Origin of the sequence: Qipengyuania sp., assembly GCF_964227205.1 — a bacterium.
In the GTDB taxonomy this organism is placed as follows: domain Bacteria; phylum Pseudomonadota; class Alphaproteobacteria; order Sphingomonadales; family Sphingomonadaceae; genus Qipengyuania.
This window is the reverse complement of record NZ_CAXQVB010000002.1, coordinates 1057260-1113573: the sequence shown is the minus strand read 5'-3', so window position 1 is coordinate 1113573 and position 56314 is coordinate 1057260. Positions and strand designations below refer to the sequence as shown.

The 56314-nt window shown below is 64.1% G+C and carries 51 protein-coding genes; 21 read left to right on the top strand and 30 right to left on the bottom strand.

The annotated features are described in order from the left end of the window. Positions 1–87 precede the first annotated feature (87 nt). Genes ACEQZ0_RS07480 through ACEQZ0_RS07455 form a run of 6 tightly spaced genes read right to left on the bottom strand, consistent with a single transcriptional unit; the run spans position 88 to position 6700 of the window. On the bottom strand, positions 88–948 hold the full coding sequence (locus ACEQZ0_RS07480; protein WP_370189888.1) for a protein-glutamate O-methyltransferase CheR: 861 nt from the start codon (positions 946–948) through the stop codon (positions 88–90). Beyond that, complete coding sequence (cheB, locus tag ACEQZ0_RS07475; protein ID WP_370189886.1) at positions 939–2036, bottom strand: chemotaxis-specific protein-glutamate methyltransferase CheB; 1098 nt, start codon at positions 2034–2036, stop codon at positions 939–941. Before cheB ends, ACEQZ0_RS07480 begins: the two co-directional genes overlap by 10 nt. A 10-nt stretch (positions 2037–2046) precedes the next feature. Beyond that, positions 2047–2412: a PleD family two-component system response regulator gene (locus ACEQZ0_RS07470; protein WP_370189884.1), complete on the bottom strand. Its 366-nt coding sequence runs from the start codon at positions 2410–2412 to the stop codon at positions 2047–2049. 56 nt (positions 2413–2468) lie between these two features. After that, positions 2469–2903 (bottom strand): chemotaxis protein CheW, encoded by a 435-nt coding sequence (locus ACEQZ0_RS07465; protein WP_370189882.1) that lies wholly within the window; start codon positions 2901–2903, stop codon positions 2469–2471. Beyond that, a complete protein-coding gene (locus ACEQZ0_RS07460) occupies positions 2900–5284 on the bottom strand; it encodes a chemotaxis protein CheA (protein WP_370189958.1) in 2385 nt (794 codons plus the stop codon). Before ACEQZ0_RS07460 ends, ACEQZ0_RS07465 begins: the two co-directional genes overlap by 4 nt. A 48-nt stretch (positions 5285–5332) precedes the next feature. Continuing rightward, complete coding sequence (locus ACEQZ0_RS07455; RefSeq protein WP_370189880.1) at positions 5333–6700, bottom strand: MATE family efflux transporter; 1368 nt, start codon at positions 6698–6700, stop codon at positions 5333–5335. Positions 6701–6822: 122 nt separating this feature from the next. On the opposite strand from ACEQZ0_RS07455, the gene ACEQZ0_RS07450 reads away from it, so the two are divergent. Both ACEQZ0_RS07450 and ACEQZ0_RS07445 read left to right on the top strand, forming a co-directional pair. After that, positions 6823–7590 carry a class II aldolase/adducin family protein gene (locus ACEQZ0_RS07450; RefSeq protein ID WP_370189879.1) on the top strand — a complete coding sequence of 256 codons (768 nt, stop codon included), beginning with the start codon at positions 6823–6825 and terminating at the stop codon, positions 7588–7590. Positions 7591–7613: 23 nt separating this feature from the next. Then, complete coding sequence (locus ACEQZ0_RS07445) at positions 7614–8162, top strand: (2Fe-2S)-binding protein (protein ID WP_370189876.1); 549 nt, start codon at positions 7614–7616, stop codon at positions 8160–8162. Here the strand turns inward: ACEQZ0_RS07445 and ACEQZ0_RS07440 are convergent. Continuing rightward, positions 8159–10276 carry a TonB-dependent receptor gene (locus tag ACEQZ0_RS07440; RefSeq protein ID WP_370189875.1) on the bottom strand — a complete coding sequence of 706 codons (2118 nt, stop codon included), beginning with the start codon at positions 10274–10276 and terminating at the stop codon, positions 8159–8161. The genes ACEQZ0_RS07445 and ACEQZ0_RS07440 overlap by 4 nt on opposite strands. A 162-nt stretch (positions 10277–10438) precedes the next feature. Between ACEQZ0_RS07440 and ACEQZ0_RS07435 the strand changes: the two genes are divergently transcribed. Beyond that, positions 10439–10783, top strand: coding sequence for an arsenate reductase family protein (locus ACEQZ0_RS07435; RefSeq protein ID WP_370189873.1), 345 nt, complete (start codon positions 10439–10441; stop codon positions 10781–10783). 67 nt (positions 10784–10850) lie between these two features. On the opposite strand, the gene ACEQZ0_RS07430 is transcribed toward ACEQZ0_RS07435, so the two are convergent. Next, on the bottom strand, positions 10851–12209 hold the full coding sequence (locus tag ACEQZ0_RS07430) for an MFS transporter (protein ID WP_370189871.1): 1359 nt from the start codon (positions 12207–12209) through the stop codon (positions 10851–10853). A 95-nt stretch (positions 12210–12304) separates the two neighbouring features. Between ACEQZ0_RS07430 and ACEQZ0_RS07425 the strand changes: the two genes are divergently transcribed. Beyond that, the gene (locus ACEQZ0_RS07425) at positions 12305–12940 is read left to right on the top strand and encodes a class I SAM-dependent methyltransferase (RefSeq protein WP_370189869.1); all 636 of its coding nucleotides are present in this window, start codon (positions 12305–12307) and stop codon (positions 12938–12940) included. On the opposite strand, the gene ACEQZ0_RS07420 is transcribed toward ACEQZ0_RS07425, so the two are convergent. Continuing rightward, a complete protein-coding gene (locus ACEQZ0_RS07420; RefSeq protein WP_370189867.1) occupies positions 12937–13761 on the bottom strand; it encodes a glycerophosphoryl diester phosphodiesterase membrane domain-containing protein in 825 nt (274 codons plus the stop codon). The two genes, ACEQZ0_RS07425 and ACEQZ0_RS07420, sit on opposite strands and share 4 nt — an antisense overlap. A gap of 59 nt (positions 13762–13820) precedes the next feature. On the opposite strand from ACEQZ0_RS07420, the gene lipB reads away from it, so the two are divergent. Next, positions 13821–14492, top strand: a complete 672-nt coding sequence (lipB, locus tag ACEQZ0_RS07415; protein WP_370189865.1) for a lipoyl(octanoyl) transferase LipB — start codon at positions 13821–13823, stop codon at positions 14490–14492. Continuing rightward, complete coding sequence (locus ACEQZ0_RS07410; protein WP_370189863.1) at positions 14489–14806, top strand: hypothetical protein; 318 nt, start codon at positions 14489–14491, stop codon at positions 14804–14806. Before lipB ends, ACEQZ0_RS07410 begins: the two co-directional genes overlap by 4 nt. Here ACEQZ0_RS07410 and ACEQZ0_RS07405 read toward each other — a convergent pair. Together ACEQZ0_RS07405 and ACEQZ0_RS07400 are read right to left on the bottom strand one after the other, a co-directional pair. Next, entirely contained in the window at positions 14803–15678 is an 876-nt protein-coding gene (locus tag ACEQZ0_RS07405; RefSeq protein ID WP_370189861.1) for a CoA ester lyase, read from the bottom strand. The genes ACEQZ0_RS07410 and ACEQZ0_RS07405 overlap by 4 nt on opposite strands. Positions 15679–15709: 31 nt before the next feature. Further along, entirely contained in the window at positions 15710–16822 is a 1113-nt protein-coding gene (locus ACEQZ0_RS07400) for an alkene reductase (protein ID WP_370189859.1), read from the bottom strand. A 54-nt stretch (positions 16823–16876) separates the two neighbouring features. Here ACEQZ0_RS07400 and ACEQZ0_RS07395 point away from each other — a divergent pair, with 54 nt between their 5' ends. Then, positions 16877–17785, top strand: coding sequence for a DMT family transporter (locus ACEQZ0_RS07395; RefSeq protein ID WP_370189856.1), 909 nt, complete (start codon positions 16877–16879; stop codon positions 17783–17785). Positions 17786–17789: 4 nt separating this feature from the next. Here the strand turns inward: ACEQZ0_RS07395 and ACEQZ0_RS07390 are convergent, their stop codons facing one another. From ACEQZ0_RS07390 to ACEQZ0_RS07365, 6 genes are all read right to left on the bottom strand, one after another. Further along, positions 17790–19106: a DUF2254 domain-containing protein gene (locus ACEQZ0_RS07390; protein ID WP_370189855.1), complete on the bottom strand. Its 1317-nt coding sequence runs from the start codon at positions 19104–19106 to the stop codon at positions 17790–17792. Positions 19107–19165: 59 nt separating this feature from the next. Then, positions 19166–21286 carry a prolyl oligopeptidase family protein gene (locus ACEQZ0_RS07385; protein ID WP_370189853.1) on the bottom strand — a complete coding sequence of 707 codons (2121 nt, stop codon included), beginning with the start codon at positions 21284–21286 and terminating at the stop codon, positions 19166–19168. Positions 21287–21308: 22 nt separating this feature from the next. Continuing rightward, positions 21309–22295 (bottom strand): quinolinate synthase NadA, encoded by a 987-nt coding sequence (gene nadA / locus ACEQZ0_RS07380; RefSeq protein WP_370189851.1) that lies wholly within the window; start codon positions 22293–22295, stop codon positions 21309–21311. Between the two features lie 69 nt (positions 22296–22364). Further along, positions 22365–23135 (bottom strand): hypothetical protein, encoded by a 771-nt coding sequence (locus ACEQZ0_RS07375; protein WP_370189849.1) that lies wholly within the window; start codon positions 23133–23135, stop codon positions 22365–22367. Between the two features lie 82 nt (positions 23136–23217). Continuing rightward, entirely contained in the window at positions 23218–23901 is a 684-nt protein-coding gene (locus ACEQZ0_RS07370) for a DUF4230 domain-containing protein (protein ID WP_370189847.1), read from the bottom strand. After that, a complete protein-coding gene (locus ACEQZ0_RS07365) occupies positions 23886–24758 on the bottom strand; it encodes an MBL fold metallo-hydrolase (protein WP_370189846.1) in 873 nt (290 codons plus the stop codon). Before ACEQZ0_RS07365 ends, ACEQZ0_RS07370 begins: the two co-directional genes overlap by 16 nt. Before the next feature lie 62 nt (positions 24759–24820). On the opposite strand from ACEQZ0_RS07365, the gene ACEQZ0_RS07360 reads away from it, so the two are divergent. After that, positions 24821–26284, top strand: coding sequence for a glycerol kinase (locus tag ACEQZ0_RS07360; RefSeq protein WP_370189844.1), 1464 nt, complete (start codon positions 24821–24823; stop codon positions 26282–26284). Here ACEQZ0_RS07360 and ACEQZ0_RS07355 read toward each other — a convergent pair whose 3' ends face one another. After that, positions 26285–26740, bottom strand: coding sequence for a DUF1465 family protein (locus ACEQZ0_RS07355; protein WP_370189842.1), 456 nt, complete (start codon positions 26738–26740; stop codon positions 26285–26287). Between the two features lie 91 nt (positions 26741–26831). After that, on the bottom strand, positions 26832–27041 hold the full coding sequence (locus ACEQZ0_RS07350) for a YdcH family protein (protein WP_370189841.1): 210 nt from the start codon (positions 27039–27041) through the stop codon (positions 26832–26834). Positions 27042–27207: 166 nt separating this feature from the next. On the opposite strand from ACEQZ0_RS07350, the gene ACEQZ0_RS07345 reads away from it, so the two are divergent. The 5 genes from ACEQZ0_RS07345 to tilS all read left to right on the top strand — a co-directional run bounded on the left by ACEQZ0_RS07345 (position 27208) and on the right by tilS (position 32649). After that, the gene (locus tag ACEQZ0_RS07345; RefSeq protein WP_370189839.1) at positions 27208–27363 is read left to right on the top strand and encodes a YdcH family protein; all 156 of its coding nucleotides are present in this window, start codon (positions 27208–27210) and stop codon (positions 27361–27363) included. 71 nt (positions 27364–27434) lie between these two features. Next, positions 27435–29705: a phosphoenolpyruvate--protein phosphotransferase gene (ptsP, locus tag ACEQZ0_RS07340; RefSeq protein ID WP_370189837.1), complete on the top strand. Its 2271-nt coding sequence runs from the start codon at positions 27435–27437 to the stop codon at positions 29703–29705. A 140-nt stretch (positions 29706–29845) separates the two neighbouring features. Next, positions 29846–30676 carry a helix-turn-helix domain-containing protein gene (locus ACEQZ0_RS07335; protein ID WP_370189835.1) on the top strand — a complete coding sequence of 277 codons (831 nt, stop codon included), beginning with the start codon at positions 29846–29848 and terminating at the stop codon, positions 30674–30676. Positions 30677–30785: 109 nt separating this feature from the next. Beyond that, entirely contained in the window at positions 30786–31694 is a 909-nt protein-coding gene (locus ACEQZ0_RS07330) for a tol-pal system YbgF family protein (RefSeq protein ID WP_370189833.1), read from the top strand. Next, on the top strand, positions 31690–32649 hold the full coding sequence (gene tilS / locus ACEQZ0_RS07325) for a tRNA lysidine(34) synthetase TilS (RefSeq protein WP_370189956.1): 960 nt from the start codon (positions 31690–31692) through the stop codon (positions 32647–32649). Before ACEQZ0_RS07330 ends, tilS begins: the two co-directional genes overlap by 5 nt. On the opposite strand, the gene ACEQZ0_RS07320 is transcribed toward tilS, so the two are convergent. From ACEQZ0_RS07320 to rimO, 7 genes are all read right to left on the bottom strand, one after another. Then, positions 32642–33298 (bottom strand): L,D-transpeptidase family protein, encoded by a 657-nt coding sequence (locus ACEQZ0_RS07320; RefSeq protein ID WP_370189831.1) that lies wholly within the window; start codon positions 33296–33298, stop codon positions 32642–32644. The two genes, tilS and ACEQZ0_RS07320, sit on opposite strands and share 8 nt — an antisense overlap. 84 nt (positions 33299–33382) lie before the next feature. Beyond that, complete coding sequence (eda, locus tag ACEQZ0_RS07315; RefSeq protein WP_370189828.1) at positions 33383–33994, bottom strand: bifunctional 4-hydroxy-2-oxoglutarate aldolase/2-dehydro-3-deoxy-phosphogluconate aldolase; 612 nt, start codon at positions 33992–33994, stop codon at positions 33383–33385. Then, positions 33991–34962: a glucokinase gene (glk, locus tag ACEQZ0_RS07310; RefSeq protein ID WP_370189954.1), complete on the bottom strand. Its 972-nt coding sequence runs from the start codon at positions 34960–34962 to the stop codon at positions 33991–33993. Before glk ends, eda begins: the two co-directional genes overlap by 4 nt. A gap of 2 nt (positions 34963–34964) precedes the next feature. Continuing rightward, a complete protein-coding gene (gene edd / locus ACEQZ0_RS07305) occupies positions 34965–36782 on the bottom strand; it encodes a phosphogluconate dehydratase (protein ID WP_370189827.1) in 1818 nt (605 codons plus the stop codon). Continuing rightward, positions 36772–38214 carry a glucose-6-phosphate dehydrogenase gene (gene zwf, locus ACEQZ0_RS07300; protein ID WP_370189826.1) on the bottom strand — a complete coding sequence of 481 codons (1443 nt, stop codon included), beginning with the start codon at positions 38212–38214 and terminating at the stop codon, positions 36772–36774. Before zwf ends, edd begins: the two co-directional genes overlap by 11 nt. 383 nt (positions 38215–38597) lie before the next feature. Next, positions 38598–40964: an EAL domain-containing protein gene (locus ACEQZ0_RS07295; RefSeq protein WP_370189824.1), complete on the bottom strand. Its 2367-nt coding sequence runs from the start codon at positions 40962–40964 to the stop codon at positions 38598–38600. Positions 40965–41205: 241 nt separating this feature from the next. Next, on the bottom strand, positions 41206–42579 hold the full coding sequence (gene rimO, locus ACEQZ0_RS07290; RefSeq protein WP_370189822.1) for a 30S ribosomal protein S12 methylthiotransferase RimO: 1374 nt from the start codon (positions 42577–42579) through the stop codon (positions 41206–41208). A 76-nt stretch (positions 42580–42655) separates the two neighbouring features. Here rimO and ACEQZ0_RS07285 point away from each other — a divergent pair, with 76 nt between their 5' ends. Then, a complete protein-coding gene (locus ACEQZ0_RS07285; RefSeq protein ID WP_370189820.1) occupies positions 42656–43054 on the top strand; it encodes a DUF1761 domain-containing protein in 399 nt (132 codons plus the stop codon). 3 nt (positions 43055–43057) lie between these two features. Here ACEQZ0_RS07285 and ACEQZ0_RS07280 read toward each other — a convergent pair whose 3' ends face one another. The 3 genes from ACEQZ0_RS07280 to serS are packed head-to-tail and all read right to left on the bottom strand — an operon-like array spanning position 43058 to position 46190. Continuing rightward, positions 43058–44119, bottom strand: coding sequence for a TrkA family potassium uptake protein (locus ACEQZ0_RS07280; RefSeq protein WP_370189818.1), 1062 nt, complete (start codon positions 44117–44119; stop codon positions 43058–43060). A gap of 29 nt (positions 44120–44148) precedes the next feature. Then, complete coding sequence (gene surE, locus ACEQZ0_RS07275) at positions 44149–44910, bottom strand: 5'/3'-nucleotidase SurE (RefSeq protein ID WP_370189817.1); 762 nt, start codon at positions 44908–44910, stop codon at positions 44149–44151. Next, positions 44910–46190, bottom strand: coding sequence for a serine--tRNA ligase (gene serS / locus ACEQZ0_RS07270; RefSeq protein WP_370189815.1), 1281 nt, complete (start codon positions 46188–46190; stop codon positions 44910–44912). The genes surE and serS overlap by 1 nt, the downstream gene beginning before the upstream one ends. Before the next feature lie 133 nt (positions 46191–46323). Between serS and ACEQZ0_RS07265 the strand changes: the two genes are divergently transcribed. After that, entirely contained in the window at positions 46324–47631 is a 1308-nt protein-coding gene (locus ACEQZ0_RS07265; RefSeq protein WP_370189813.1) for a sulfotransferase, read from the top strand. Positions 47632–47680: 49 nt separating this feature from the next. Here the strand turns inward: ACEQZ0_RS07265 and ACEQZ0_RS07260 are convergent, their stop codons facing one another. Continuing rightward, positions 47681–49996: a TonB-dependent receptor gene (locus ACEQZ0_RS07260; RefSeq protein WP_370189812.1), complete on the bottom strand. Its 2316-nt coding sequence runs from the start codon at positions 49994–49996 to the stop codon at positions 47681–47683. 128 nt (positions 49997–50124) lie between these two features. Here ACEQZ0_RS07260 and ACEQZ0_RS07255 point away from each other — a divergent pair, with 128 nt between their 5' ends. From ACEQZ0_RS07255 to ACEQZ0_RS07230, 6 genes are all read left to right on the top strand, one after another. Next, positions 50125–50745, top strand: a complete 621-nt coding sequence (locus ACEQZ0_RS07255) for a TetR/AcrR family transcriptional regulator (RefSeq protein WP_370189811.1) — start codon at positions 50125–50127, stop codon at positions 50743–50745. Between the two features lie 54 nt (positions 50746–50799). After that, entirely contained in the window at positions 50800–51072 is a 273-nt protein-coding gene (locus ACEQZ0_RS07250) for a hypothetical protein (RefSeq protein WP_370189810.1), read from the top strand. A 166-nt stretch (positions 51073–51238) separates the two neighbouring features. Beyond that, positions 51239–52921, top strand: a complete 1683-nt coding sequence (locus ACEQZ0_RS07245; RefSeq protein WP_370189808.1) for a BCCT family transporter — start codon at positions 51239–51241, stop codon at positions 52919–52921. A gap of 381 nt (positions 52922–53302) precedes the next feature. Further along, positions 53303–54628 (top strand): nodulation protein NfeD, encoded by a 1326-nt coding sequence (locus ACEQZ0_RS07240; protein WP_370189806.1) that lies wholly within the window; start codon positions 53303–53305, stop codon positions 54626–54628. Then, the gene (locus tag ACEQZ0_RS07235) at positions 54621–55394 is read left to right on the top strand and encodes a slipin family protein (protein ID WP_370189804.1); all 774 of its coding nucleotides are present in this window, start codon (positions 54621–54623) and stop codon (positions 55392–55394) included. Before ACEQZ0_RS07240 ends, ACEQZ0_RS07235 begins: the two co-directional genes overlap by 8 nt. Before the next feature lie 82 nt (positions 55395–55476). Beyond that, positions 55477–56298, top strand: coding sequence for a universal stress protein (locus ACEQZ0_RS07230; protein WP_370189802.1), 822 nt, complete (start codon positions 55477–55479; stop codon positions 56296–56298). Positions 56299–56314: the final 16 nt, after the last annotated feature.

Sequence of the window (56314 nt, the reverse complement as noted above, 5' to 3'; positions counted from 1 at the left end):
TTTATTGTCGGATTACCGCCTAGATTGCATTCGCTAAGGAAGCGTAAACTACCGGTTTACCTTGTTTAAACGGGCGCGGCGGCGCCCCTAGGACGCTGCGCGCAGGCACGGTTCGGCTTTAGCATATTCCTCGAGCACCGGCCGGTAGAGCGACGAGCCGAACTCTGCCGGCTTGAACCGCTCGGTCTGACCGACGACGGTTTCCCCGGCGCCGAGCATCATCCACCCGTCGGGGGCGATGCCGCTCGCGAGCCGGCTGAAGGCCGTCGCCCGCGTTTCGGGGTCGAAATAGAGCAACACGTTGCGGCACATCACCAGGTCGAACCGTCCCGGTGACGGGGGAAAGTCGAGGATATTGTGCTGCTGGAAGCGGATCATCGAACGGATCTTGTCCGCCGCCTGCCACTGCCCGTTGCTCTCGGAAAAGAAATTGAGCATCTGCGCGACGCTGATCCCGCGCTGGATCTCGAATTGGGTGTACAGTCCGCTGCGGGCGGTCTCGATCGCCTTGCTCGATACATCGGTACCGATGATTTCGATCTTCCAGTCCCTCCAGCGCCCCGGTTGTTCGGCGAAGATCATCGCCAGGCTGAGGGCCTCCTGCCCGGTCGAACAGCCTGCCGACCAGATCGAAAGCCGTTTGCGCGCCTCGCGCTTGCGCGCGAGATCGGGCAGGACCTGGTTCGCAAGCACCGAGAAATAGGCGTGATCGCGGAAGAAATAGGTCTCGTTGTTGAGCAGCGCCTCGACCACGCGGGTCGCGAGCCTGTGTTCGCCCGGGCGTTCGAGCATGCAGGCGAGCTGGTCGACATTCTCGATCCCGAACTCGCGAAACAGGCCGGACAACGCACTGGTGACACGCCAACGACGGCCTTCCGTCAGTTGCTGTCCGGTACGCTGCGCAAGAAGGTCTCCGATAATACGGTGCGAAGCGTCGTCTACTGCCATGCGTCGGCTCCTGTGCTCGCGAGGAGCTTTTCGGCAAGTTCGGCGGGAGGAAGCACGGCGGCGGCCAGCCCCTGTTCGGCAATCGCGCGGGGCATTCCCCACACTGCGCAGGTCTCGGCGCTCTGGGCGTAGATCGTTCCACCTGCGGAGAGGATCGTATGGGCACCCTCGGTGCCGTCGCGGCCCATGCCCGACAGCAGCACGCCGGCGACGTGGCCGTCATAGGCTTCGGCCAGCGTCTCGAACATCGGATCGACCGAGGGCATGCAACCGCTCTTCACCGGATGATAGGCGAGGCCGAGGACGCGACGTCCACCCGAATTGCGTACCACCATGTGTCCATGGCCGGGGGCGATGTAGATCACCCCGCGCTCGATCGGGACACCCTCGTCGGCGAGGACGGCGCGCCGTCCGGCCGCCGTTTCCATCTGCTGGGCAAACACCGGAACGAAGCTGGCGGGCAGGTGCTGGGTGACGAGAATCGGCAGTTCGAAAGTCGCCGGAACCTGCTGCAGGAAGAGATTGAGCGCATGAATGCCGCCGGTCGAGGCGCCGATGGCGACCACCTGCGGCGATTTGCCCGAGCGCCGGGTCGCCGCGGCAGCGCCATCGGCCTTGCCCAGCGTATCTGGCGTCTGACCCTTGAGCGCGCGGATCTTGCCGAGAAGGCTGGACCGGTACTGGTCGTCGAATCCGCCCGGGCGGGGCTTCAGCATGGTATCGGCAGCACCCAGCGAGAGCGCCTTGACCGTCGACGCCGCGCCATCGGCGGTAAGCGACGAGATGACCAGCACCTTGGTGTCGGGTGCGGCGGCCATGATCTTCGGCAGGGCTTCGAGCCCGCCCATGCCGGGCATTTCGAGGTCGAGCAGCATCACATCGGGTTCGACCGAGGCAAGCTCGGCGAGCCCGCTTTCGGCCGTGTTCGCGGTGGCTACGATATGCATGTCGTCTTCCTGCTGGATCATGCGCGAGAAGACGGTGCGCACGGTCAGCGAATCATCGACGATCATGACTCGGACCGGGTCGGGGCAGACCCCGCGAGTGGGCCCCGAACCGGCGAATTCGGAACGCAGAGGAGCGCCCATCGAAGCCTCCTCAGGCCATGCCGACAAGCTGCAGCTTGATCTGCAGGGTCTCGTGGTCGAACGGCTTCATGACGTATTCGTCGGCCCCGGCACTGATCGCTTCACGGATATGCGCGACGTCGTTTTCGGTGGTGCAGAAGACCACCTTGGGCTTGTCGCCGCCTTCGCGCTGGCGCAGCTGGGTGATGAATTCGATGCCGGTCATCACCGGCATGTTCCAGTCGAGCAGGACCACGTCGGGCATCGCCTCGGCACATTTGTCGAGGCCCTCCTGGCCATTTTCGGCTTCTTCGACGGCGAAGCCCAGCGTCTCGAGAATATGTCTCGAAACCTTCCGGATGACACGCGAATCGTCGACGATAAGGCAGGATTTCATGTGAATGACCTCTGGTGTTTTCCAGCGATTCCTAGCGCCGGAGGGTAACTATTCGCTTAAGCCGCCTGGGCGGCGGGACCGGAAACAAGCGTTTCGATGTCGATCAGCAATGTCGGGCCGGTATCGGTTTCGACCATGCCGCGTGCCGCAGCCTGCCAGCCGGCGCCGAAGCCGCCCGGCACTTCGATCGGGTCGCTGCGTGCCTCGCCGACATCGTAGGCGGCATCGACCAGCAGGGCGTAGAGATGGCCATCGATATCGACCACCGCGGCACGTTGCTCGGGAGTATCGGGCTGGCTTTCGAAGCCCAGCGCGACCGAACAGTCGATCACCGTCAGGGCCTGGCTGCGCAGTGCAGTGAGGCCGCGGATGAAGGGGGGCACCCCGGGCAACGGGGTGATCTCCCCGACTTCAATCACCGATTGGACGCGAATCGCGGGGATCGCGGCGTTGCGCCCGGCAATGCGGCACAGGAGCAGGAGTTGGTTCATGCGGTCTTCCCCGAACGGGCTAGCTTGAGTGCGGCGAGCAGGGCCTCGCGATCGTATCGATAGATACTGTCCTGCGTGTCATCTGGCGCCTCGGGCTCGGGCCGCAGGCGGATCACGCGGCGGGCGGGGCCGGCCGGGGTTGCCTGCTCCTCGGCCAGCTCGATCGCGACATCGGCTTCTTCCGCCGCGTCGGTGGCGACGCGGTATCCGGCCGCCTCGACAAGCGGTTCGAGAATCGTCCGCGCCCAGTCGCTTCCTGCGGGGAGGCGACAGGTCATCGTGTGGGCGCTGCCCTTCGCGCTCTGGTGGCGGGCGAAGAGCGCATGGCCGTCGATCACCGGCACGGGCTTGTCGCCGATCAGCGTAACGCCTTCGATCGCCGGGTCGGCCGCGGAGGGGATGATGTCGCCGTCCATCGCGGCCGCATCGAGCACTTCCTGGACCGCGTAGGCGATCTCGCAGTCGCCGTCGGAAAGGCGCAGCAGACGGCATTTCTCTTCGGGCAACGAGCCATATTCGTGGCCGGCCAGGGTGAAGATCGCGCCGTCGATTACGGCCTGTGCGCGCGCACCCTCGATATCGATCGCCTCGCGGGCAACGGTATCGATCCGGCGCACCAGCTCGAGACGGACTGCTCGGCGACGCCCGTCGAGTGCGGTGAACAGCATGATCGGGTGGCTCGCACGCTGTTCGACCTGCTCCTCCTCGACAACGCGCGTCGCGCTTCGCATTTCATTTACCAGCTGGTGCTGCTGGGCGATGTTCGGCAGGTCGAGCAGCATCATCGGTCGGCCATCGTCGAGCAGCGTGGTGCCCGCATAGAGTCCCGTTTCCATGACCGCGGGTGCGATGGGTTTGACCACTACGTCTTCATGATCGTAGACGCGGTCGACCGCGAGCGCGAAGACCTCCTCGCTCGCCAGGCGGACCAGTACCAGCGTCTTGTACTGCCACGAATCGGCGTCGGGCGTTTCGGTGCCGAGGATTTCGCCGAGCGACAGGCAAGGGACGCGCTTGCCGCGGAAGGTGACGAGTTGGCGCTCGCCAGCCTCGGCGAATTCGACATGCTCGCTCGATCCGAAGACGATTTCCTCGACATAGCTGCGCGGGATCGCATAGCGCTGGGTCCCGCAGCCCACCGTCAATGCCGCAATGATGCTGAGCGTCAGCGGCAGTTTGAGGTAGAAGCTGGTTCCTTCGCCGGGTTTGCTGACGACGTCGATCGAGCCGCCAACGCGCTCGATATTGGCGCGAACGACGTCCATGCCGACACCGCGACCAGACACGGCGCTGACCGCATCGGCAGTCGAAAGCCCCGGTTCGAAGATCAGGTAGTGTTTGCGCCGCTCGGACATAGCGTCGACTTCGGACTGGCTATAGATGCCCGCTGCGACCGCCTTGGCCGCAAGGCGCTCGGTGTCGATACCGCGTCCGTCGTCGGTGATCGCAAGCGTGATCTGATTGCCCGATTGACGTGCGGCGAATTTGAGCAGGCCAAGCTCGCGCTTGCCTGCCTTGATGCGTTCGCCGGGCCCTTCGAGGCCATGGTCGAGCGCGTTGCGGATGATATGCGTCAGCGGGTCGCGCACCATTTCGACCATCTCGCGGTCGAGTTCGACCTCGCCGCCCTCGAAATCGACCATTACTTGCTTGCCGAGTTCGTTCGAGAGGTCGCGGACGAGCCGCGGTAGCGAGCCGAACAGGTGTTCGAGGCGCTGCATCCGCATGCGCGTGATTGCGGTGCGGACATCGGCGAGGATGGTGCTGAGCCGGTCGAAGGGGCCGTCTATCTCCGGCTGTACCCCCGCCTCGCGCAGCCGCCTGGCCAGGTCGTTGCGTGCCAGCACCATGTCCGACACGCCTTTCATCACCTCGTCGAGCAGTTCGGTCGGCAGCCGGATCGAGCGCTGGACTCCCGAGTTGCGGGCGGCCTTGGGGGCAGCGGTCTCGGCGGTATCGGCGGAAGTCGGCGCAGATGGGGCTTGCTTGGGTTCGCCGACGATCTCGACCGTCTCGCTGGGCTGCAGCGCCGCAATCAATTCGTCGTCGCCGCCTTCGGGATAGTCCTCACCGGCCTCGATCGAATCGGTCATCTCGCTTATGCGATCGATGATCGCGAGCACCGCCGAAACGAGCGCGCGGTCGGGGTCGCGGCGGCCCGCGCGGCAATCGGCAAGCGCATCTTCGGCCGCGTGGCTCAGTTTCTCCAGCCGCGGAAAATCGAAGAAGCCGCAATTCCCCTTTACCGTATGGACGAAACGGAAGATCGTATCGAGCCGCGCCTTGTCGGCGGGGTCGGCTTCCCAGGCGACGATTTCGCCGCCGCTCGCTTCCAGCATTTCCCGGGTTTCCGCGACGAAATCCGCCAGCAGGTCGTCCATCATCAAAAAAGCCCCTCGTACGATGGGACCGGCTATGGACGAGGATGGTTAACGTTTGGTGTTGGACGCGGCGCTGATTGCGGGGCCCGAGCGCAGGATCCGCCAGACGACGTAGGCGGCCAGCGCGCCGCCCGCCAGATTGGCAGAGAGTTCCGCGGCATAGATCGCCGACGACCCCCAGCTCGGCCGCAGCAGCCAGCCGAAGGGAAGCATGACGAGAAACACGCGCACCGCGCTCTGGGTAAGCGCATATCCCGCCTTGTCGACCGCATTGAGCGCGCCATTGGCGACGATCAGCAGGCCGAAGCCGGCATAGCCCCAGACCGAGATGGCGAGGTAATGCGAGAATTCGGCAATGACCGCGGGATCGTCGGTGAAGATATCGGCGAACCAGTCGCCGGTGAAGAACAGCACTAGCGCGATCGCCAACCCGTAGCCGATACAGAACAGCGCCGACCACCACATCGCGCGGCGCGCACGATCGGCCCGGCGGGCGCCCCAGTTCTGTCCGACGATGGCACCGATCGAGCCCGAGAGCGCGAGCAGCGGAACGACGGCGAAGCTCTGCAGCCGTCCCGCCGCCCCGAAGCCGGCCACCGCGGCCTCGCCCTGGCTGGCGAGCAGCGCGGTCAGGACCGAGAGGCCGATCGGATTGATCGCGTTGGAGAAGGCGGCGGGACCGGCAACCGAAAGGATCGCCTTGCTCGAGGCGCCGACATCGCAATCGCGGATGGTCGCGGGGTGGATCTGCAATTGCCCGCCGCGGATCAGCCACAGCGCAACGAGGATGGCGAGGAAGAAGCCGGCGATCGTCGCATAGGCGGCGCCGGCGATGCCGAAACCGCCGATCCCGAAAGCGCCGGTAATGAGAATCGGGTCGAGTATCCAGTTGGCGATCGAAAAGGTCAGCGAGACGTAGCTGGTCTTGCGCGCCTCTCCCTGGCCGCGGAGCACGCCGTTGAGGCCCATCTGCAGCAGCATGACCGGCAGGCCCAGCGCGTATGGCCGCATATATTCGCGGATGAGCGGGAGCAGCGTGTCGGGGGCCTGCATCAGCGCGAACAGCGGATCGAGCAGCAGGTAGAGTACCAGCCCCAGCACCACGCCGGTCGCCAGCGCGAAGATCGCGCCGAAATTGGCGCGCCGTTCGGCCCGCGCGACATCGCCTTCGCCGAGCGCGCGCGAGATGACCGAATTGATCCCGACCATGACGCCGACGCCGAGGCTGGAAAGCGCGATGGTGATGGGGAAGATGAAGCTCACCGCAGCGAGTTCCTGCGCGCCCAGCCGGCCGATGAAATAGGCATCGATCAGCCCGACCGACATGATCGCCGCGACTCCGAAGATCATCGGCAGCGTCTGTCCGACGAGATGGCCGCGAATGCTCCCCCGGGTGAGTTTGGCCGTCTCGCTCATCGGCTGGGGCGTTAGCGGGGCGTGGGCGGCTTGCCTAGCGCCAACTCCTCCTTGCTTGCGCAGTCGCAGCCCGCCATGCGATACAGGTTGCGAAACAGGACTGCTGACGGAGAGAGCACGCCATGGCCACGCAGATGAAGACCCGCGATTTCGAATGCAGCGATGCCGAGTGGCAGGCGCGGCAGGACCTCGCCGCCTGCTATCGCATCTTCGATCACCTCGGCTGGGACGAGAGCATTTACAACCACATCTCGGTCGCGGTTCCGGGCGAGGAGGATGTGTTCCTCATCAACCCGTTCGGCCTGCTCTATGACGAGGTGACCGCTTCGAACCTCGTCAAAATCGACGTCGAGGGCAACAATGTCGGGCCCTCGCAATATATGGTCAACAAGGCCGGCTTCACCCAGCACGCCTATTTCCACAAGCACCTGGGCGCACGCGCCAATGCGATCTGCCATGTGCACACCACCGCCACCATGGCGGTGTGCAGCCACAAGGACGGGCTCGTTCCGACCAATTTCTACGCCTGCAATTTCCAGGGGCAGATCGGCTATCATGATTTCGAGGGCGTCACCGTTCGACCCGAGGAAGGCGAGCGACTGGTCGAGAACCTCGGCGATCACTCGATCCTGATGTTGCGCAACCACGGCCCGGTGGTGATGGACAAGACCATTCCGGGGATGTTCGTGAAGATGTGGGCGCTGCAGCGTGCCTGCGAAATCCAGGTGGCAACGCTCAGCCAGGGCGAGGCGAACGTGATTTCGCAGGACGTCGTCGACGTTCACCAGCGCGACCTCTCCGTCATGCAGTCGCAGGGCGGGGCGGGCGTGTTCGATTTCGAGGCGTGGAAACGCCGCGTGTCGAAGATCGACGACAGCTGGAAATACTGACCGCTGGCTGAGACGCGCCGCGCATGACCAGCATGACTGTCAACGGGAAGCCGGTGCGCTTCCTGATGGATCCCGATACGCCGCTCTTGTGGGCGCTGCGCGACGCGGCCAATCTCACCGGCACCAAATATGGCTGCGGGGTGGGCGATTGCGGCGCCTGCATGGTCCATGTCGATGGCGAGGCGCTGCGATCGTGCCTCATCACCATTGCCGAAGCCGAGGGGCGTTTCATCACCACGATCGAAGGACTGAGCCGCGACCGCTCGCACCCGGTGCAGCAGGCAATGGTGGCGGAGCAGGCGATCCAGTGCGGTTATTGCACGCCGGGCATCGTCATGGCGGCGAGCGCGCTACTGGCCAAGACCGCCTCGCCCAGCCAGGCCGAGATCAAGGCGGCGATCCCCAACCTGTGCCGCTGCGGCGTCTACCCGCGGCTGGTCCGGGCGATCGAGCGGGCGGGGCGGGTGGCGCGGCGGGCCGAAACGATCAGCGCCGCGCCGGCCCCCGGGATCAGGGCCGGGGACGCTGCACGGGAAGTCCCCGCGATCAGCGCCCCCGAACAGGCCGATTAGAGCGCGAGGCGAACTCCGATCCGCGCGCTGAAGGGTTCGGCGGGCTGGATGTTGTTGTTGCCGTGTGCGCTCGGATAGTAGGTTTCGTCGAACAGGTTCTCGATGTTCAGCTGAACGCTGACACGCTCGTTCACCGTGTAATAGGCGGCGGCATCGACGCGCCAGTAGCTCGGCAGTTCGACGGTGTTCGAGAAGCTCGCGAACTGGTCCGACTGGTGGATGACGCCGAAACCGAAGCCGAACGCCTCGGTCACGTCGAAACGGTTCCAAGCAGCGATCTGGTGCTTCGGGGTCTGCTGCAGGCGCTGCCCGGCAGGGCCGAAGCTGCTAGCGGTGCGCAGTTCGCCGTCGAGATAGGTATAGCCGAGGTTGGCCTGCCAGAAGTCGGTGATTTCACCCACCGCTCCGATTTCGAAGCCGTCCACGCGGCTTTCGCCGGACAGCGTGGTGTTGCCGAGGCTGTCGGTGAAGGGCGTCTTGCTCCTTTCGAGGCGGAAGACGGCCGCGTTGACAAGGACCTTCTCGAGCGGCGCCCACTTGAGCCCGAGCTCGTAATTGGTGAACTTCTCCGGCTCGAACTGGGCCGAAGTCGGGCTCAGCAGCAGGAACTGGTCACCCGCCTGCGGCAGGAAGCTTTCGGCATAGGAGGCATAGATCGACAGGTCCGCATCGGGCTTGACGATGACGCCCAGGCGCGGGCTGACCTTTTCGTCGACCCGGTCGCCCGAAACGCCGCCGAACACATCCAGCGTCTGCAAGTCGAAGCGATCCCAGCGCAGGCCGCCGACCAGCTCGATGTGGTCGCCGATCTGCAGCTGCTCCTGGATATAGAAGCTGAGCGTTTCGAGCTGTGAATCGCGCAGGCGCGCACCGGGATTGAGGGCGTAGGGCGGCACGAAGATCGTCTCGGCCAGCGGGGTTTCGTTGGGGTCGAGGCCGTCGGTGCCCGGGGCGCGGGTGAAGCTGACGGTATCGCGGCCGTTGACCGTGTCCTGACGGCTGGCCTCGAAGCCCAGCAGCAACGTGGATTCGACCATGTCGCCACCCGTCTGCCAGATCAGATTGCCCTGGCCGATCCAGTTTTCGCGCGTGGTGTAGTCGCGGTAGCCGCCGAGGAAGACGGTGTTCGCAGCCGTATTGACGCCGGTCGGCAGGATGTTGGCATAGACCTTGTCGTAATTCGCATACTGGATGGTGCCATTCGCGGTCAGGCCGCCGCCAAAATCGTGCTCGAGGCGCAGGCGCGCGATGTGCGCCTGCGATTCCGCTTCGTTGAAGTCCGGATCGCCGAAGAAGGTCTCGTCGTATCCGCGCAACGGACCGGTGCCGCCGACAGAGGGGACACCGCGATCGGTGACGCGCTTGTCGTCATCATAGGTGTAGCTGGCGATCAGCGTGGTCTGCGGGCCGAGCTGGGCGGTAAGCGTCGGCGAAATGCCGTAGAAGCGGCCCTCGTAAAAATCGCGGTGGCTGTCGAATTCCTCATAGGTACCGTTTACACGCAGCGCGACATCGCCCGAGAGGGGCTGGTTGACATCGGCGAGCAGCGCGAAAGCGCCGAAGCTGTCGACCGAGGCCGAACCGGAAACCGCCTGGCCCGCCAGGTCGGCGCGCTTCGCGACGCGGTTGATCGCGCCGCCGCCCGCGCCGCGGCCGAAGATCAGCGCATTGGCGCCCTTGAGCACTTCGACGCGTTCGATGTTGTAGAGCGAGCGGTAGTATTGCGCATCGTCGCGCAGGCCGTCGATGTAGAAGTCGGCGGTCGATTCCTGGCCGCGGATGAAGACTTCGTCGCGATGCCCTTCGCCGGTTTCCATGCTGATGCCGGGGACGTAACGCAGCGCTTCGTTCAGCTGGCGGATCGACTGGTCCTCGAGCTGGTCCTCGGTGATGAAGCTGACGCCCTGCGGTACGTCGATCAGCGGGGTCGGCGTCTTCGTTGCCGACGAGCCATCGTCATTGTCGTAGCCCGTATCGCGCTCGCCGGTGACGACGATATTGCTGGGCAGATAGTCGCGCTCGGGCTGCGCCGCATCTTCGGCCTGTGCGGTGGTTGCGGTGAAAATGAATGCTGCACCGGCCAGAAGCGCGGCGCGCGAAAAACGATCCCTCATGGAAACCCTTCAGTCTTGCGTGTGATTCTCAATCGATGACCGCCTGCTATTGCGACCTATTCGCATTTGCAAGTCTTGTGTGCGTGAAAAAATCGCAAGCGTCGCTTTCAGTCATCGCAACACTCGCTTAGTCAGCACGCCGACAGCAGGAGATTCGGCCCCATGAAAGCGACCATCTGGCACAACCCCAAATGCGGCACCTCGCGCAAGACGCTCGCGATTCTCGAAAACCTGTCGCGGGTCGAGCTCGAGGTGATCGAATATCTCAAGGACCCGCCGAGCGCGGAAAAGCTGGGGCAGCTCTATCGCGACGCGGGCATCACGCCCAACCAGGGGCTGCGCCTGCGCGGAACCGATGCGGAAGAGCGCGGGCTGCCCGACGCTTCGGCTGACGCAGTGCTGGAAGCGATGGTGGCCGATCCCATCCTGATCGAGCGCCCGCTGGTCGAAACCGAAAAGGGGGTGCGCCTGTGCCGCCCGCAGGATACGGTGCTCGAGATCCTCTAGATCGCGGCATCCTGCCCGGTGCGGCCGCAAGCGAAGCGCGGATTCGCTTCACGCATCCAGCAGGCAATCAACGCCGCTCGCGCGTGAGCTCGCTATCGGGCTGCAGCGCCACCCAGCCATAGACGAAGACTGTCAGGCACAGGCCGGCAATCAGGCCGAAGCCGATCCAGTCCGAGTGGTTGTAGGTCCACACGCCAAGTGCGGGGGCATAGATGTAGCTCGCCCCCGCGACCGAGGCCGTGATGCCCGAGGCCTGGCCCTGCTCCTCGCGCGTGACCGCGAGCGAAGTGCCCGCGGTCGATCCGGGGCGGAACAGCCCGAAGCCGAGCGATGCGAGCGCGAAGGACAATGCGATGAGGTGGAGATCCTGCGCCACGCCGAGCAGCACCGTTCCGAGCGCTGCCGTGGCAATACCCAGCAGCGTTGCCGCGCGGGGGCCAAGGTCGAACCGCGGGATAATTCCCCATTGGGCAAGCAGCGTAGCCAGCGCGCCGGCCATCAGTACCAGCCCGATCGGACCCGTGCCCTCGGCAGGCGTCGCCCGCAGGCCGAGCCGGTCCAGCACGAGGAAGCCTGCGATGCCGAGCACCATCGCCTGCGCATGGCCTCCAAGAAGCCCGCAGACGATCCATGGCCTCAGCCGGGGTTCGAACCAGCGCAGCTTGCGCGTCGACCCGAGCGGTTCGACTTCCTGCGCCTCCCCGTCACGGTCGGGATCGGGATCCGCATTGGTGGCATTGGCGCCCCCGGCATAGGCGGCGGTGGTTCCGCGTGCAGGGAATTGGGGCTCGTCGTCGGGTAGCCGCAGCCGCAGCAGAACCAATGCGATCACGCCGATCGCCGAAAAGATCAGGAACGGGCCGGTCAGCCCGATGACGGGCAACACCATCAGCGGGGCGAGGGCAGGGCCGATGACCGTGCCGAGCCCGAAGCTCGAGGCGATCAGCGAGAGTGCCTGCGTACGCTGCGCGCGCGGTGTGCGGCTGGCGACATAGGCTTGCACCGCCGGCGGGGCCGCGCTGCCGAAGCCGCCGTAAAGGCTGCGCGCCGCAGCAAAGGCGAGCAGCGCCGCAGTCGCGCCGAGAAATCCGTTGAGGCCGAGCCACAGCATCACCCCGCACAGCGTGAAGCTGACGATGAAGCCGAGCAGGCCCAGCGCCATCATCGCCTTGCGCCCACGCCGGTCGGAACGCTCGGCCCACAACGGGGCGCAGATCACCCACAGCAGCGCCGACCAGCTGTAGGCGAGGCTGATCCACACGTCGGCCACGCCGAGCTCGGTGCCGATCGAGGGCATGACCGACTGCATCGCGGTATTTCCCGCGGCGGTGGTCAGCATCACGGTGAAGAGCAGCGCCATGCGCCCGCGCGGGATCGCGGAGGGCGCGGGCCGGGCAAGCGACGGGGCTGGGTCTGTTTCGGCCATAGCTCGTCGGGTAAGCCGAGGCCGGGCCGCTTGCAATGGCGAAGACAGGCTGCCAGACCGCAGGTTTGTTGCCCGAGGTCGCAAGGAAGTCTCACTTGAATTCGGATCAAAGCGTCGGCGTCATCGAACGGCCGGGTCTGCGGCAGAAGGCCGCCCGTTTCTTCGGCCAGTGGGGCGTGTTCTTCCGCGGCTTCCTCGAACACCCGCGGATGGTCGGGTCGATCATCCCCTCGTCGCGCTTCACGATCGAGAAGATGCTGGCGCCGGTCGACTGGACGCGCTGCGAGGTCTTCGTCGAATATGGCCCGGGCGTCGGCACATTCTGCCAGCCGGTGCTCGACCGGCTGCGGCGCGACGGCACGCTGATCGTGATCGATACCAATCCGCTCTACATCGACTATCTCAGGAAGCATTTCCGCGACAGCCGCTTCCACGCCGTGCACGGTTCGGCGGCGGATGTGGTCGATATCGTCAAGGCGCATGGCCACGACGGGGCGGACTACGTCCTCTCCGGCCTGCCTTTTTCAACGCTTCCCGACGGGATCGGCCCGGCAATCGCCGCGGCGACGCATGAGGTGATCCGCCCCGGGGGCGCATTCCTGGTCTATCAGTTCTCGGCCAAGGCGCGCGACTTCATGGCGAAGCATTTCCGTCGCATCGACCGGGGCTTCGAATTGTGGAACGTGCTTCCCTGCCAGCTCTTCTGGGGCTGGAAGGAGAGCGACGACTAGGCTTCGAGCGTTTCGCCCGGCGCGCTCGCCAGCCGATCGAGCTGCGTATGCACCGCGGCAAGCACGCAGACCGTGATCGCGATCATCGCCGCATTGACGAAGCCCGAAAGGATCGCCTCGCCCAGTAGCGCCGCCTGCTCGCCGGCGAGCGCGAAGACGAAGCCGAACACCAGCGAGAAGACCGCCGACAGCACGATGAAGGCGACCAGCAGAAGCAGGTAGAATGCAAACAGCCGCACGCTGTTGCCGCGCGTGAGCGACCATGAGCGTTGCAGCGCCCTGATCGGGTTGAGTTGACCCTCGATCGCGATCACCGGTGCGGCGAGCGAAAGCTTGGTGACGATATAGCAGACGATGACGAAGGCGATCACTCCGCCGAGCGCCGCGAGCACCTGCAGTCCGGTCACCGCGCCGAGCCCCACCAAGAGCATCGCCACGATCACGATCAGCGCCGATTGCATCAATTGTGCAGCGATATAGCTGGGCACCGACCGCGCGCCGGTGGCCAGGGCCTCGCCGACCGTGGGATTGGCGCGCCGCCGGACGAGCGCCAGCATGGCCAGCAACCCGGCACCCTGGACCAGCGCCAGGATCAGGAACACCCACCAATAGCCCACATAGAGGGCGCTCACCGCAGCCATCATGGTTTCGGCATTGCCAGTCGCCTGCGCCTTCTGAAGTTCACCCATTTCCGGAAGGGCGAGCGCGATCCCCGCATAGGGCAGGAAGAAGAACACGCCGGCGATCACCGCCAGCAGGCCCAGATTGCGCGTGAGCAAGCCGGTGGCATCCTTCCATGCGGTGTCGAGGTCGAATTTCATGCAGCGTTTCTCCCGTTTGCCCCTTGATAAGCGTTTCGCCAGTCGCCACGCAATCGCGCATGTCCACGCCTTCACCCGAAACCATCGAATGGCGCGCCGAGCCGGGTCAAATCGGCTATCGCGATGCGCTCGCGGCCATGACCGAGCGCAACCGCGCGATTGCCGAAGCGCAGGCGCAGGAGATGGTCTGGTTGCTCGAGCACCCGCCGGTCTATACCGCCGGGACCAGCGCCGACGGGGCCGAACTGCTCGATCCGCGCTTCGAGGTCGTCGAGGCCGGGCGCGGCGGGCGCTATACCTACCACGGCCCGGGGCAGCGGGTTGGCTACGTCATGCTCGATTTGAAGCAACGGGGCCGCGACGTGCGCTGTTTCGTCCATTCGGTCGAGGGCTGGGTCATTGCCACGCTCGCCGACATTGGCGTCGATAGCTGGCGCAGTGAGGGCCGGATCGGCATCTGGACGCGCGATATCGATGGCCGCGAGGCCAAGATCGGCGCGATCGGGGTGCGCGTGCGGCGCTGGGTGACGATGCACGGATTTTCAGTCAATCTTGCGCCCGACCTCTCGCACTTCACCGGCATCGTGCCCTGCGGGATCGAGGAATTCGGCGTCACCAGCCTCCAGCGGCTCGGAATCGATCTTGCGCCGGCCGCCTTCGATGAGGCATTGCGGGCGCGCTTCGGCGATTTCCTCGAAGCGCTCGAAGGAAGGACCTGCGCGTTGCCATGACGTTTCGAACGGCTGTCTTGCTTGCCGCTGGGGCGGCGCTAGTGTCGGCGTGTGGCGACGATTCGCCCGCCGAAGAGACCGCGGCCGAAGCCGGGCGTGGCGCCCAGGGCGAGGTGCTGGGAGGCACGATCAGCGACGACATGCTCCCGCTCGATCGCCTGCGCTCGCAGTCCCCGACCATACGCGAAGAGCGTGCCACACAGTCCGAGACCTCCGCGACAAGCGGAGAGGAAGCCGATACCCCGAGCCGCGATGGCGACACCGAGCCGCCAGCAACGGCCGAACCCGTCGCAGAGCCCGCTGCCGAGGACTAATCTTCGCCGAGCAGGCGTTTGGCGTGCGCCAGATCGGCCGGCCCGACCCTGCGGTCACCAACGGTCAGAATGCTTGCGCCGGGATTGGTGGCGAAAGCCGAGACGATCTTCATGGCCTCGCTCACCTCGCTCTCGACCGGGGCGAAGGCGCTGTTGATCCCGGCAACCTGCGAGGGGTGGATGGCGAACATGCCGGTAAAGCCGTCCGCCCTGGCCGCTTCGGCGATGCGCAGGCCTGCATCGGTATCGCGGACCTCGCGATAGGGATATTCGATCGCGCCAACCGCCTTGGCATGCGCAATGAGCAGAAGCTGTCCGCGCACTTGCGCGAGCGGGTCGCTCCAGCGTCCCCCGGGGCCGCGCAGCCGCCGTGCCCCGATCGCGCGGGCCAGCGCCACGGCATCCCAGGTCAGGGCAGCGACCCGCGGATGCAATTCGTCGGCCAGTCGCCCGAGGGCGAGTGCACAGGCGGGGGACGACCCCAATTGCGGAACGATGCGCGTGATATTGGCGGCGAGGCCGAGCCGGTCCTCGATCTCGTAAAGCACCGAGGCGAGTTGGCGGATATCCTCGGTCCCGCGGCAGTGCGTCAACACGATGCCATGCGGCGACCCCGCCATCGCGGCGTCGAGATCTTCGCGCCAATGCGGCGTGTCGAGCCCCGGTATCCGTACCCAGCGTTCGAACCGGCGATGCGCGACCAGCTGTTCGCGATGCGAGCGCAACCAGTCGGCCGCATCGGTCCTTGCGGCGGCCTGCTGCGCCAGAGGCAAGGGGCGCGCAAGATCGATCACCACGGCATCGGCACCTGCCGCTGCCGCCGCGCCAAGCGCCTTTTCGTTATCCGCCGGGATCAGGATCCACGAGCGCACGCCTTCCTCCAGATTCTCGCCGCGAGGCGAATCACCCGGCGGCAGTTTGCTCCATCTCGGTTAGCATCGGGTAATCGATGTAGCCCTCCGGACCCGATCCATACCAGCTATTCGGCACATTGACATTAGGTGCGATTGCCGAGCCCAACCGGAACCGCGCAGGGAGGTCGGGATTGGAGATGAAATCGCGACCCCAGCTTACGGCATCGGCCAGGCCCGAGTCGATATCCGCGACCGCGCCATGGGGCGTGTAATCGCTGTTGAGTACCAGCCGTCCCGAATAGATCCGGCGAATGAGCGGGCTCTGCTTGGGGACTTCGGTGGCGCCGAACGTGCCGTCAGGGCCGGGTTCGCGCAGCTCGAGGAAGGCGAGGCCCAGGTCTTCGACGACACGGGCGGCCGCGCCGAAGGTTGCCGCGGGATCGCTGTCGTCGCAGCCCTGGGTCTCACCGTTGGGGGACAGCCGTACACCCACACGATCCGCGCCCCACACATCGATAAGCGCGGTCAATACCTCGCGCAGGAAGCGGGTGCGGTTCTCGGGGGTGCCGCCATATTCGTCGGTGCGAAGATTGGTGCTATCGCGCAGGAACTGGTCGACCAGATAGCCATTCGCGCCGTGCAGCTGGACTCCGTCGAAGCCGGCCTTCTTGGCGTTCTCGGCGGCGTGGCGGTAGTCTTCGACGATGCGCTTGATGTCTTCGGTGCTCGCTTCTCGCGCCTGCTCGTAGTCCTTGCGGCCCTCGAACGTATGCGCATGGCCGGGCGCGGTCGTCGCGCTAGCCGAAACCGGCGGATTGCCGCCGAGGAACAATGGGTGGACCAGGCGTCCCATGTGCCACAGCTGGAGGACGATGAGGCCGCCTTCCTCGTGGACCGCATCGGTCACCAGTTTCCAGCCTTCGACCTGCTCCTCGCTCCAGATGCCGGGCGCGGCGGGCCAGCCGAGGCCTTCGACGCTGATCCCGGTCGCTTCGGAAATGATCAGGCCCGCAGTCGCGCGCTGGCGGTAATAGGTCGCCATCATCGCGTTCGGCACCGAACCCGGCTGGGTCGAGCGCCCACGCGTGAGCGGCGCCATGAAGATGCGGTTCTTGGCCTCGAGGGCTCCCATGGTCAGCGGCTGGAACAGACTATCGTGCATGCTGGACAAATCCTTTTTGCTGGCGCGACTTGGCCATTGAGCTAGGGGCGGGTCATGGACCGCGCAACCGCCTCGCCGGACAAGAATGGCTTTCAGGCCGGCGCGTGGCACTATGCTGCGCTGATTGGCGGAAACCTGGCCCTGGCGCTGGGCCCATGGCTGGTCCGCCTTGCCGATACGGGCCCTGTATCGGCGGCCTTCTGGCGGCTGCTGTTGCCGCTTCCCCTGCTGGCGCTCCTGGCGTGGCGCGGGCGATCGGTCGGCCCGCTCGATCGCAAGCTCGCGCTGCTGTGCATGCTCGCGGGCACCTTCTTCGCCTTCGATCTCGCCAGCTGGCACATCGGAATCGAGCGGACCCGGCTCGCCAATGCCACGCTGTTCGGCAATGCGGGCGCGGTGATACTGATGGTCTGGGGCCTGGTCGCGGCGCGGCGCGCGCCGACTGGGCAAGAAGCCACAGGTGTCGTCGCGGCACTGGCGGGCGCCGCGATCCTCCTCGGGCGTAGCCTCGAAATCTCCGCGACCACTTTCCTCGGAGACCTATTCTGCCTCGCGGCGGGCTTGTTTTACGCTTTCTACCTCTTGCCCGCCCAGCGCGCTCGATCGATGCTGGGCCCATGGGCGGTCTTGCTGCTGGTGAGCCTTGCGGCTTCGCCGCTGCTGCTCGTCCTGGCGCTGGCGACGGGCGAGCCTGTGTGGCCGGGCGCCGCGGGGTGGGCCCCGGTGCTGGTCCTTGCGCTCAGCAGCCAGGTTGTCGGGCAGGGCCTGCTTGTCTTTTCGCTGCGGCACTTCCCGCCGCTGCTCATCGGTATGGCGCTACTCACCCAGCCGGCCGTGGCGGCGCTGGTCGGCTGGCTGGTCTTCGGCGAGCTCCTGCTGCCGCTCGATATCCTAGGCATGGTTCTGGTCGGTGCGGCGCTGGTTCTCGCGCGGGTGCCGGGCAAGGTCGGCCGGGTTCGCTGAGACGCTACCAGAAAGTCCGGTTGAACTCGATGAAGTGCTCCTCGAAGCGCTCGAGATCGGGACCGACGAGGATGAGGCGTGCCTGCTGGGCGAGCTTTTCCGCTTGCTCCTTGAGCAGTGTCTGTCGCCCTTCGTGGTTGATCGGTGCCGCGGCGTTGGCGAGCGTATCGAGCATGACCTCCGCCGCGATCGGCGAGCTGGCCACCGCGCTGCGAATAGCACCAAAGCCGCGCTTCACATAGTGCCCGAAATCGTCGGGCAACGGGATGACGGGGCAATCCTCGGTTTCGTCGTCGCAGATGTCCTTGCGCAGATCGCGGCGCCCGATTTCGGCCGTGGCGGCGCCCAGCCAGTGTATGGCAGTGATTGCAGTGAACGGGTCGTTGATCCCAGGCGATAGCGCGCGCAGGCCGATCTCCACCAGTTCGTCGATCAGAAACTGCGGATCCTGTTCGGGGGTCCGGGTCGAACCAAGAGTGAAGCATTCGCGCACCCGATCCTCGATTGCCTCGGGCTCGCTGCCCCGCACATCCACCAGGGCGGAGTGCCGGTGAACGAAGTCGCCATTGCGGACTCGCAGCGAAAGCGTGCAGCTAGAATCGCGGGCGATCCTGGAAAGGTCCTTGAAGTCGATGAGCTGGACATAGCCGGCTCGCCATGCGGTCAGCGACTGGCCCCCCACAGGTTGCACGGCGTTGCGAAAATTCTCCTCCACCGGATAGGTGTCGCGGATCGCTCCGAGCAGGCGCTCGCCGATGCCTTCGAGCACCTTGTTGATGCGGATGCTCGAGGGGATGTGGTTGAGGAAGAAAACCAGCACCGCCACGCATAGTCCCATGAGCGCATAAGCGACGAGCAGCGAGAGTTGCGGAGTGAAGCCGGGCAGGGCCGTGGCCGCCGCATCCGCCGCAGCGGCCGGAGTCTCGTCTTCGGCGCGGACCGCGCGCAGCACGATCAACGCATAGACGAAGCTGCCGATGAAGGTCGCCAGGCTCAGCTGGTTGCCGCGGTCTTCCATGAAATTGGTCAGCAGGCGCGGGCCGTAATTGCCGCTGGCATAGGCGACTGCAGCAATGGTGATCGAGAACACCGTCGAAGCGACCCCGATCATGCTGCCCGCCATCACGGTGAGCATGTCCGCCGCGCCCTTGGGGCGCGCTGGAACGATCCAGTCCACCTCGTTGAGGAATTCGGCGAAGCCCGCGCGGTCGATCCAGACCATGGTAAAGGCGAGCACGCCGCCCAGGATCGAGAACAACGCGGGGTAGAACCAGTAGTTCGCGTTCAGCCGCGCCCAGAAGAAGCGTATGTCGGCGGTCAAGCACCCACCCCCTGACTGTTGTCGTCAGGAGGTGAACGCGCGAGCGGCGATTGGGTGCCTTAGTCCTCGGCGCCCGAGCCGATCTCGCGGTTGAGATAGGCGAGCAGCAGCGCGGCGCGCTTGGCGTCTTCCTCGTGATCGGCGCCCACCGAATGCCCGCCCTCGCGATATTCGTGGTAATAGAATGTCTGGCCCCACGCCTCGTGCTTGGCCGCCGCCTTGCGCGCATGACCGGGATGCACGCGGTCGTCGAGCGTCGAGAGATAATAGAACGCCGCGGGCACGCCGGGCTGATCGCTCATGTTCTGATAGGGCGACCATTCCTTCATGAAGGCCCAGTCCTCGGCCACGTCGGGATTGCCGTATTCGGCCATCCACGAGGCACCTGCGAGCAGCTTGTTGTACCGTCGCATGTCGATCAGCGGGCTGCCCGAGATGATCGCGCCGTAGAGGTCGGGGCGCTGGTTCGCCACCGCACCCACCAGCACACCGCCATTCGACCGGCCCGAGGCGGCGATGCGGCCGGGGTTCGCGAGGCGGTTGGCGACGAGATCGTCAGCCACGGCGTGGAAGTCGTCGAAGCTGTTCTGGCGCTTCTCGCGTAGCGCGTCCTCGTGCCAGCGCGGGCCATATTCGCCCCCACCGCGGATATTGGCGAGGACATAGGCATTGCCGCTCTCGACCCAGAACAGGCCCAGCGGGCCGCTGCGATAGGGCTCGGCAGTCAAATATTTGGGCGTCTGCGCCGCGCGGAATCCGCCATAGGCGTGGATCAGCGTTGGGAGCGGGCCTTCGGCACCCTTCGGGCGGACGAGGTAATAGGGAACCTTGGTGCCGTCCTTCGAGGTGGCGAACTTCTGTTCGACGGTGAACTTGCTCGCATCGAATTGCGCCGGTTCGCTGGCGATGGCGACCGGATCGCCTTCGCTCGGCACCGCATAGAGTGTCGGCGGGGTGAGCATGCTTTCGACCGTGACGAAGGCCATGTCGCCCTTGCCGCTGGTCTCGGCGATCTGGATCGTGCTGTTGGCGGGCAGGTCCATTGCGCGCGGTGTCCAGCTCGAACTGCCGGGCGAGAGCTCGATGAGCTTGCCCGACACGTCGTCGAGCACCTTGATCCACAGCTTGGTTTCCGATGCCGCCACCTGTTCCACCGCCTGCGTTTCGCTGGGACGGAAGATGGTGAAGGGTGCAGAATCTGCACCGCGCTGCACATCGTCAAGCGACCAGGCGAGCAGCGCGCCGGGCTGTTCGGTGCCGTCGGCGGTTTCGAATTCGGAGTTGAGCTTGGCTATTACGAACCCGCCGAGCACGGCTTCGAACTCGGCGTCGGCGGGCAGCGGCAGGGAGATGGTTGCCCCGTCGTCCGTTACCAGCGCGATTTCATTGGTCCAGAAACTGGGGCTGCGATTGATGAAGCGCCAGCGCTTGTCGCCGTCGAGGACGGAGAAGCCCGAGACGCTGATATCGGCCTGCTCACCTGCGGCGACCTGGCGGGCGTCGGAGAACTCGGTGCCGCGCTGCCACAGCTTGACGAGACGCGGATAACCGGAGTCGGTCAGCGACCCATCGCCTTCGTCGGTGCCGACGAACAGCGTGTCCTTGTCGAACCAGGCGACGTTCGACTTGGCCTCGGGAAGCGTGAATCCGCCTTCGACGAACTGACCCGTGGTGACATCGAACTCGCGCACCACGTCGGCATCCGTCCCGCCCGGGCTGAGCGAGACGAGGCAGCGGGTGTAGTCCGGCGCGAGGCAATTGGCGCCATGCCAGACCCAGCTCTCGCCTTCGTCTTTGCCGAGCTGGTCGACATCGATCAGCACGCGCCATTCGGGTGTGCCCGCCATGTAGCTGTCGAGGCTGGAAATGCGCCACAGGCCGCGCGGGTTGTCCGCATCGCGCCACAGGTTCGTAACCTGGTCGCCCATGATCGCATCGGGCATGGCGATCTGGCGCGTGTCGTCGAGGATCTGCTTCGCCCATGCCTTGGCGATCGGGTACTCGGGCTGGACCGTCAGTACCGCCTCGGTATCGGCATTCCACTGATCGACCTTGGCCAGCGCCTTCTCGCCCTGGATTTCCTCGAGCCAGATGTAAGGGTCTTCCGCGTCGCTTTCCTGTGCCGCGAGCGGCGCAGCGGTAAGTGCGAGCGCGGCGGCCAGCGCCAAGCGTGCGACCATGATATTCTCTCCCTGAGTGTTTCTAGACCTTGCCGAGATCGCCCTTGCCGATCGTACCACTCGCCATTTCGAGCATGCGGTCGAGGCTTTGCTTGGCCTTGAGCCGCAGGCCTTCCTCGATCTCGATCCGCGGTTCGAGATCGCGCAGGCAGGCGTACATCTTCTCCATCGTGTTCAGCGCCATGTAGGGGCAGATGTTGCAGCTGCAGTTGCCGTCGGCACCCGGCGCGCCGATGAAGTTTTTCTCGGGCAGCGCCTTTTCCATCTGATGGATGATGTGCGGTTCGGTCGCGACAATCAGCGTATCGCCTTCGAAAGTCTTGGCGAACTGGAGGATGCCGCTGGTCGAGCCGACGTAATCGGCATGGTCGACGATGGTCGGCGGGCACTCGGGATGCGCGGCAACGGGTGCGTCGGGGTGCTGGGCCTTGAGCTTCAGAAGCTCTGTTTCGCTGAAAGCTTCATGGACGATGCACACGCCGGGCCATAGCAGCATTTCGCGGCCGAACTTGCGGCTCATATAGCCGCCCAAGTGCCGGTCAGGCCCGAAGATGATCTTCTGGTCCTCGGGAATCTGGCTGATAATCGTCTCGGCGCTCGAGCTGGTGACGATGATATCGCTGAGCGCCTTCACCTCGGTCGAGCAGTTGATGTAGGTCAGCGCAATATGGTCGGGATGCGCCTCGCGGAAGGCCTTGAACTTCTCGGGCGGGCAACTGTCCTCGAGGCTGCAGCCGGCATCCATGTCGGGCAGCACCACGATCTTCTCGGGGCTAAGGATCTTGGCGGTGTCGGCCATGAACTTGACGCCGCAGAACACGATGACGTCGGCATCAGTTTCCGCCGCCTTGCGCGAAAGCTCGAGGCTGTCGCCGACGAAGTCGGCAATGTCCTGAATGTCGGCGGTTTGGTAGTAATGCGCGAGGATGATCGCGTTCTTCTCCTTGCGAAGGCGATCGATCTCGGCGAGCAAATCCTGTCCGGTCGGCAGGTCGGTCTGTGCGGTCATTACGTGTCCCGTCTGGTCCTTTTGGGGCCTCTATAGCCCGAACGGACGGGAAGGCGAGGGCGTTCCACCCTAGAAACCCGGTGGCATGAACGGGTCTGGCGATCGCTCGCCACCCGGCGTGCCCGCAACATGGCCGGCGACCCAGGTTCTGGCATAGCCGGTCGCGCCGATGATTTCACCCAGCCCCATGGCCGCGATCGGGCCGAACAGCGCCCACCACCAGGCCTTGTGCACCGTGCCATGCACCCGCTTGTCCATCACCATGCCGGCAATCAGGAACAGCGCGGCGGCCGCGAATATGGCAGGGAAAACGTAAGGTACGAGGAAGGGGAGCGGCAAAAGGCGCGCGATCCCGGGGATGCTGACAGTGACCATCGCACCGAACATCAGGCGCTTGTGCCAGTCGCTCTGCCTGCGCATTCGCAACGCGAAGAGGGACAGCACACCGAATGCCGCAAGGTGAAACAGATTGACCACGAGGAATTCACTCTGCGCGAAGAACGGAGGACCGCCGAGCACCTGCAGCGTTTCGAAGGTCAGCCACGTGCCCAGGACGAGCATCAGCGGGATGTAGACTACCGCGATCTGGCCGAGCTGCCTGTGCAGCGCGATGTTGCCCGATGCAGCGAGCGTCGCCTGGACGGTATAGATCCCGACAAAGCCCATGAAGACGAAGGCGTGGAGGTGGTAGACCAGCGGCACGTCGAAGCTCGATCGCCCGGCCGCAAGATTGAGTGCGAAACCACCCACCGTCATGGCGGCAAGCAGCCAGGTTGCAATCAGGAAAAAACGGTGTTCGCGCGCAGCGGTGTGCGGCGGTTGTTCGGCAAGCGTTGCCATGGTCCCATGGTCCTCCCTCAAAGCCCAAGCGACCGCATGCTGTTTTGATTCCGAACTATCGCGGCACATGGCGAGCGTCAAATCAGGACGGTTGCTCGCCGTCGAAACGCACGTCGACTGTCACGTCGCCATAACCGGCCACTTGCATCGGAATGGCAAGGTTCTGGCGCACTGCCTCCTTGGCTGCCTGCCGCGCGAGGGCGAGCACCTCGGGGTTCTTGGCGAAGGCCGCCGCCTTGCGCTCGGCCTGGAGCGAGTTGTTGCGATTCAACTCGCGGCTGGCATTGCGCGTCACCCAGACGCCTTCGGTGAAGGTCTTCGCCTGCGCTTCGTCGAGATTGGGGCGCGAAATCCTGAGCGGGGGCAGGACGACCGAGAGCGTTTCACTGTCCGCATCCCACCTCATCCGCTCACGCCCCATCCCCGAAAGGTCGACGCGGTATTCGACATTCGCGGGTATGATCGAGGCTTGCCGCGTCTCGGCCAGGTCGAGCGGGCCGACAGAGGTCGTGTTCACGCTTTCGGCGACGACCTCGAAGCGGCTGGCAAAGACGGTCAGTGAATTCTGTTTCTCGAAGGCCAGCATCGCGCTGCCCACCGGGTCGCCTTCCTCATCGTGAAAGAATGCCCGCCACCCGAGCCATGCGACGGCGGCGAGCAGGACGATCACGATCAGCCACGGGAGTGCCTGCACGCGTGCGAGCGGCTGGTCGCGCCTCGGTTCGACTTGGACTGTGGGTTCGCGCGTCTTCAGATCGTCTGCCATACATCGCCCGAACGGGCGACAAGGCCCCGGCGTTCCAGATCGATAAGGTGCGCGGTCACCGACATTTCCGCCGCCTTGTGCAGCTTGGAGTGGAGGCCCTTGTACATTTTCGGCACGAAATCCGCCGCCGCAAGCGGGCCCTCTCCGAGATGGCGGACGATCTGGCTCTCGCGCTGGCGGCGGTGGCCGATCATCCCGCGGACCAACTGACGCGGCTTGTCCACCGCTTCGCCATGTGCGGGATAATAGACCCGGTCCTCGCGCGCATAGAGCTTTTCCAGGCTCTGCATGTAATCGCCCATGTCGCCATCGGGCGGGATCACGACGCTGGTCGACCAGCCCATGATGTGATCGCCGGTGAACAGCGCGTCGCTTTCCTCGAGCGCGAAGCACAGGTGGTTGGAAACATGGCCCGGCGTCGCGACCGCTCGCAGCGTCCAGCCGGGGCCGGTCATCGCCTCGCCATCTTCCATGACGCGGTGGGGTTCGTAGGTCCGGTCGAATGCAGCATCGGCGCGGGGACCACTGTCGTCGAGCACCAGCGGCGCGCAGCCGACGATCGGCGCGCCCGTTCGGGCGGCGAGCGTTTTCGCGGCGGGCGAATGGTCGCGATGGGTATGCGTGCACATGATGGCGCAGACATGCTCCTCGCCGATCGCCGCATCGAGTGCCAGCAGGTGCGCCGGATCGTCGGGGCCGGGATCGATTACCGCACAGCCATCGCCGAGGCCGACGATATAGCTCTGCGTGCCGGTATAGGTGTAGGGCGAGGGGTTGGGAGCGAGCACGCGGCGTACTAGCGGCTCGAGCTGCATCGCCTTGCCGGTCGGCCATGGTTTGGGAGGAGGTCCTGCCATGCCCTTGCATATGGGGACAAGGCTGCGCCATGTCACGTCCCGCCATTCGCAAGGGAGAAAGCATGGCCGATCGTATCCTCGTCCTCGATGCCGGGACCACGTCGACCCGGGCGATGATCCTTGCGCCCGACGGCGCGATGGAAGCGGTCACGCAGGCCGAACTGACGCAGCATTACCCCCGGCCCGGCTGGGTCGAGCACGATGCGGGCGAGATCTGGGAGAAGACGCTATACTGCGCGCGCGAAGTCATGGCTGGAGCGCCCGAGCGGATTGCCGCGATCGGCATTACCAACCAGCGCGAAACCGTTGTCGCTTGGGACCGCACTACGGGTGAACCGCTGGCGCCCGCGATCGTTTGGCAGGACCGCCGCACGGCCGGATTCTGCGCGGGCATGAAGGATTACGGGCACGAGCCGGAGGTCCAGCGGCGCACCGGCTTGCTGCTCGATCCCTATTTCTCGGGCACCAAGATGCGTTGGATGCTCGACCATGACGAGGCAGTGCGGGCTGCGGCAGAGAAGGGCACGCTGGCCTTCGGGACGGTCGAGAGCTGGCTGGTCTACAAGCTTTCGGGCGGGGCGCATCTCACCGATGCAAGCAATGCCAGCCGGACTCTGCTGCTGGCGCTCGACGGGGCGCAGTTTGACGAGGGGTTGTGCGAATTGTTCGGCGTGCCGCATGCGGCCCTGCCCCAGGTGGTCGATACGCATGGCCAGCTGGCCCGGTGCAACGCCGCAATCCTCGGCGCGGGCATCCCGATCTGCGGCATGGCAGGCGACCAGCAGTCTGCAACCATCGGACAGGGGTGCACCGCTTTCGGCGAAACCAAGGCGACCTATGGCACCGGTGCCTTCGTGCTGACCAACAAGGGGCAGGACATTCCGCGCTCGGACAACCGCCTGCTCGGCACCGTACTCTATCAGGAAGCGGGACAGCGGACCTATGCGATCGAGGGGGCCTGTTTCGTCGCTGGCAGCCTGGTTCAGTATCTGCGCGACCAGCTCAGCCTGATAGGCAGCGCCGACGAGACAGAGGCACTCGCCCGCTCAATCGAAGACAGCGGCGAAGTGGTGATCGTCCCCGCGCTGGCCGGGCTCGGTGCACCGCATTGGGCGCCCGATGCACGCGGGGTCATTTCCGGTCTCAGCTTCGCCAGCGGTCGGGCACAGATCGCGCGCGCCGCACTCGAGGCGATGGCGCACCAGACGCACGATCTTGCCAGAGCTTTCGCTGCCGATGGGGCACCCTGGTCGCGACTGCGGATCGACGGCGGCATGAGCGCCAACGACTGGATGGCGCAGGACCTTGCCGACATTCTCGATCTGGAGGTCGAACGCCCCGACTTCGTCGAAACCACCGCGCTCGGGGCAGCCATCCTTGCGGCCGTGGGCAGCGGCATTCACGAAAACCTGGAAGTCGCCGCGCGGGCCATGCGCGGCGGAACGCAATGCTTTGCGCCGCAGATGGAAGACGCGGTACGCAGGGCGCGGCTGGCGCGTTACGCGAAGGCGCTCGCCGCGGCCTGATCAGCCGATCGCGAAGGCTTGGGCCAGGCGCCCGTGGAGCGCGGCCACGGGCGGAGCCGCTACCCGCTCCATCCGCCAGTCGCGATCGAGCCGTGCGACGCGGGCATGGAGCCGCTCGCTCTCCTCGATCAGGGCGCAGGTCGCGGGCTCGAGCCGCGCGAGGTTGTCCGCATCGCTTGCGCGCTCTTCGGGAAGGGCGCCACACCTCGCGAGCTGCTGCTCGGATAGTTCGCCGGCAAGATATGCGCGCTGGTTGAGCAGCCAGGCCAGGACATGCATCAGCCTTGTCGTCGTTCGCAGCCCTTCGATCGACAGGGCGACGCGCGTCAGGTCGTCAGGGTTTTCGCTCCGCTCGGTGAACCGCAGGTCGAAGGCGGCGCGTGCATCGTCGGCGAGGACGAGCGCTTCGGTGTAGAGGTCCTCGATGACTTCTTCGTTGAGATCGCGGGCAGGCATGGGAAAATCCTACCTGTCGCCGCCGCCTGCGGCCAGCGGATTAACCACGCCCGTCCCGCCTTGAAACGCCGGGCACCGAAACGGTGACAATTCAGGCGATGATATCGGGAAGCAGCAGGTCCTCGATCGCTGCGATGCGATCCTTCAGCGCCAGCTTGCGCTTCTTCAGCCGGGCCATCTGCAATTGGTCGACGAAACCGCGCTCCGCGCCGGCCTCGCCCAGCGCCGCGATCGCCACGTCGAGATCGCGGTGCTCGCTGCGTAGCAGCGCCAGTCTCTTGCGCAATTCCTGTTCGTTCACGCCGCCCATTCCCGCCTATCGCCTGTCGCGACCGACCTGCCGCATGCCTTCAACTCGGTGCTTTGTAAATTATCAATCCTGTGGTTTGATACCAGATCTGCGGCTCGTGCCGCGCCTGCGCACGAGTCGCTCCTGAGGTCGTACAACCGTAAAGGAGACTACTCCGATGCAATCATCCCATGTCGATGCGCTTAAAGCCAAGCATGCCGGTCTCGAAGCCCGCCTGCACGAGGAACAGACGAGGCCGGCGCCCGACATCGCGATGATCCAGCAGATCAAGAAGCAGAAGCTCCGGATCAAGGAAGAGCTCGCCTCCTGCTGATTGCGGAAATCGCGGAGCGGGGCCCCGCGTCCCGCTTCCGCATTTCGACTTATTTGCTATAGGCTGCGGCCATGTCAGCCGCAGCTTCCGCCCGCCAGATCCTCACTCGCCTGCACGAGGTCATGGCCGGGCGCACCCACGCCCAGCACAAACTCGACCGGGTGGTCGAGATCATCGCCGAAAGCCTGACGAGCGAGGTCTGCTCGATCTACCTCCTGCGCGAAGGCGCGCTCGAGCTTTATGCCACGCGGGGGCTCAATCCCGAAGCCGTGCACGTCACCAGGCTGGCTGTGGGCGAGGGCCTCACGGGGACCATCGCCGAGAATATCGAGACGCTGAACCTCGCCGAGGCCAAGGCACATCCCGATTTCGCCTATCGTCCGGAAACCGGCGAGGAGAAGTTCCACTCCTTTGCCGGCGTGCCGATCGTCTATCGCGAGCGGGCGGTGGGCGTCCTGTGCGTCCAGCATGTCGAGCCGCGCCGCTATGAGGATGTCGAGATCGAGGCGCTGCAGACCACCGCGATGGTCCTGTCCGAGCTGATCGCACACAAGGAACTGGTCGACGACGAGGAGGCGATCGATCTCGATATCGCGCATATCGAGAACGACGTGCTCGAAGGGCTGACTCTCGTAAAAGGCCTCGCGGCCGGACAGGCGGTGTTCCACCAGCCGAGGATCGAGATCGACCAGGTCGTGGCCGAGGACATCGAGGCCGAACGCCAGCGCGTCTACCGCGCCTTCGACAAGATGCGCGACCAGATCGACGCGATGGCCAAGGAGCCCGAATTCGGCAAGGGCGGCGAACATGTCGAGGTTCTCGAGACCTACAAGATGTTCGCCTATGACGAAGGCTGGAGCCGCCGGATCAACGAGGCGATCGACAGCGGACTGACCGCGGAGGCGGCAATCGAGCGGGTCCAGCAGCGCACGCGCATGCGCATGCGCGAGATCGACGATCCTTTGCTGGCCGACCGGATGCACGATCTCGAGGATCTGTCGAACCGCCTCTTGCGCATCGTCTCGGGGCAACTCGGCACCGCGGCAACGCAGGGCCTCAGGCGCGACACGATCCTCTTCGCACGCAATTTGGGTCCCGCCGAACTGCTCGAATACGATCGCCGACGCCTGAAAGGAGTGGTACTCGAAGAAGGCTCGCTCACCGCCCATGTCGTGATCGTCGCCCGGGCGATGGGCATACCCGTGCTCGGCCGGGTCACAGGAATCAGGACGCGCGTGGCCGAAGGCGACGAGGTGATCCTCGATGCCGACAAGGGCACGGTCACGCTGCGCCCCAACCAGCAGGTACTCGACGCCTTCGAAACGCGTTTCGCCCGTACGCGCGAAAGGCAGGCGACCTATGCCGAGCTGCGCGACGTCGAGCCGTTCACGCGCGATGGCACGCGCATCACCGTGATGATGAATGCGGGCCTGCGCGACGACATGAGCGCGCTGGCCATGAGCGGGGCCGACGGGGTCGGACTGTTTCGCACCGAATTCCAGTTCCTGGTTTCGTCCACCCTGCCGCAGCGCGACCGGCAGATGCGGCTCTATCGCGACGTCCTCGATGCCGCGGGCGACAAGCCGGTGGTGTTCCGGACGGTCGATATCGGCGGCGACAAGGCCGTGCCCTATCTCGACAATGCCGTGGCCGAGCGTGACGAGAATCCCGCGATGGGATGGCGCGCATTGCGACTCTCGCTCGAACGCGAAGGGCTGCTCAAGGCGCAGGCGCGGGCGCTGCTCGAAGCGGCGGCGGGCCGCAACCTCTCGGTCATGTTCCCGATGGTCAGCGAACCGTGGGAATTCGATGCTGGCAAGCAAGTGTTCGAGGACCAGCTCGCGTTCCTGCGCGAACGCCGCAGGCTGCTGCCCGAAAGCATCGAATACGGCTGCATGCTGGAAGTGCCCGCACTTGCCGAAGCGCTCGACCTGTTGGCCCCGAAACTGTCCTTCATTTCGGTTGGAACCAACGATCTGACGCAGTTTCTGTTCGCGGCCGACCGCGCCAATCCCAAGCTGGCCGAGCGCTACGACTGGCTGAGCCCGGCGATTCTGCGCTTTCTGGCGCGCGTTTCGCAAAACCTAGTCGGCCACAACGTCAGGCTTGGTGTCTGCGGCGAGATGGGCGGTCGACGGCTCGAGGCACTTGCGCTGCTCGGTATCGGTTATCGCCGCCTATCGATAACGCCGGCAGCGGTCGGGCCGATCAAGGAACTGGTCCGCAAGGTCGACCTTGTCGAATTGACCGAACAGATGTCGCGCTGGCTTGCCGCGCCGCCGCCGGACATGCGCGGCGCCTTGCAGACCTGGGCGAGCGAGCACGATATCGACCTCGACTGATTTCGTCGTGAAACCGCCTCTATTCGTCGGCAGCGTGCAGCTGTGCTATGATGCGTGCTTGACAGGCGTGCCGTAGGTTCGCTTTTCCTGCGTCAAGACCAGAGGCGGGAAAACCGCGGGATCGCATTATCGGGGACCGCATGAGCGACGAAGAATCCATTGAAGACAGCCCAGCGGCAGACACGGGCGGTGTCGGTGCGCGGCTGAAGCGCGCGCGCGAAGCGGCAGGGCTGGAACTGGCGCAGGTCGCTGCCGAAACGCGTATCCCTCAGCGGCACCTTCTGACGATCGAAAACGGCGAGCTTACCGAACTTCCGGCACGAACCTATGCGGTCGGCTTCTCGCGGACCTATGCCCGGCTGGTCGGGCTCGATGAACGCGAGATCGTCGATCAGGTTCGCATCGAACTGGCCGAAGGCGAAGATCGCGGCGCGGCTCCCACGCGTTTCGAACCAGGCGATCCGGCGCGAGTCCCGGGCCGCGGCCTTGCTTGGTTTGCGCTGTTCGCGGCGGTGCTGCTCATCGGCGGAATCTATGCTTTCTACAGCAGCTATTTTGCACCAGGGCTCGGGCCGGCCCCGTTGCAGGATCCTGCACAGCAGACCGAAGCACAGCCGCAGCAAGCGCGCGCCGCGACCGGGAAAGACGCGGAGCCTGCGGCCTCGGGGCCGGTAGTCTTCACCAGCGAAATGGACGGCACCTGGGTCAAGTTCTACGATGCTGCGGGCGAACGGCTCTACGAAGCGCAGATGAACAAGGGCGATAGCTATACCGTTCCTGCCGATGCCGAAGGACCGCTGGTGTGGACCGGCCGACCCTATGCCCTGGCGATAACCGTGGGCGGACGCCCGGTGCCCAAGCTTTCGGAAGATGACGAAGTGATCAAGGACGTGCCCATCACCGCGGCCGCCTTGCTCGCCCGGGCCGAGAGGCCTTCCACTTCCGAAGAGTCCGTCGCCAACGGGGGCTGACACCTCTCTGTCCTCCCCGGAAAGGGGATAAGCCCGCTTCATGACCTCGACAGATTCGCGGGGCTAGGGCACTTTCACAACCTACGGATATCCCACGAGGAGCCTACCGATGACGTTCGGATCGTTCGCCCGCAACCTGTCCTTCATGGGGGCCGGGTTTGCCCTCTTGGCCAGCGCGACGCCCGCCTTGCCGCAGGACGGCAATGACGAAGCGCGCCTGCGCCGGCTCGAGGCCGAGGTGCGCGCCCTGCAGCGCAAGGTCTTCCCCGGCGGCGACGGGCGCTTCTTCGAACCGGAAATCAGCGCCCAGCCGACGGTGCGCTCGACCGTGACCAATCCGTCGACGAGTGCAGTGACCGATATTCTCGCGCGCCTCGACGCGCTCGAGGCGCAGTTGCAGCGCCAGACCGCGCTTAACGAGGAAAACGGCAACACCATTCGCTTGCTGACCCAGCGGATCGATGCGCTCGAGGGCGCGAAAAGCGCGAACGCAGTGGTGGAGGCGACGCCTAAGGCGACGGCTCCTGCAAGTTCGGGTACCTCGCGCTCGGTCGCGACGGCGAAGCCTGCCGGCCCAAGTGCCGAACGCCTTGCCGCGGTGCAGGCAATCGCCAAACCGCAAACCGACGATCCGGGCGACGATGAATATTCCTATGGTTTCCGCCTGTGGGATGCGGGGTTCTATCCCGAAGCGCAGCAACAGCTTACGCTGTTCGTCGAGAATAACCCCAAGCACTGGCGTACGACCTATGGTCGTAACCTGCTGGGGCGCGCCTATCTCGACGATGGCAAGGCCAAGGAGGCTGCACCGTGGTTCCTGAAGAATTATCAGGAGGACAAGACCGGAGCTCGTGCGGGCGACAGCTTGCTCTATCTCGCGGAGTCGATGATCGCGCTCAAAGACACGCGCCGCGCATGCATCGCGCTTGCCGAATTCTCCGAAACCTACCCGGCGCTGGCCGCGGGACGCCTGCAGAGCCAGTACGAAGCCACGCGCGGTAAGGTGAAGTGCAATTGACGCAGCTATCGATCCCGCGCTGTTAGCGCGTTTCGAGGCCGATCTCCGGCGCATCCGGCCCGAGGGCAAACTCGGTCTTGCCGTCTCCGGCGGTCCCGACAGCATGGCGCTGCTGGCCTTGGCCCATGCGCTGCTGGGTGGCGGGGTCGCGGTGGCGACAGTCGATCACGGACTGCGCCCCGAAGCGGCGGCGGAGTGTGCGCTGGTGGCCGAGGTGTGCGAACAGCGTGCCATTCCCTGCCGGATCCTGAGCGTCGAGGTCGAAAAGGGCAATGTCCTCGATCGGGCCCGCACCGCTCGCTATGCCGCGCTTGGCGCTTGGGCGGAGAGCCAGGGGCTGGCGGCGATCGCAACCGCGCATCATGCCGACGACCAGACAGAGACGCTCATCATGCGGCTCAACCGTGGAAGCGGATTGGCGGGGCTTGCCGGCATCCGTTCCTCGACCATGATGGAAGGCTGCCCCGTTCCCATCGTTCGTCCCTTGCTCGGCTTTCGCAAAAGCGAGCTGCGCAATCTGCTCGAGCGTGCGGGTGTGCCCTTCGCCGAGGACCCGAGCAATCGCGACGCGAGCTACGAACGCGTACGCATCCGGCGCCATCTCGAGCGGGCCGACTGGATCGATTCTTTGGCGGTATCCCGATCTGCAGCCCATCTGGAACAGGCGGAATGCGCGCTCGACGCGGTCACTCTCGAATTATGGGAAAGCCGGGCTTCGGTCGGCGCGGCGCGGGTCGCTGTTCCCGCATCGGACTCTCCCGAAATTACGCGGCGGCTGCTTGGAATGGCTGTCGCTTCGCTGGGCGGCATGGCGACGCAAGGGCAGATCGCGGCGTTTCTCGACAGCGGGGATCGACGTGCGAATGTTGCGGGCGTGCTGATCGAGCGGCAGGCTGAAGGCTATGTCTGTACGCCCGAACCGCCGCGGCGGGGCGAAGCGCGCCAGATCAGATGATGCTGTCGCCAAGGCCAATCCGCTGGCCATTGGTGATCACTACCTTGTCGCCCTGCTTGGCAATGGCGAAAAGGCGCTTTGCAATATCGTCGGGAACGCCGATGCAGCCGTGGCTGGCATAGCCGTTCTGCACTTCGCTGCCGCCGTGGATGGCAACCCCGTCGTTGGTCAGGAACATGCTCCAAGGCATGGGCGCATCGCCGTACTTCTCGGAAACGTTGTGCCGTTGCTTCCACAGGATCGGGAATACGCCTGTGGGTGTGGGATGCTCGTCGGTGCCCAGCATGACCGCCGCCGCGCCGATTTCATAGCCGCCGCGGAAGATCGAGATGACACGCGCTTCAAGGTCGACGGTGACGAGCAGAGGGCCGTCGGGAACATCTTCGTCGTTCCAGTGCCACTCGCCATATTTGATCGGGCCATCGATCGGCAGGATCCGGCGCACCGTGTACAGGCGATCGGCATCGGCCGCCGCCTTCGCGGCGATTGCACCATGGGCGAACACTGGCTTGGCGGCAGGCTGGGTCGAAACGACGGACGCTTTTGCCCGTTCGTCATCGGCCGTTGCACGTCCACCAAGAGCGACCCCTGCGAGCACCAGCCCGACAGCAACCGTTCCGCCGCCGATCCACTTCAGTATATGATCCATGCAGGGACTATGCCCGTATAACGATGAATTTTCCAGCAACGCGAATTTGCCGTCCCGCGCGGGCACATTTCGCCTGCAGCAAACTTACCGCGCCAATGCGGCAGCCTCGCGCGCGAGTCGCTCAACCTCGATCTCGTCGATTGCACCGCGCGGTGCAACCCAGCTGCCTCCCACACACAGAACGGGATCGAAAGCGAGCCATTCGGCGGCATTGCCCGGCGAAATCCCACCGGTCGGGCAGAAGCGGCACTGGCCGAATGGCGCGGCGAGCGCCTTGAGTGCGGGAAGTCCGCCAGCCGCCATGGCCGGGAAGAACTTGAAATGGGTCAGGCCGAGGTCGAGCCCGCGCATGATGTCGCCTGCATTGGCAATTCCGGGCAGGAAGGGAATTGCGGCAGCGTTCGCGGCCTTGCCGAGCGGTTCGGTAAGCCCGGGCGAAACGATAAACTGGCTTCCCGCATCGATCGCTTCGGCAAGCTCCTGCGCATTGGTCACCGTGCCGGCTCCGACGATCGCGCCGTCGACTGTGCTCATCGCGCGGATCGCATCGAGTGCGACGGGCGTCCGAAGCGTGACTTCGAGTACCCGAAGGCCGCCTGCGACCAGCGCGCGCGCGAGCGGTTCGGCTTGTTCCAGCTCGTCGACCACGATCACCGGGATGACCGGCGCAGTCTGCATGATGTCGGCAATGGTCATGCGTGTTCCCTGACAAAGGCTGCAGCGGCCCCGAACAGGCCCGGCTGCGGATGGGTGATGAGTTTGACCGGGATCGACGCCATCAGTTCCTGGAAACGGCCCTTTGCCTTGAACCTTTCGGCAAATCCCGATTTGAGCAAGGTTTCGCGGATGCGATAGCCGAGGCCGCCGGCGATCACCACACCGCCGAACCCGCCTTGCGCCAGCGCGATGTCGCCGGCCACGCTGCCCAGCGACATGCAGAAGCGATCGACCGCGGCGGCGGCGAGACTGTCGCTGCCATCCTGGCCGCGAGTCCAGATCGCGATGTCGTCTTCCTCCGCGACCGGTCGGCCCTCCATGGCGGCGAGCGTCTGGTAGATGTCGGAAATGGCCGGACCGGCCACGACGCGTTCGACCGACACGCGAGTATGGCGCTTGCGGAGGCGGGCGAGAATCGCATCGTCGATCATGTCGAGCGGGGCGAAATCGATGTGCCCCCCTTCCGTGGCCGAGACACGATAGGTCCCATCGGCCTCGCGATAGAGATGGGCGACGCCAAGGCCCGTCCCGGGGCCGAGGACGCTCAGGCGACCAGTCGGGGCAAGCGGCTTTTCAGGGCCGGTGAGATGGATGAACTGGTCGTCGCCGACCCGCGCGACGGCATGGGCGACCGCTTCGAAGTCATTGACGATGCAATACTCCTCAACCCCCAGTTTCTCACGCACAAGCGCGGGTCGGATGATCCACGGATTGTTGGTGAAGCGGATAACCTCGCCGCCGACCGGACCGGCAATGGCCATCGCGACCCGCGGGGGCAGCGTCCCGCCCATCCGCTCGCGGAAATCCTCCCATGCGGTCTGGAAGCTGGCGTGGTCTTCCGTGTGAAGCGTTTCTGGCTCGCCCAGCGTGATTGTGCCGTCGTCGGCTACGCTTGCTATGGCAAAGCGTGCATGGGTGCCACCGATATCGACGCTGACGAGATCCATGCTCACAACCCCGCCATCGCGAGCATGGGCGATGCGCCCTGCTCGGCGCCATCCGCACCGGCACGGAACATGGCGAAGAGCTCGCGGCCCATTCCGATTTCGGGATCGGGCGCGGGGGCCGGCTCGCGGGACGCGAGATCCGCTGCGGTCGAAAGTTCGCCTGTCGCGGCGCATACCCGCACGAGGTCGCCATTGCGCAGCTTCGCGAGCGGGCCGCCACCGAGCGCTTCGGGTGTACAGTGGATCGCTGCGGGGACCTTGCCCGACGCGCCCGACATGCGCCCATCGGTCACGAGGGCCACCTTGTAACCGCGGTCCTGCAGCACACCCAGCGCAGGTGTGAGCTTGTGCAGTTCGGGCATACCGTTGGCGCGGGGACCCTGGAAGCGGACGACCACTACGACGTCCTTGTCGAGTTCGCCCTTTCGGAATGCCTCGTTGACCGACGGCTGGTCCTCGAAAACCCGGCAAGGGGCTTCGATCGTCCACCGCTCGCGCTCGACGGCGGAGGACTTGAAACAGGCGCGGCCGAGATTGCCTTCGACCAGCCGCATGCCACCATCGGCCTGGAAGGGATCCGTGGCGGGGCGCAACATCTCGGTGTCGCCTGAAGGCCCCGGATCGCGCCAGCTCAGGGCGTCGCCGTCCATGCCCGGCTCGCGCGAATAGGCTGCAAAGCCGCCATCCCAGACCGTCGCAATGTCCGCGTGTGCAAGGCCTTCATCGAGCAAGGTGCCGATGACGTAACCCATGCCGCCGGCCTCGTGGAAATGGTTCACGTCGCCCGAGCCGTTGGGATAGACGCGTGCGACCAGTGGTACCGCCGAGGAGAGGTCTGCCAGGTCGGTCCAGTCGAACCGGATACCGGCGGCGCGTGCCATGGCGGGAATGTGGATCGCGTGGTTGGTCGATCCGCCGGTGGCGAGAAGACCTATGGCGGCATTGACGATCGCCTTCTCGTCGACCACGCGCGAGAGCGGGCGAAAATCCTCACCGGTCTTGCCGATGGCGGCGAGCCGGTGGGTGGCGGCGCGGCTCAATTCCTGCCGCAGTTTCGCACCCGGCTGGACGAAGGCGGCGCCGGGCACATGGAGGCCCATCATCTCCATCATCATCTGGTTGGAGTTGGCAGTGCCGTAGAAAGTGCAGGTGCCGGGCGAATGGTAGCTGCCCATTTCGCTGGCGAGCAATTCCTCGCGCGTCGCCTTGCCTTCGGCGTAAAGCTGGCGGACGCGCTGCTTTTCCTTGTTGGAAATACCCGTGCCCATCGGGCCGGAAGGGATGAAGATCGCTGGCAGATGGCCGAAGCGCAGTGCGCCCATCAGCAGGCCGGGCACGATCTTGTCGCAAATGCCGAGCAGCGCGACGCCGTCATACATGGCGTGGCTCAGCGCGATCGTAGTCGACAGCGCGATCGTATCGCGGCTGAAAAGCGACAATTCCATGCCCGCCTCGCCCTGGGTCACTCCGTCGCACATCGCCGGCGTTCCGCCAGCGACCTGGACAGTGGCTCCGACTTCGCGGGCCCAGATCTTCATCCGCTCGGGATAGCGATAATAGGGCTGATGAGCCGAAAGCATGTCGTTATAGGCGGTCACCACGCCCAGGTTCGGGCCCTTGGCCGCCATGATTGCGGCCTGGTCCTCTTCCGCGCCGGCGAAAGCATGCGCGAGGTTCGAACACGACAACGATCCGCGATTGACCTGCCGCTCGCCCTCGCGCTCCATCAGCTCTAGATAGGCGGCGCGGCTGTCGCGCGAGTTGGCGATCACCCGCTCGGTAACGCGATGGATCGTATCGTGGAGCGGTTTATTCGTCATGCCAGCTCACCCCGTCACGTTCGGCCAGCGCGATGGCGGCGCTGGGGCCCCAGCTACCCGCGCCATAGGCCTTGGGCTTGATCTCTTCGCTCTCCCACAGCGCACGAATGGCATCGATCCAATCCCACTGCGCCTCGACCTCGTCGCGACGAACGAACAGCGTCTGGTCGCCCTCGATCAGGTCGAGCAGCAGGCGCTCATAGGCGATGCGGCGCACCGCGCCCGAAAAGGCGTCGGGCATGGCGATGTCGAGCGGTACCTGTCGCAGGCGGATGCCCTCGCGGTCGAGACCGGGGACCTTGGCCATCATCGACAGCTGGACGTTCTCTTCGGGCTGGATGCCGATGACAAGACGGTTGGGCTGGGTGCTCGCCCCGCGTCCCTCGAAGATCGAATGCGGGATGCAACGAAACTGGACCACGATTTCGGTCACGCGCTCGGGCAAACGCTTGCCGGTGCGCAGGTAGAAGGGCACGCCCTTCCAGCGCCAATTGTCGACATGCGCCTTAAGCGCGACGAAGGTCTCGGTGTCGCTATTCTTGCCGAGCTCCTCGTCATAACCGGGCACTGCCTCGCCATTGACCGCGCCGGCCCGGTACTGACCTGTCACGGTCTCGTCCTTGGCGATGGGACGCAGTGCGCGCAACACCTTCACCTTTTCATCGCGCACCGCGGTCGAATCGAAGCTGGTCGGAGGCTCCATCGCGACCAGCGCGAGCAGCTGGAGCATGTGGTTCTGGACCATGTCGCGCAGCGCCCCGCTGTCGTCGTAATAAGCCACCCGCGATTCCAGCCCGACCGTTTCGGCGACGGTGATCTGGACATGGTCGATATAGGTCGAGTTCCACACCGGCTCGAACAGCAGGTTGGCAAACCGCAGCGCCAGCAGGTTCTGGACGGTTTCCTTGCCGAGGTAGTGATCGATGCGAAAGATGCGGTCTTCCGAGAAGGCCTTGGCCACCGCATCGTTAATCTCCTTGCTCGACGCGAGATCGGTGCCGAGCGGCTTTTCGAGACCGATCCGGACGTCGCCTTCGGTCAATCCGGCATGAACCAGCCCGTCGATAGTCGGCTCGAACAGGCTCGGCGCGGTCGAGAGAAAAATAGCGAGGCCTTTCTCGTAGACTCCGACTTCCCTTGCCAGTTCGTCGTATCCGTCAGGCGTGGTGGCATCTACCGGCACATAACTCAGCCGGTTGAGAAACTCGGCGACGCCTCCGCGGCGATGATCCGGCAGGTATTTTTCGAGCGCTTCGCGGGCGAAATCACGATAGTCCTGGGTCGACATTTCGGATCGCGCGGTGCAGACGATCTTCAGTTCGGGTTCGAGCAATCCATCGGCGTCGAGCGCACAGAGCGATGGCAGCAGCATGCGCTGCGCAAGGTCCCCGGTCGCGCCGAACAGCAATAGGCGATCTGCAGGAGCGTTCATGCGGCGGGCCGGGCGATCATCGGTTTCTCCTCTCGGAAGAGGCGGATAACAGCGCAGGCAGGCGTGCGCCAGCCAGCTGCATTCCTATTCTTGGCCGGCGTGGGGATGATCCGCACAGGAAGCTCGAACTGAGCCACCTGCGGAAGAGACTATGGGACGTTAGTCTGGACGAGCTAACGTCGTGTCGAGATTGTGCCGCTCGCGATGATCTTGAGTTTTTGATGGAGGTCAGAAGCAAGAAAGGGCCCCGATGGGGCCCTTTCAATTAGTGATGTGTCTGAGGGCTTACTTGCCGCCCAACAGCCAACCCCAAAAATCCCACATGGTCATACCTCCTGATTGCTCAGGAGTTATATGTCATTAACCATATCTGTTTGTAAAGCTTAAACTATGTTTGCAACGGGCCGTTCTATGTTAAGATCCTGATAATCAAGAAGATTGGATAGGGATAGCGGACGCGAAAAGGCGAAACCCTGGACCTGCTGACACCCTGCATTCTCGAGCAGAGGGACATCCTGGGGGTTTTCGAGTCCTTCTGCGACTACAGTGATTCGCGCGTCGCGGCCCATGGCAGCGATGCTCGAGACGATCGCCAAGGCCTTGGGATCCTTGCCGATATTCGAGACGAACAGCCGGTCGATCTTGATCTCGTCGAACGGCAGTTCGTAAAATGCCTCGAAGCTGGCAGAACCGACGCCGAAGTCGTCCATCGCAATGCGGACGCCGATCGACTTGAGTTCCTCGAGAATGCTTGCGGCTACATTGTGGTCGGAGATTCGCGCGGTCTCGGTTATCTCCAGCGTCAACGACTGGGGTGCGAACCGCGTCGCCTGGAGCACATTGCGTACCAGCCCCACGATGCGCATGTCGCCGAGGAGGGTGGCGGAGATGTTGACCGACATCGTAATCATGTGGCCGCGAAAATGCAGCAATTGTCCGGCCGAGCAGGCGCTCTGGAGAACATAGCGCGTGAGGTGCTCCATGCGCCCGGCCTTCTCGCACTGCTGGATGAAGTGCATGGGTGAAATGAAGCCGCGGGCCGGGTCGTGCCAGCGAACGAGGGCCTCGACCCCGACGATCGAATCTGAGCCGAGATCGATTTTCGGCTGGTAGACGCAATAGATCTCACCTGCTTCCATCGCCTCGTCGATGCGCGCGCGGAGCGAGATATCCCACAGCAGGTCGGTCTGCGACCCGGTTTCGGCAATGGCAATGGGATTGAGGGCTTCGGAGGTCTCTTCGGCGGCAGCTACAGCAGCCGCGAGGCGCGCAGACGGATCGCCATCGATCGAGGCGATGCCGAACGTAATGCCAACATCGACCGAGAATCCGCCAACCTGGACGGGGGCGGCAAAGATCGCGCGCAAACCTTCGAGATGTTCGATGACCGCTTCGGTCTCGTCGTTTGCCACGTGCCAGCCGAGATGATGGCCCTCGCTGTATACAGCCAGGTGGGGATCGGCTGCACGCAGGCGATCGACGAGCTTCAGGACGTAGCTGCCCTTGTCGTCCGAGCGGAGCGTCTTCAGGACCCGTTCGTAATTCTGGATCTTGGCGATGACGATATGGCCGGTGGCAACCGAGTCACGAACGAGCCGTGCTTCCAGCGCCCGTATCTTAGGCAGCCCGGTTTCCAGATTGACCATTTCGAGGCGCCGCTTCCAGCGCCTGCGCGAACGGAACAGGGCGTAGAACAGCAACAGCCCGACACCATAGGACAATTCGACGCGCACACCGATTTTCGCTGTCACGAACAGAAGGATAGGCGCGAAGATGACGACGGCCGCATATGCTATCCACCGCTGCTTTCGGGTCTTGCAGAGCACGAACGCCAAGACGAGAAGAACAGATAGAATAGTCAGGATCGCAGGGCCGCTAAGAGTTCTCGTATAGCCAGCCTTCAGCGTCTCCGCGCCGTATATATCGACATAGCTCGAAGGTGCATTCGAAAGGCTCGGAATCCTTTGCTGATTACCAGCAACTTGTCCGCTGTGCCCAATCACGACCGTCTTGCCGGTTATCTCGACCGGAGTTGTTTGCACGAGGCTGAGCTGACCGGACAAAGCCGCTACGGGAACTGCAGGGATTCGTGGCGGGGGGATGCCGTAATCGATCGAAAAAACTCTCTTCGGATCGCCAGCGATACCGGCCATCGACGAGGCGAAGGATGGTACCTGTTTGCCGTTCACAACGTAGCTATAGTGGAGTTCCCACGCCAAACCGGACCAGTCGCGGTCTGTTTGGTCAGACACCACTCGACCGGCAGCGCCCGCTATTGCGGGAGAAGTGGCCCGTACGACTTCGTCGACCGCCGCCCCTAAAGTCCTCCGATCTACCAGTGTGATCCGTGGACCGAGATCGGAAATCGCGCGTGCGAGCCTTTCATCCGCTGCTGGATCGTCCGATTCAGCGAAGGTAATGTCGAGGTAGACTTTGCCCACGCCTTTGCGATCGAGCTCGTCGAGGGCGCTTGCCAGTTCGTATCGCCTCTGCGGCGACCTCGGATCGTTCAGCGCTTCATCCGAACCGATGAACACTATGTCGCCGGAGGGTGCTCGCTCCGCAACGCGCGACTGTATCAGCCAAAAGACCTGATCCATCGGCTGGAGAAACGAGATTCCGTAGAGCGCGAGCGACAGCAGACCCGCCCACAGGATATGGCGCAGGCGCTCGAACAGCCGCCCGCCGAACAGCGAATACAACTGATCGAGGGTCGGCCCAGTCAGTTTCGAGATGCGTTGCTCACCCATCGAGCGCCCTTATGAGGCTCTTAAGTTTAAGAAAGTTTTGATGGGGGCGTCGCGTATCCCTCGTAAGCCAACGGGGCTGCGGCTTGCGAAGGTAAATTCCGCTTTAGGAATTTACCTGAAGGAAAAGCTGTTTATGGGTTCCGCTGCGCGTGTCTGCAGGCTTTTTTCTTATTACAGAAGAGTACCATAGCGCCGAGCGCTCACGGTTTGCCGGATCGGTTAACACCCCGGCGGAAACGTATCAGGCTACCGCGCCGAACAGGTCGTGGGCGTCGCTGTCCTCAATTGAGACAGTTACGATATCTCCAGGAGCGAGCACCTGCGGCACGTTTCGCAGATAGACCGCTCCGTCGATCTCGGGAGCGTCCGACTGGCTGCGCCCGGTCGCACCTATGTCGCCATCCTCGTCGGGTTCGCCGACTTCGTCGATGATCACGGGGATCCGGCGGCCTACCTTGCTTGCGAGCTTCGCGGCGCTGATCCGTTCGGTGACCTCCATGATCCGCGTGTAACGCTCTTCCTTAACCTCCTCGGGCACGGGGTCGGGCAGGGCATTCGCCTGAGCGCCTTCGACCGGCTCGAAACGAAAGGCGCCCACACGGTCGAGCTGGGCCTCTTCGAGCCAGTCGAGCAGATATTTGAAATCCTCCTCGGTCTCGCCGGGGAATCCGACTACGAAACTCGACCGGATCGCGATCTCGGGACAGATCTTGCGCCAGCCTTTGAGGCGCTCGAGCACCTTGGCCTCGTTCGCGGGGCGCTTCATCGCGCGCAGCACTTTGGGGCTGGCGTGCTGGAACGGAATGTCGAGATAGGGTGTGAGCAGGCCTTCGGCCATCAGCGGGATCACCGCGTCGACATGCGGATAGGGGTACACATAGTGGAGCCGCACCCAGGGTGGCACGCCGCCGCCGATGTCAAGCTGGCCCAGTTCGCGCGCGAGATCGGTCATATGTGCGCGCACCTCGCGGCCCTTCCAGCTGCGGCTCTCGTGCCGCGTGTCGACGCCATAGGCGCTGGTGTCCTGACTGATCACGAGCAATTCCTTCGTCCCCGCCGCGACCAGCTTTTCCGCTTCGCGCAGCACGGCGTCGATGCGGCGGCTGGCGAGCTTTCCGCGCAGGTCGGGGATGATGCAAAAGGCGCAGGAGTGATTGCAGCCTTCCGAGATCTTCAGATAGCTGTAGTGGCGCGGCGTGAGCTTCACGTCGGGCTGCGGGATCAGGTCGACGAAGGGACCCTGGCTCGGCGGGGCGTGTTCGTGGACGGCTTCGACGACCGCTTCGTATTGGTGCGCCCCTGTCACCGCGAGCACGCTCGGATGCGCGGCGCGGATGGCATCGGCCTCCTCGCCCATGCATCCGGTTACGATCACGCGGCCGTTCTCTGCAATCGCCTCGCCGATCGCCTGCAAGCTTTCCTCCTTGGCGGAATCGAGAAAGCCGCAGGTGTTGACCAGCACGACGTCGGCACCGGCATAGTCGGGGCTCATCGCATAGCCGTCGGCGCGCAGGCGCGTGAGGATGCGCTCGCTGTCGACCAGGGCCTTGGGACAGCCGAGGGATACCATGCCGACCTTCTTCTGGTCGGGGATCGGGGTGGTGGTAGTGCTCATGATTGCGCGCGCCCCTACACCCGAACGGGCAATTACGCTAGCGTCCTGCTGGCAGAGGGTTCCGGGGAGAACAGAAATGGGCGAAATCAACTTCTGGGCGGTGGTGCTGGGTGCGCTGGCCTTCTTCCTCGTCGGAGCGATCTGGTACGGCGTGCTGTTCGGCAAGGCCTGGCAGAAGGCTGCGGGCATCACCGACGATCAGCTTGAGGGCAGCAATATGGCGCTGATCTTCGGCCTGACCTATCTTGCCGAATTGGTGATCGCGCTGACCTTGTGGCACGCGATAACGCGCAGCGGAGCGAGCGATCGGGCGGTGATGATGATGGCTGTCGGCTTCGGGGCGACGATCATGGTTCCGGCAGTCGGTATCAACTACCTCTACCTACGCAAGAAAATGGCGCATTTCCTGATCGATGCCGGCCATCTGATTGTCGGCATGGCGGCGATGGGCGGGGTCTTCCTGCTGTTTCGCTAGCGTTCAACCGCGATTGCCATCGTCGGGGTCGTGGCCGTCACCCTGCGCTTCGCCGCTGGTGGTGGGGACGATCTCGACCACGACATCGCCGGGTTGAAGAGTCTGGCACTCGGGCTCCCAGAAGCCGAGCACATTGCCTCCGCGATAGACTCTGAGACCGCGCCCGCCCGTTCGCAACTCGGCAAGCGTTTTGCCGCATTCCTCGGGCGTGACTTCGCGCTCGACCAGTTGGACACGGCCGGAAATGCTCGCGAGGTCGGCGAGATATTCGGCGATGTGCTCACCCTTGGCGCTTCCCGCGAGCAGCAGGCCGGTGAAGCGAACCGGATTGATGACGTTGCTGGCTCCGGCCTGCCGTGCGATCGACTCATTGTCGTCGGCGCGCACAACGACGCTGATCGGAACGTGCGGTGCCAGCGCCCGCGCGGTTAGAGTGATGAGGATGGTAGTGTCGTCGCGACCGGCCGAAATCAGCACGTTGGAGGCCTGCGCGATCCGCACAGCCTTGAGCGTCTCGTCCCGCGTGGCATCGCCCGCCATCACGTTGCAGCCGAGCGCCTCGGCCTCGGCCAGGCGGTCCTCGCTCGGGTCGATTACCACGATCCGGCTCGGTTCGGTGCTCCGCTCGATCAGTTCTGCGACCGCCTCGGATCCCGAAATGCCGAAGCCCAGAACCACGATGTGGTCGCGCAATTGTTCCTGGATCCGCGCCATGCGCCACTGCTCCCATGTGCGTTTGATGAGGAAGTTATAGGCCGTACCGACAAAGATGAAGAGGACGGCGAAGCGGACCGGCGTCACGATCACCGCTTCGACCAGCCGCGCGCGGTCCGAAATCGGGGCGATATCGCCGAAACCGGTGGTGGTGATCGAGATCATCGTGAAATAGACGACGTCGAGAAAGCTCACCTCGCCGTCGAGATTGTCGACCAGCCCTTCGCGGTCCCACCAATGGATCATGATCACGATAAAGATCAGCAGAAGCGCCAGACCCAGACGGATGCCAAGGTCGCCCCACACAGGGATGCGCACCGCGCGGCGCAGGGGCTTGATGCCCTTGCTCATCCTGAGTTGCTGGGTGCGCGCGTCGGCCACTAGGTGAAGCGCTCCGCCAGAGCGCCGAGCGAGGCGTGGTGTGTCAGGTCGAGCTGAAGCGGGGTGACCGAGATGTAGCCTTCGTCGATGGCTTCGAGGTCGGTGCCGTGGTCGAGCGTATGCTCGATCGCCTCGAGCCCGAACCAGTAGTACTTGAACCCGCGTGGGTCACGCCCCTCGACCACGGTACCGCGCGAATAATCGTGAAAGCCCTGCCGCACGGCGCGGATGCCCTTGACCTCACCGGCAGGAAGCGGCGGGAAGTTGACATTGACCAGCGTGCGCTTGGGCAGAGGCGCATCGAGCAGCGGGGCGAGCACCTTCGCGCCCCATTCGACCGCGGCGCCAAAGGGGACGTCCTCGCCCAGTCCCTCTTTCGAATAGACTTGGCTCAGCGCGATCGAGCGGACCCCCGCGAGCGCGCCTTCGATGGCCGCCGAAACGGTACCCGAATAGGTGATGTCGTCGGCCAGGTTCGCCCCGCGGTTGACGCCAGATAGTATGACGTCGGGCAGCCCGTCTATGACCTTGCGCATGCCCATGGTGACGGCGTCGGTCGGCGTGCCGGTGACCGAGAAGCGGCGTTCGTCATGCTTGCGCAGCCGCACCGGGCGGGTGAGCGTCAGCGCGTGACCCATGCCCGACTGTTCCTCGTCGGGGGCGCAAATCCAGATGTCATCGCTGAACTGACGCGCGATCGCTTCGAGCACCTCGAGGCCCGGCGCCCGGATACCGTCGTCATTGGTGAGGAGGATTCGCATCAGGACCGAGGCTCCAGCTTGGTGACACCACCCATATACGAGGCGAGCGCCTCGGGCACGGTAATGCTGCCATCGGCTTGCTGGTAATTTTCCATCACCGCCACCAGTGTGCGCCCGACCGCGAGGCCAGATCCGTTCAGCGTGTGGACGAACTGCGTCTTCTTCTCTCCTTCGGGGCGATAGCGGGCATTCATGCGGCGGGCCTGGAAATCGCCCGTGTTCGAGCAGGAGGAAATCTCACGCCAGGCGCCTTGTCCCGGCAGCCATACCTCGAGATCGTAGGTCTTGCGCGCGCCGAAGCCCATGTCACCGGTGCACAGTAGCATGCGGCGATAGGGAAGGTTCAGCGCCTCGAGGATGCCCTCGGCACATTTGGTCATGCGCTCGTGCTCGGCCTCGCTGTCTTCGGGGCGGCAGATGCTGACCAGCTCGACCTTCTCGAACTGGTGCTGGCGGATGAAGCCGCGCGTGTCACGGCCGGCCGAGCCGGCTTCGGAGCGGAAGCACAGCGTATGCGCGGTCATGCGAATTGGCTGCGCGAGGTCGGGCAGGATCTCGTCGGCGATCGAGTAGGTCAGCGGCACCTCGGAAGTCGGAACCAGCCAGCGATCGTCGGTGGTGCGGAAGCTGTCCTCGGCGAACTTGGGCAGCTTGTCGGTCCCATACATTGCGGCATCATTCACCAGCACAGGCGGGTTGCATTCGGTGTAGCCGTTTTCGCGCGTCTGCTTGTCGAGCATGAACTGGGCGAGCGCTCGGTGGAGGCGGGCGATGTCGCCGCGCAGGAAAGTGAAGCGAGCGCCCGATAGTTTCGCGCCGGTTTCGAAATCCATGCCCAGCGCGGGGGCGAGATCGGCGTGCTCCTTGGCCTCGAAATCGAACACGCGCTTCGTGCCCCACTGGCGGAGCTCGACATTGTCGCTCTCGTCCGAACCGTCCGGCACATCATCGGCGGGGAGGTTGGGGAGGCGGGCAAGCATGTCGTCAAGTTCGGCACCCGCTTGGACCTCGGCGGCTTCCCATTCGGGCATGCCGGCCTTGATTTCGGCGACCTCGGCTTTGAGCGCTTCAGCCTTCTCCGTGTCGCCCTGGCCCATCGCCTGGCCGATAGCTTTCGATGCCTCGTTGCGGCGACTTTGCGCCTGCTGGACCTTGGTCGTCGCCTCGCGCTTCCTGGCGTCGAGGGCAATGATCCGGTCGGCGACCGGCTCTGCTCCGCGGCGAGCGAGCGCGGCATCGAAGGCTTGCGGATTGGCGCGGATGAGGGCGATATCGTGCATGGCTCGCGCCTATGCCTTCTCGTGCCTGCCTTGGCCAGTCACTTCGCCCCAGATCGATCATGCCCTTTTTCGGGCACTACTCCTGTTCCCACCCGTTCAATGGCAATTCCAAGAGCCTGAAAGGCAAGCAAGTTTGAACGATCAGCCGATCCACCCACCGCGCCGGACGCGTTTCATCGATGTAGTGGACGGCGCGATACGGGCGGGCCGCAAGGTCGGCTTGATCGATCCGCCCTGCCTTGAGAAGGATGCCCTGCTCGAAGAGGCGGCAGAGGCGACCGGGCTCGACGATTTCGGCGATCGCTGGTTCGAACGCCCCTTCGAGGTCCTGCTCGACAGCGTGAAGCACGAGGCGCGCCTCAATGCGGCGGGTGATTTCTCCGCCATGAAGATGTTCCATCACGTGCTGCGTGACCGGCTCTACACGCAGATGTGGTTCAAGCGGCATCCCGAGATACTCGCGCGTCCGCTGAAGAACCCGGTGGTCATCGTCGGCCCGATGCGCTCGGGAACGACGCGGCTTCACCGGCTGCTCGCCAGCGACCGGCGTTTCGCCCATTTGCGCAGCTTCGAAACCATCAGTCCCGTGCCGCGCCCGGGGTACGAAGCCGTGATGGATGGTGAGGAAGCGGACTTCCGCCCCAAGCTCGCCAGCCGCATTCTCAAGGTCGCACGGCTCGCCAATCCGCGCACACTCTCGATCCATCCTACCGGACCCTACGAGCCCGAGGAGGAACTCGGCCTTGTTGCTGCCTCGATGTACGGGATGAAGTGGGAGGCGCAGTGGCATGTCCCGGGATATTCGAAATGGTGCGCGGACGAATCCGCGGTGCCGGCCTATCGCCACATGGCAAACCTCCTCCGGCTGATCGGCTGGTCGCAGCAGGAAAGCTCGCTGCGTCCCTGGATACTCAAGACCCCGCAGCACATGCTCGACCTGCCCGCACTGCTCGAGGTCTTTCCCGACGCGCGGCTGATCTTTACCCACCGCGACCCCAAAAAAGTCGTCGGCAGCGCCGCCTCGCTCGCCTGGAACCAGACGATCATCTATTCGGACCACAACGACCCGGTCGAAACCGGTCGCGAATGGTTCGGCAAGACCGCGACGATGATCGAACGCATGCGCACTGCGCGCGACAGTATCCCGCGCGATCGGATGATCGACGTCCAGTACGAGGACATGGAAAACGACTGGCGCGCCACGATGGAGCGTGTCTATCGCTTCCTTGGCTTCGATATCGAACCGGCGCTAGCCGGGATGCAGGCCTATCTCGACCGTTCGGCGAGGCTCAAGCGGCGACCGCATCACTACAGCCTCGAGGAATTCGGCCTGGCGGAAGGCGAGGTCGACGAACGCTTCGCCAACTATACAGAGACCTACGGCATCCCAGTGGAGAATGCAGCGCGGCCTGCGCTCTTGCGGCGGCGCATCGCCCGATAGAAAAAGGGCGGAGTAATGCTCCGCCCTTTGTAGTCGAGAGAGTGCCGGATCAGAACTTGAACTCGCCGGTCACGAAGACCCGGCGCGGGTCGCCGTAGAATCCGGTCAAATTCCCTTCGAGGCCCAGCACGGTACCGGTGACGAAGTCGTAGCCGGCGACGGTGTAGCGCTTGTCGAACAGGTTCTTGGCGTGAACCCCGACCGACCAGCGATCGCTATCGTCGGTATAGACAATGCTAGCATCGACCAGCGCGAAGCCGTCCTGATCGAGCGGTCCGGGCAGTTCGAACTGGCTCGAATCCGAGCGCAACGAGACCGAGCCGAGGAAATCGACGATACCATTGGCGATCGGCAGGCCGAGATCAAACCCGGCATGGGCGGTGATATCGGGTGTGTTCTGGAACACGCGCTGGTCGGCGACATCGTTGCCGAAGGCGTCGATGAAAGTGTTGTACTGCGCGTCGAGGATGCCCAGTGCCCAATTGAAGGTCAGGCGGCTGCCCGGTCCGGCGAAATCCTTGCCGACGATGGCACGGCCTTCGAATTCGAACCCGTCTACATCGGCGTCGCCTGCATTCGAAGTGATGCCGATGAAGCTGTCGTTGGTGCCGTCGCCGTCGCTGTCGAAGCCGACCGAGCCGGGAATCTGGACGTCGGTATAGTCGGCCTTGAAGGCCGCCAGGCTGATGAACAGCCGGTCGTCGAGCAGCGAGGCCTTCCAGCCGATTTCGTAGCTATCGACCTTTTCGGGCGCGAAGCTCAGGAAAGCATACTGGTCGGCGTAATCGCGGTCGCCGTCGCCATCGAGGTCGGGAGCCGCGGTCGACTGGCCGCGCGGGTCGAACCCGCCACCCTTGAAGCCCTTCGAATAGGTGAAATAGAACGTGTGGTTGTCGTTCGGCTTGAAGGCCAGCGAGGCGCGGGGCGTGAATTCCTTGAAGGTCGCGCTGCCGGTAAAGTCGCTGGTCACCGCAATGGCGGTTGCGGTGGAGGGCGGGAAGAGATCCGAGAAACCACCGATGAAGGTGGTCCGCAGAATACGGCTGGTGCGTGTGTCCCAGGTGTAGCGACCGCCCAGCGAGAGGCTGATCTGGTCGGTGATGTCGTAGGTGAAGTCGCCGAAGATCGAATAGGTTTCAGTGTCCACATCGCCCAGCGTTTGCGCGTTGAGGCCGGGCAGGCCGATCAGAGCGCCGGTGGTGAAAAGCGCGACATCGAATGCCGTGAAGGCGTTGGCATCGAGATAGTAAGCGCCGAGAACGCCCGAGAGCCGGTCGCCCTCATAAAGCAGCTGGAGTTCTTGGCTGAACTGCTTGTTGCGATAGATCGCCGGTACATCGAGATCGGACGCGGGGAGGCTGTCGAAATCGATCGGCGTGGTCGAATTGTCCTTGCGGTATCCGGTGATCGACTTGAGCGTGACGGTGTCGCCGACTTCGTATGCGATCGTCAGGCCGCCGCCATAGGCCTCGACTTCCTGTTCGACGACATCGAGCCCGGCTCGTGTATCATAGACGTTGTCGAGCACCGGGGCCCCCGAGAAACGCCCGGCGAGCAGGCGGTGGCCCTGGCGCGGGTCCGAATTGTCCTTCACGTAATCGCCCGACAGTCGGATGAAGAGCGGGCCGGTGTCGAATTCGATCGTCCCGCGCGCGGCCCAGACATCCTTGTTGTAGTTCTCGACCCCGGGCTGGGTGAGGTTGTCGCCGAAGCCGCCGCGCGACAGGCGCGCGCCGCTGACACCCAGTTTCAGGCCGTCACTGAGCGGCGTCGAGGCGGTCACGATGAGGTCGGCCTGGTTGTAGGAGCCGTAGGTTCCACGAACCTTCACCTCGGTGTCGTCGGGCAGGCGCGCTGTGACGTATTTGATCGCACCGCCGATAGTGTTGCGGCCGTAGAGCGTGCCCTGCGGACCGCGCAGGACCTCGATCCGCTCGACATCGTAGACGTCGAGGACCGCACCCTGCGGGCGGTTGAGGTAGATGTCGTCGACATAGAGCCCGACACCCGCCTCGAAACCGGCGACCGGATCCTGCTGGCCGACGCCCCGAATGAAGGCGGTAAGCGTCGTGTTGGTGCCACGGCTGACCTCAAGGGTGAGATTCGGCACTTCCTGCGCGATCTCGGTGATCTCGAGGGTTCCGCCCTTGGTCAGTTCCTCGCCCGAAAGCGCGGTAATGGCGAGCGGCACGTCCTGGATGCGTTCCTCGCGGCGACGCGCGGTGACGACGATGGTGCTGCCGTCTTCGACCTGTGGTGCGGGGGCCGTGTCACCGGCGTCCTGGGCCGAGGCCGGTGCTGCGGACAAGGCCGCAAATGCGACGCCGGCGAGCAAGCTCGCGGCAAGGTAATTGATGGAACGCATGGTCAGTTTCTCCCTCCCGAACATCTTTGTCCGGCATTAATACTGAAACCTGAACCACCTTTCAAGTTAGATGTTGATTGATGCGTTGGGGCCCGATAGCGTAAGCGCATTGGAGGGGGTGTTCCGCAATGACCATCGAGGCGGCCATGCCGGGCAAGGAACCGCGGACCGATCGCGGGCGCAAGACGCTGCGAAAGCTCCTCGACGCCGCCACGCGCGAATTCGCCGACCACGGATTTCACGATGCGTCGATCAGCGGGATCACCCGCCGCGCGGGGGTCGCGCTGGGCACGTTCTACACCTACTTCGACAGCAAGGACGCGATCTTCCGGGCGCTGGTCTCGGACATGAGCGCGGGTGTCGCGCAGGCCGCGCGCGAGGCGCTCGATCCCGCGATGGGCGCGCTCGAGATCGAACGCGTCGCCCTGCGCGCCTTCCTTGCCTTCGCCGCCGAGCACAAGGAAATCTACCGCATCATCGACGAGGCCGAATTCGTCGACCCCGAAAGCTACCGCGCGCATTACGAGACGATCGGTACGCGCATCGAGGAACGCCTTCGCGCGGGCGGAAGAACAGGCGAGCTGGCGCATGACCTGGGGCCGACAGAGGCCTGGGCCGTCATGGGCATGAACGTCTTCCTCGGCCTGCGCTACGTCATCTGGGCACGCGATGGCGATCCCGATTTCGACGATATCGCGCGACGCGCCAACGACCTTCTGGCCAATGGGCTCGGCGCGCGAGGCAGCTGATGCCCGGAACCGGGCTGGGGCGAAGTCGTTGGTTTCGCAAAGGAGATTGACGACATGATTGGCAAGGTAATCGGAGCTTTCGTCGGCGACAGGCTCGCCAAGCAGACTAGTGCCATTGGTGGAGCGAGTGGCGCGGCCCTGGGCGTAGTAGCGACCACGGTCCTGCGCCGGATCAGCCTTCCCGCAATGGTTGCGCTTGGTGTCGGCGGGTATGTTGCCAAGAGGGTGCTCGACAAGAAGCACGCCGAAGAAGCCGAGGGTGCTTCCTCGAATTCCTCGAAGACGCCCAAGCGTCGGCCAAAGGCGGCCGCCAAAAAAGCCGCCTGACAGCGTATCAGCAAGACGACTTGGAAGGACCGCTCGCTAGGGCGGTCCTTATGCTATGAGCGAAATCGATATTCAGTTCGCGGCACCGATATGACCTGCTGAGAGGGTCTCATCGGGGGCAAGGCGGACCGCCGCGCGGGGGCAAAGCGTCAAGACAGGAGAAAACATGACCGACAAGCCCGAACCTCCCGTCCAGCCACCCCTGATAGAACTGCCGATCGAAACGGCCTCCCGCGGTTTCTACGACGGTTTCAGCCGAGCCGTCGCGATCCCCTCCAAGGTGATCGTCTCGCTGCTCATCATGTGGGCAATCTTCTTCCCGGTGCGGGCGAACCAAACGCTGGAAGCGGCCAATTCGCGTATCATCGCATCCTTTGCCGGCTGGTACGTCTACCTCGTCGCCTTTCTGATGCTGGCCTGTTTCGTACTGGCGATTGTACCCCAATCGGGCCGTCTACGGATCGGCAATGCCGACGAGAAGCCCGAATTCGGTCGTTTCTCCTGGTTTGCCATGCTGTTCGGTGCGGGCATCGGGATCGGGATGCTCACCTATTCCACCGGCGAGCCGCTGTCGCACTTCGCGAACAATCCGGAGATCATTCGCGGAAGGGTCGCGGCTGAGTCGGTCGCGGCGGTGCGGCCTGCCTATACCTACACCTTCCTGCATTGGGGTTTTGCCGCTTGGGGGACCTACGCCCTGGTCGGCCTTGCAATCGGCTATGTTGCCTACCGCCGCAATCTGCCCTTGACGGTTCGCTCTGCTCTGGCGCCTCTATTCGGCCTCAGGATGTCAGGCCTGTGGGGGCACGTAATCGATATCGTCGCGGTGGTCGCCACGCTTCTCGGTGTAGCGGTCACGATGGGGCTGGGCGTGGAGCAATTCGTGGCGGGGCTCGCCCGGCTGGGCTTCGGCGACTGGCTTCTCGATTCGGATGGCTCGGCCTCAGCCGCGGCAGTAGTCGTCGCGCTAGCGATACTCGTCGGTGCATCGACGCTCAGCGCATTGTCCGGGGTGGGGCGTGGGATCAAGTGGCTTTCGAATCTCAATATGGCGCTCTCCGCGCTGCTGCTGGCGATGTTCCTGATCGTGGGATCGGGCCTCTATGGGCTTCAGGTGCTTGGCGTCGGCCTGTGGGATTACCTGCGGACGCTGGTGCCCAATTCGCTCACGCTGTTCGAGAGTGGGGGGGCAATCGGCGATGCGCTGGTGCAGTGGCAACTCGACTGGTCGGTCTTCTACTGGGCATGGTGGATCGCCTTCGCGCCCTTCGTCGGCATGTTCATCGCTCGCATCTCAAGGGGGCGATCGATCCGCGAATACGTCTTCGGGGTCATCCTCGTCCCCTCGCTAATGTGTTTCGTGTGGATGGCCTTGGTCGGAGGTACCGCAATCGACCTCGAACTGAGGGGCATTGCCGGCGGGCGTATCCTCGACACCGGTATCTCGGACCAACTCTACGCCACCTTGGCGGTGTTGCTCAATCCGGCGGTGGCGATGATTGCTTCGGGCCTCGTCGTGATCCTGCTGCTGACCTATCTCATCACCTCGACCGACAGCGCGATCCTGATCGTCAACACGATCAACGGCGCAGGCGAGAGCGAAGGGAGCCGGCGGCGCCACATCCTGTTTTGGGGGCTGGCCCTGGCGCTGATGGTCGGCAGCATGCTGATCCTCGGCGGGATCGACGCGATTCGCATCACCATGATCATCGGCGCGCTGCCCTTCAGCTTCGTGGTCGCCATCATGGCGGTCGCGATACTCAAGGCGGTGGCTTTCGATCTCCGGCGTAGCCGACATGGCGTGCCGACGACCGCCCAGGCGGTCGAGGACGTGCTGCCTGAAAGCTAGGCCGCTTACCGGATCTGCGGTGTAAATGTAGCGGGGAGAATGGTGGGCGAGGCAAAGGTACTTACCTGAGGACTATCTTTGAGGGCTTAGCTTGTCGCTCCGGTCTGAGGTGGAAAGCTTGGGGGAGCGGACATCCTCAGTGAGTGTGCTGTGAGCCGACCGCTGATCTCGAACCTGGCAAACTGGCGCCAAGCCTGTGATCGGGGAAGATACGTATTTCGTGGCATCAGCCATTATGTCGCAATACTTCGATCATGGCGGAGAATTCGGTTGCGACTGCAGGCACTTGTTGATGGCAATCCGAATAGGAGTGGGGGCTCGGCTCACGCTCTCTCGAGGCCGTGCTGGTGGCGTGCTTTTGGGCTAACCCTGCTGGCATTGTTGGGCGGCTTTGCCCTTTCGGCTTCGGCCAGCGATCATGCCGGTGAGGCGGTGATGATGCGGATCGAAGGAGCAATCGGGCCCGCCTCTACATCGTATCTCGGCGACGGGCTGGCCGAAGCGCGGAATAGCGATGCCCGGCTTGTGATCATTGCAATGGATACGCCGGGCGGGCTCGACACCTCGATGCGCGAGATAATTCGCGATATCCTCGCCATGGACATCCCGGTCGTGACCTATGTCCATCCGAGTGGCGCGCGCGCGGCCTCTGCAGGCACCTATATCCTCTATGCCAGCCATTTCGCCGCAATGACGCCGGGCACCAATCTCGGGGCTGCAACCCCGATTCAGATCGGCGCTCCGACAGCGCCAGAGCAGTCTCCCGACGAGGAGGAGGAGGATGGCGAGCCGCAACCCGCCAGCGTTTCGGACCGCAAGGCGGTGAACGATGCGGTCGCCTACATCCGCTCGCTCGCCGAAATGCGGGGTCGCAATGCCGATTGGGCGGAGGAAGCCGTGCGCGGTGCGGCAAGCCTTTCCGCCAATGCGGCACTCGAGCAAAATGTGATCGACATCGTCGCCGAGGATGTCGGCTCGCTGCTCGAACAGCTCGATGGCCGGACGGTGGTCGTGGCCGGCGAGGAGATCGAATTGCGCACGCAAGGGCTCGTGCTGCGCGAGTTCGAGACGACATGGGTGACGCAGGTGCTGGCTACGATCACAAACCCCAACATCGCTCTGCTGCTGTTGATGATCGGGGTCTACGGGCTGATGTTCGAATTTCTCAATCCCGGTGCGCTCGTGCCGGGGACGGTGGGCGCGATCTCCCTGCTTATCGGGCTCTACGCGCTTGCAGCACTGCCGGTCGATTTCGCGGGCATTGCCCTGATCGTCCTCGGCATCGGCCTGATGGTGGCCGAGGCCTTTGCACCTTCGTTCGGCGTGCTGGGGATCGGAGGGGTGGCCGCCTTCGTCTTCGGTACAACGATCATGCTCGACACCGATGTACCGGAATTCCAGCTCGACCGGTCCTTCATCGCGGCGCTTGGCGTATTCAGCGCGGTGCTCGTGATCTTCGTCGCGCGTGCTGGGATCGCCTCGTTCCGGCATCGCATCGTGACGGGCGCGGAAGAACTGATCGGCGCCTCGGCCAAGGTGATGGATTGGCAGGGCGGGAAGGGACACGTCTTCGTCCATTCGGAACGCTGGAATGCAAGGGGGCCGGACAATCTCGCCGCCGGCGATGAGGTCGTCGTCACCAAGATGAAGGGCCTCGAAATGACTGTCGCAACACACAACGCCCTGGAGGGCCGAACCGATGGATAACTTGTCGCCGATCATGGATTTCGGGTTCTTCGCGCCGCTCCTGGCGCTGGTGGTGCTGTTCCTCTGGGCGGCGATCAAGATCCTGCGCGAGTACGAACGCGCCGTGGTCTTCACCCTTGGCCGCTTCACCGGCGTGCGCGGGCCTGGGCTGATAATCCTGATCCCCTTCGTGCAGCAGATCGTGCGTACCGACCTTCGTACCATCGTGCTCGACGTGCCGACCCAGGACGTGATCTCGAAGGACAATGTCTCGGTCAAGGTGAACGCGGTCGTCTATTTCCGCGTGGTCGACCCGCAAAGCGCGATCATCCAGGTCGAGAATTTCGCCGAAGCAACGAGCGAACTGGCTCAGACCACGCTGCGTTCGGTGCTCGGCAAGCACGAACTCGACGAGATGCTGTCCGAACGCGACAAGCTTAACGAGGACTTGCAGGAAATTCTCGACAAGAACACCGATGCGTGGGGCATCAAGGTTGCGAATGTCGAGATTAAGCATGTCGATATCGATGAATCCATGGTCCGCGCCACTGCCCGGCAGGCAGAGGCCGAGCGCGAGCGGCGCGCGAAGATCATCAATGCCGAAGGTGAACACCAGGCGGCCGCCAGACTGCTCGACGCTGCGCGCGTGTTGGCCAAGGCGCCACAAGCGATGCAGTTGCGCTATCTGTCGACGCTCAACGTGCTCGCAAACGAGCAGAACAGCTCGACCATCATCTTCCCCTTCCCGATGGACCTAGGAGAATGGTTCCGAAAATTGAACGCGTGATGCCGGCGGCACTCGCCGACAGATGCCCCGCCTGAGCGAAAATCTCTGTGCCAAAGCCATCTTCCGTGAATGGAGAGCTGTCATGAAATCTATCCTTTTCAACGCTTTTCCCGACGAGGGTCACTCGAGACGGCTCGATTTGGCGCTCGACCTCGCGCGGCAATTCGATGCCCACCTAACTCTGGTGAACGCAATGCCTTACGAGGCGGCTCTAGCAACCGACTCCGCCGGAGCTGCTTTCGCCGCGCTGGTTCCGATATGGCGCGCAGAAGCCACGAAGCTTCGCAATGAGACAGAAGCAGACCTAGCCAACGAAGACGTATCCTGGGACTGGATAGAGGAGGCCGGGCCTGTATCGTTGGCGTTGCTCAAACGGTCTACGTTGGCGGACATTGTGCTCGTAGGGGAGCGGGAGCCACAGGCAAATGGCAAGGCCCCGTCCTTTACTGCCGGGGAGCTTGCGCTTTCCGCCGATTGCCCCGTGCTTGTTCTTTCCGATGAGTGCCGGCGCTTGGAGCTCGAAAGGCCGGCCTTCATCGCTTGGGACGGATCGCCCGAGGCTTCGCACGCAATGAAAGCAGCCGTGCCACTTCTGAAGTCAATCAAACGCGCATTCATCGCCACGGTATTCGAAGGAAAACAAAGGAAGAAAACAAGCGGTGAAGTTCCTGCCGTCGAGGCGGGCAATTACCTTTCGCGTCACGGTATTTCCTGCGAGGTAGTAGAAATTGACGGGAGCACCAAAGACACTGCTATGACCTTGCGCGATGCGGCAATAACTCGCGGTTCGGGCATGATCGTCATGGGAGCCTATGGAAGGAGGCGGTTGTCAGAGCAAATCTTTGGGGGTGTTACTCGATCGATGCTTTCGGATTGTCGGTTACCGCTGCTGATCCGGCACTGACATGCGTTGCCCCATA

Bases quoted from the DNA above. Each gene is read 5' to 3' on its own strand.
- ACEQZ0_RS07480 (WP_370189888.1), bottom strand. From the start codon at position 948: ATGGCAGTAGACGACGCTTCGCACCGTATTATCGGAGACCTTCTTGCG.
- cheB (WP_370189886.1), bottom strand. From the start codon at position 2,036: ATGGGCGCTCCTCTGCGTTCCGAATTCGCCGGTTCGGGGCCCACTCGC.
- ACEQZ0_RS07470 (WP_370189884.1), bottom strand. From the start codon at position 2,412: ATGAAATCCTGCCTTATCGTCGACGATTCGCGTGTCATCCGGAAGGTT.
- ACEQZ0_RS07465 (WP_370189882.1), bottom strand. From the start codon at position 2,903: ATGAACCAACTCCTGCTCCTGTGCCGCATTGCCGGGCGCAACGCCGCG.
- ACEQZ0_RS07460 (WP_370189958.1), bottom strand. From the start codon at position 5,284: ATGGACGACCTGCTGGCGGATTTCGTCGCGGAAACCCGGGAAATGCTG.
- ACEQZ0_RS07455 (WP_370189880.1), bottom strand. From the start codon at position 6,700: ATGAGCGAGACGGCCAAACTCACCCGGGGGAGCATTCGCGGCCATCTC.
- ACEQZ0_RS07450 (WP_370189879.1), top strand. From the start codon at position 6,823: ATGGCCACGCAGATGAAGACCCGCGATTTCGAATGCAGCGATGCCGAG.
- ACEQZ0_RS07445 (WP_370189876.1), top strand. From the start codon at position 7,614: ATGACCAGCATGACTGTCAACGGGAAGCCGGTGCGCTTCCTGATGGAT.
- ACEQZ0_RS07440 (WP_370189875.1), bottom strand. From the start codon at position 10,276: ATGAGGGATCGTTTTTCGCGCGCCGCGCTTCTGGCCGGTGCAGCATTC.
- ACEQZ0_RS07435 (WP_370189873.1), top strand. From the start codon at position 10,439: ATGAAAGCGACCATCTGGCACAACCCCAAATGCGGCACCTCGCGCAAG.
- ACEQZ0_RS07430 (WP_370189871.1), bottom strand. From the start codon at position 12,209: ATGGCCGAAACAGACCCAGCCCCGTCGCTTGCCCGGCCCGCGCCCTCC.
- ACEQZ0_RS07420 (WP_370189867.1), bottom strand. From the start codon at position 13,761: ATGAAATTCGACCTCGACACCGCATGGAAGGATGCCACCGGCTTGCTC.
- lipB (WP_370189865.1), top strand. From the start codon at position 13,821: ATGTCCACGCCTTCACCCGAAACCATCGAATGGCGCGCCGAGCCGGGT.
- ACEQZ0_RS07410 (WP_370189863.1), top strand. From the start codon at position 14,489: ATGACGTTTCGAACGGCTGTCTTGCTTGCCGCTGGGGCGGCGCTAGTG.
- ACEQZ0_RS07400 (WP_370189859.1), bottom strand. From the start codon at position 16,822: ATGCACGATAGTCTGTTCCAGCCGCTGACCATGGGAGCCCTCGAGGCC.
- ACEQZ0_RS07395 (WP_370189856.1), top strand. From the start codon at position 16,877: ATGGACCGCGCAACCGCCTCGCCGGACAAGAATGGCTTTCAGGCCGGC.
- ACEQZ0_RS07385 (WP_370189853.1), bottom strand. From the start codon at position 21,286: ATGGTCGCACGCTTGGCGCTGGCCGCCGCGCTCGCACTTACCGCTGCG.
- nadA (WP_370189851.1), bottom strand. From the start codon at position 22,295: ATGACCGCACAGACCGACCTGCCGACCGGACAGGATTTGCTCGCCGAG.
- ACEQZ0_RS07375 (WP_370189849.1), bottom strand. From the start codon at position 23,135: ATGGCAACGCTTGCCGAACAACCGCCGCACACCGCTGCGCGCGAACAC.
- ACEQZ0_RS07370 (WP_370189847.1), bottom strand. From the start codon at position 23,901: ATGGCAGACGATCTGAAGACGCGCGAACCCACAGTCCAAGTCGAACCG.
- ACEQZ0_RS07365 (WP_370189846.1), bottom strand. From the start codon at position 24,758: ATGGCAGGACCTCCTCCCAAACCATGGCCGACCGGCAAGGCGATGCAG.
- ACEQZ0_RS07360 (WP_370189844.1), top strand. From the start codon at position 24,821: ATGGCCGATCGTATCCTCGTCCTCGATGCCGGGACCACGTCGACCCGG.
- ACEQZ0_RS07355 (WP_370189842.1), bottom strand. From the start codon at position 26,740: ATGCCTGCCCGCGATCTCAACGAAGAAGTCATCGAGGACCTCTACACC.
- ACEQZ0_RS07345 (WP_370189839.1), top strand. From the start codon at position 27,208: ATGCAATCATCCCATGTCGATGCGCTTAAAGCCAAGCATGCCGGTCTC.
- ptsP (WP_370189837.1), top strand. From the start codon at position 27,435: ATGTCAGCCGCAGCTTCCGCCCGCCAGATCCTCACTCGCCTGCACGAG.
- ACEQZ0_RS07335 (WP_370189835.1), top strand. From the start codon at position 29,846: ATGAGCGACGAAGAATCCATTGAAGACAGCCCAGCGGCAGACACGGGC.
- ACEQZ0_RS07330 (WP_370189833.1), top strand. From the start codon at position 30,786: ATGACGTTCGGATCGTTCGCCCGCAACCTGTCCTTCATGGGGGCCGGG.
- ACEQZ0_RS07320 (WP_370189831.1), bottom strand. From the start codon at position 33,298: ATGGATCATATACTGAAGTGGATCGGCGGCGGAACGGTTGCTGTCGGG.
- eda (WP_370189828.1), bottom strand. From the start codon at position 33,994: ATGACCATTGCCGACATCATGCAGACTGCGCCGGTCATCCCGGTGATC.
- glk (WP_370189954.1), bottom strand. From the start codon at position 34,962: ATGGATCTCGTCAGCGTCGATATCGGTGGCACCCATGCACGCTTTGCC.
- edd (WP_370189827.1), bottom strand. From the start codon at position 36,782: ATGACGAATAAACCGCTCCACGATACGATCCATCGCGTTACCGAGCGG.
- zwf (WP_370189826.1), bottom strand. From the start codon at position 38,214: ATGAACGCTCCTGCAGATCGCCTATTGCTGTTCGGCGCGACCGGGGAC.
- ACEQZ0_RS07295 (WP_370189824.1), bottom strand. From the start codon at position 40,964: ATGGGTGAGCAACGCATCTCGAAACTGACTGGGCCGACCCTCGATCAG.
- rimO (WP_370189822.1), bottom strand. From the start codon at position 42,579: ATGAGCACTACCACCACCCCGATCCCCGACCAGAAGAAGGTCGGCATG.
- ACEQZ0_RS07285 (WP_370189820.1), top strand. From the start codon at position 42,656: ATGGGCGAAATCAACTTCTGGGCGGTGGTGCTGGGTGCGCTGGCCTTC.
- ACEQZ0_RS07280 (WP_370189818.1), bottom strand. From the start codon at position 44,119: ATGAGCAAGGGCATCAAGCCCCTGCGCCGCGCGGTGCGCATCCCTGTG.
- surE (WP_370189817.1), bottom strand. From the start codon at position 44,910: ATGCGAATCCTCCTCACCAATGACGACGGTATCCGGGCGCCGGGCCTC.
- serS (WP_370189815.1), bottom strand. From the start codon at position 46,190: ATGCACGATATCGCCCTCATCCGCGCCAATCCGCAAGCCTTCGATGCC.
- ACEQZ0_RS07260 (WP_370189812.1), bottom strand. From the start codon at position 49,996: ATGCGTTCCATCAATTACCTTGCCGCGAGCTTGCTCGCCGGCGTCGCA.
- ACEQZ0_RS07255 (WP_370189811.1), top strand. From the start codon at position 50,125: ATGACCATCGAGGCGGCCATGCCGGGCAAGGAACCGCGGACCGATCGC.
- ACEQZ0_RS07250 (WP_370189810.1), top strand. From the start codon at position 50,800: ATGATTGGCAAGGTAATCGGAGCTTTCGTCGGCGACAGGCTCGCCAAG.
- ACEQZ0_RS07245 (WP_370189808.1), top strand. From the start codon at position 51,239: ATGACCGACAAGCCCGAACCTCCCGTCCAGCCACCCCTGATAGAACTG.
- ACEQZ0_RS07235 (WP_370189804.1), top strand. From the start codon at position 54,621: ATGGATAACTTGTCGCCGATCATGGATTTCGGGTTCTTCGCGCCGCTC.
- ACEQZ0_RS07230 (WP_370189802.1), top strand. From the start codon at position 55,477: ATGAAATCTATCCTTTTCAACGCTTTTCCCGACGAGGGTCACTCGAGA.